Origin of the sequence: Mesorhizobium delmotii (genome assembly GCF_900149755.1) — a bacterium.
Lineage (GTDB): Bacteria > Pseudomonadota > Alphaproteobacteria > Rhizobiales > Rhizobiaceae > Mesorhizobium > Mesorhizobium delmotii.
Window position 1 is genome coordinate 992230 of sequence record NZ_FUIG01000013.1, and the last position, 56421, is coordinate 1048650.

General features: G+C 62.5%; 50 protein-coding genes and 1 tRNA gene (1 of these 51 only partly in view). 25 read left to right on the forward strand and 26 right to left on the reverse strand.

Annotated features, from left to right (window positions below; translation table 11 throughout):
• On the forward strand, positions 1-265 hold the 3' portion of the coding sequence (locus BQ8482_RS06265) for a GlxA family transcriptional regulator (protein WP_123146684.1). 734 nt of this gene lie to the left of the window's left edge; only the last 265 of its 999 coding nucleotides appear in the window; its start codon lies beyond the left edge, outside the window; the stop codon is at positions 263-265.
• A 117-nt stretch (positions 266-382) separates the two neighbouring features.
• Positions 383-2044, forward strand: a complete 1662-nt coding sequence (locus BQ8482_RS06270) for a vWA domain-containing protein (RefSeq protein ID WP_123146685.1) — start codon at positions 383-385, stop codon at positions 2042-2044.
• 47 nt (positions 2045-2091) lie between these two features.
• Here the strand turns inward: BQ8482_RS06270 and edd are convergent, their stop codons facing one another.
• The 4 genes from edd to BQ8482_RS06290 form a co-directional block, all read right to left on the reverse strand.
• Entirely contained in the window at positions 2092-3936 is a 1845-nt protein-coding gene (edd, locus tag BQ8482_RS06275; protein ID WP_123146686.1) for a phosphogluconate dehydratase, read from the reverse strand.
• 72 nt (positions 3937-4008) lie between these two features.
• Positions 4009-4725, reverse strand: coding sequence for a 6-phosphogluconolactonase (gene pgl, locus BQ8482_RS06280; RefSeq protein ID WP_123146687.1), 717 nt, complete (start codon positions 4723-4725; stop codon positions 4009-4011).
• On the reverse strand, positions 4707-6176 hold the full coding sequence (gene zwf / locus BQ8482_RS06285; protein WP_123146688.1) for a glucose-6-phosphate dehydrogenase: 1470 nt from the start codon (positions 6174-6176) through the stop codon (positions 4707-4709). The genes pgl and zwf overlap by 19 nt, the downstream gene beginning before the upstream one ends.
• Entirely contained in the window at positions 6173-6469 is a 297-nt protein-coding gene (locus tag BQ8482_RS06290) for a hypothetical protein (protein WP_123146689.1), read from the reverse strand. The genes zwf and BQ8482_RS06290 overlap by 4 nt, the downstream gene beginning before the upstream one ends.
• Before the next feature lie 13 nt (positions 6470-6482).
• Between BQ8482_RS06290 and BQ8482_RS06295 the strand changes: the two genes are divergently transcribed.
• Positions 6483-7229: an SDR family oxidoreductase gene (locus tag BQ8482_RS06295; protein ID WP_123147424.1), complete on the forward strand. Its 747-nt coding sequence runs from the start codon at positions 6483-6485 to the stop codon at positions 7227-7229.
• 232 nt (positions 7230-7461) lie between these two features.
• Here the strand turns inward: BQ8482_RS06295 and BQ8482_RS06300 are convergent, their stop codons facing one another.
• The 4 genes from BQ8482_RS06300 to BQ8482_RS06315 form a co-directional block, all read right to left on the reverse strand.
• Positions 7462-8286 (reverse strand): SH3 domain-containing protein, encoded by an 825-nt coding sequence (locus BQ8482_RS06300; protein WP_165848438.1) that lies wholly within the window; start codon positions 8284-8286, stop codon positions 7462-7464.
• 229 nt (positions 8287-8515) lie between these two features.
• A complete protein-coding gene (locus tag BQ8482_RS06305; protein WP_123146691.1) occupies positions 8516-9802 on the reverse strand; it encodes an NAD(P)/FAD-dependent oxidoreductase in 1287 nt (428 codons plus the stop codon).
• Between the two features lie 64 nt (positions 9803-9866).
• Complete coding sequence (locus BQ8482_RS06310; protein WP_123146692.1) at positions 9867-10232, reverse strand: four helix bundle protein; 366 nt, start codon at positions 10230-10232, stop codon at positions 9867-9869.
• 40 nt (positions 10233-10272) lie between these two features.
• Positions 10273-11709, reverse strand: coding sequence for a glutamine synthetase family protein (locus BQ8482_RS06315; protein ID WP_165848439.1), 1437 nt, complete (start codon positions 11707-11709; stop codon positions 10273-10275).
• A gap of 149 nt (positions 11710-11858) precedes the next feature.
• Between BQ8482_RS06315 and BQ8482_RS06320 the strand changes: the two genes are divergently transcribed.
• The 5 genes from BQ8482_RS06320 (at position 11859) to BQ8482_RS06340 (ending at position 16353) form a co-directional block, all read left to right on the forward strand.
• The gene (locus tag BQ8482_RS06320; protein ID WP_123146693.1) at positions 11859-12575 is read left to right on the forward strand and encodes an HAD family hydrolase; all 717 of its coding nucleotides are present in this window, start codon (positions 11859-11861) and stop codon (positions 12573-12575) included.
• 295 nt (positions 12576-12870) lie between these two features.
• Positions 12871-13752, forward strand: coding sequence for a metal ABC transporter substrate-binding protein (locus BQ8482_RS06325; RefSeq protein WP_425294081.1), 882 nt, complete (start codon positions 12871-12873; stop codon positions 13750-13752).
• Positions 13749-14654 carry a manganese/iron ABC transporter ATP-binding protein gene (locus tag BQ8482_RS06330; RefSeq protein ID WP_123146695.1) on the forward strand — a complete coding sequence of 302 codons (906 nt, stop codon included), beginning with the start codon at positions 13749-13751 and terminating at the stop codon, positions 14652-14654. Before BQ8482_RS06325 ends, BQ8482_RS06330 begins: the two co-directional genes overlap by 4 nt.
• A complete protein-coding gene (sitC, locus tag BQ8482_RS06335) occupies positions 14651-15508 on the forward strand; it encodes an iron/manganese ABC transporter permease subunit SitC (protein ID WP_123146696.1) in 858 nt (285 codons plus the stop codon). The genes BQ8482_RS06330 and sitC overlap by 4 nt, the downstream gene beginning before the upstream one ends.
• Entirely contained in the window at positions 15505-16353 is an 849-nt protein-coding gene (locus tag BQ8482_RS06340) for a metal ABC transporter permease (RefSeq protein ID WP_123146697.1), read from the forward strand. The genes sitC and BQ8482_RS06340 overlap by 4 nt, the downstream gene beginning before the upstream one ends.
• Positions 16354-16363: 10 nt before the next feature.
• On the opposite strand, the gene BQ8482_RS06345 is transcribed toward BQ8482_RS06340, so the two are convergent.
• From BQ8482_RS06345 to aceA, 4 genes are all read right to left on the reverse strand, one after another.
• Entirely contained in the window at positions 16364-16807 is a 444-nt protein-coding gene (locus BQ8482_RS06345; protein ID WP_095491384.1) for a Fur family transcriptional regulator, read from the reverse strand.
• 203 nt (positions 16808-17010) lie between these two features.
• Positions 17011-17400: a response regulator gene (locus BQ8482_RS06350; protein ID WP_244602699.1), complete on the reverse strand. Its 390-nt coding sequence runs from the start codon at positions 17398-17400 to the stop codon at positions 17011-17013.
• A 300-nt stretch (positions 17401-17700) separates the two neighbouring features.
• Positions 17701-17943 (reverse strand): SMc00767 family acetate metabolism repressor, encoded by a 243-nt coding sequence (locus BQ8482_RS06355; RefSeq protein WP_077379645.1) that lies wholly within the window; start codon positions 17941-17943, stop codon positions 17701-17703.
• A 55-nt stretch (positions 17944-17998) separates the two neighbouring features.
• Entirely contained in the window at positions 17999-19288 is a 1290-nt protein-coding gene (gene aceA, locus BQ8482_RS06360; RefSeq protein ID WP_123146699.1) for an isocitrate lyase, read from the reverse strand.
• A 247-nt stretch (positions 19289-19535) separates the two neighbouring features.
• On the opposite strand from aceA, the gene BQ8482_RS06365 reads away from it, so the two are divergent.
• The gene (locus tag BQ8482_RS06365; RefSeq protein WP_123146700.1) at positions 19536-20990 is read left to right on the forward strand and encodes a helix-turn-helix domain-containing protein; all 1455 of its coding nucleotides are present in this window, start codon (positions 19536-19538) and stop codon (positions 20988-20990) included.
• 41 nt (positions 20991-21031) lie between these two features.
• On the opposite strand, the gene BQ8482_RS06370 is transcribed toward BQ8482_RS06365, so the two are convergent.
• The gene (locus BQ8482_RS06370; protein ID WP_123146701.1) at positions 21032-21823 is read right to left on the reverse strand and encodes a class I SAM-dependent methyltransferase; all 792 of its coding nucleotides are present in this window, start codon (positions 21821-21823) and stop codon (positions 21032-21034) included.
• A 255-nt stretch (positions 21824-22078) separates the two neighbouring features.
• On the opposite strand from BQ8482_RS06370, the gene BQ8482_RS06375 reads away from it, so the two are divergent.
• The 5 genes from BQ8482_RS06375 (at position 22079) to BQ8482_RS06395 (ending at position 27500) form a co-directional block, all read left to right on the forward strand.
• Positions 22079-23032, forward strand: a complete 954-nt coding sequence (locus BQ8482_RS06375; RefSeq protein WP_123146702.1) for a DMT family transporter — start codon at positions 22079-22081, stop codon at positions 23030-23032.
• A gap of 358 nt (positions 23033-23390) precedes the next feature.
• Entirely contained in the window at positions 23391-24488 is a 1098-nt protein-coding gene (locus BQ8482_RS06380) for a polyamine ABC transporter substrate-binding protein (RefSeq protein ID WP_123146703.1), read from the forward strand.
• 74 nt (positions 24489-24562) lie between these two features.
• Positions 24563-25702, forward strand: coding sequence for an ABC transporter ATP-binding protein (locus BQ8482_RS06385; protein WP_123146704.1), 1140 nt, complete (start codon positions 24563-24565; stop codon positions 25700-25702).
• Positions 25703-25710: 8 nt separating this feature from the next.
• Positions 25711-26685 (forward strand): ABC transporter permease subunit, encoded by a 975-nt coding sequence (locus tag BQ8482_RS06390; protein WP_123146705.1) that lies wholly within the window; start codon positions 25711-25713, stop codon positions 26683-26685.
• Positions 26682-27500, forward strand: a complete 819-nt coding sequence (locus BQ8482_RS06395; RefSeq protein ID WP_065010779.1) for an ABC transporter permease — start codon at positions 26682-26684, stop codon at positions 27498-27500. Before BQ8482_RS06390 ends, BQ8482_RS06395 begins: the two co-directional genes overlap by 4 nt.
• A 48-nt stretch (positions 27501-27548) precedes the next feature.
• On the opposite strand, the gene BQ8482_RS06400 is transcribed toward BQ8482_RS06395, so the two are convergent.
• Complete coding sequence (locus BQ8482_RS06400; protein ID WP_123146706.1) at positions 27549-29399, reverse strand: AsmA family protein; 1851 nt, start codon at positions 29397-29399, stop codon at positions 27549-27551.
• 271 nt (positions 29400-29670) lie between these two features.
• Between BQ8482_RS06400 and BQ8482_RS06405 the strand changes: the two genes are divergently transcribed.
• A complete protein-coding gene (locus BQ8482_RS06405; RefSeq protein ID WP_123146707.1) occupies positions 29671-31653 on the forward strand; it encodes an acetoacetate--CoA ligase in 1983 nt (660 codons plus the stop codon).
• A 469-nt stretch (positions 31654-32122) separates the two neighbouring features.
• Here the strand turns inward: BQ8482_RS06405 and BQ8482_RS06410 are convergent, their stop codons facing one another.
• Positions 32123-35821 carry a PAS domain S-box protein gene (locus BQ8482_RS06410; protein ID WP_123146708.1) on the reverse strand — a complete coding sequence of 1233 codons (3699 nt, stop codon included), beginning with the start codon at positions 35819-35821 and terminating at the stop codon, positions 32123-32125.
• Positions 35822-36072: 251 nt separating this feature from the next.
• Here BQ8482_RS06410 and BQ8482_RS06415 point away from each other — a divergent pair, with 251 nt between their 5' ends.
• From BQ8482_RS06415 to BQ8482_RS38020, 3 genes are all read left to right on the forward strand, one after another.
• The gene (locus tag BQ8482_RS06415) at positions 36073-36522 is read left to right on the forward strand and encodes a phasin (protein WP_123146709.1); all 450 of its coding nucleotides are present in this window, start codon (positions 36073-36075) and stop codon (positions 36520-36522) included.
• Between the two features lie 409 nt (positions 36523-36931).
• Positions 36932-37008, forward strand: a tRNA-His gene (locus BQ8482_RS06420).
• A 165-nt stretch (positions 37009-37173) separates the two neighbouring features.
• Entirely contained in the window at positions 37174-37335 is a 162-nt protein-coding gene (locus BQ8482_RS38020; protein WP_165848440.1) for a hypothetical protein, read from the forward strand.
• Positions 37336-37418: 83 nt separating this feature from the next.
• Here the strand turns inward: BQ8482_RS38020 and BQ8482_RS06425 are convergent, their stop codons facing one another.
• The 3 genes from BQ8482_RS06425 to BQ8482_RS06440 form a co-directional block, all read right to left on the reverse strand.
• Positions 37419-38042, reverse strand: coding sequence for a sulfotransferase family 2 domain-containing protein (locus BQ8482_RS06425; protein ID WP_123146710.1), 624 nt, complete (start codon positions 38040-38042; stop codon positions 37419-37421).
• A 356-nt stretch (positions 38043-38398) separates the two neighbouring features.
• Entirely contained in the window at positions 38399-39910 is a 1512-nt protein-coding gene (locus tag BQ8482_RS06435) for an ROK family protein (RefSeq protein ID WP_123146712.1), read from the reverse strand.
• 16 nt (positions 39911-39926) lie between these two features.
• Positions 39927-40832, reverse strand: a complete 906-nt coding sequence (locus BQ8482_RS06440; protein WP_123147426.1) for a tagatose-bisphosphate aldolase — start codon at positions 40830-40832, stop codon at positions 39927-39929.
• 282 nt (positions 40833-41114) lie between these two features.
• Here BQ8482_RS06440 and BQ8482_RS06445 point away from each other — a divergent pair, with 282 nt between their 5' ends.
• The 5 genes from BQ8482_RS06445 to BQ8482_RS06465 all read left to right on the forward strand — a co-directional run bounded on the left by BQ8482_RS06445 (position 41115) and on the right by BQ8482_RS06465 (position 46490).
• Positions 41115-42020 carry a sugar-binding transcriptional regulator gene (locus tag BQ8482_RS06445; protein ID WP_123146713.1) on the forward strand — a complete coding sequence of 302 codons (906 nt, stop codon included), beginning with the start codon at positions 41115-41117 and terminating at the stop codon, positions 42018-42020.
• Positions 42021-42486: 466 nt separating this feature from the next.
• Positions 42487-43467 carry an ABC transporter substrate-binding protein gene (locus BQ8482_RS06450; RefSeq protein WP_123146714.1) on the forward strand — a complete coding sequence of 327 codons (981 nt, stop codon included), beginning with the start codon at positions 42487-42489 and terminating at the stop codon, positions 43465-43467.
• 96 nt (positions 43468-43563) lie between these two features.
• Positions 43564-44616, forward strand: coding sequence for an ABC transporter permease subunit (locus BQ8482_RS06455; protein WP_123146715.1), 1053 nt, complete (start codon positions 43564-43566; stop codon positions 44614-44616).
• Positions 44609-45364, forward strand: a complete 756-nt coding sequence (locus tag BQ8482_RS06460; RefSeq protein WP_123146716.1) for an ATP-binding cassette domain-containing protein — start codon at positions 44609-44611, stop codon at positions 45362-45364. The genes BQ8482_RS06455 and BQ8482_RS06460 overlap by 8 nt, the downstream gene beginning before the upstream one ends.
• Before the next feature lie 871 nt (positions 45365-46235).
• Positions 46236-46490, forward strand: a complete 255-nt coding sequence (locus BQ8482_RS06465; protein WP_123147427.1) for a DUF768 domain-containing protein — start codon at positions 46236-46238, stop codon at positions 46488-46490.
• A gap of 80 nt (positions 46491-46570) precedes the next feature.
• On the opposite strand, the gene BQ8482_RS06470 is transcribed toward BQ8482_RS06465, so the two are convergent.
• The 4 genes from BQ8482_RS06470 to BQ8482_RS06485 all read right to left on the reverse strand — a co-directional run bounded on the left by BQ8482_RS06470 (position 46571) and on the right by BQ8482_RS06485 (position 50980).
• Positions 46571-47053: an ankyrin repeat domain-containing protein gene (locus tag BQ8482_RS06470; protein WP_123146717.1), complete on the reverse strand. Its 483-nt coding sequence runs from the start codon at positions 47051-47053 to the stop codon at positions 46571-46573.
• Positions 47054-47191: 138 nt separating this feature from the next.
• Positions 47192-48331 carry a DmpA family aminopeptidase gene (locus tag BQ8482_RS06475; protein ID WP_123146718.1) on the reverse strand — a complete coding sequence of 380 codons (1140 nt, stop codon included), beginning with the start codon at positions 48329-48331 and terminating at the stop codon, positions 47192-47194.
• A 53-nt stretch (positions 48332-48384) separates the two neighbouring features.
• Positions 48385-49950 carry an exodeoxyribonuclease VII large subunit gene (xseA, locus tag BQ8482_RS06480; protein WP_123146719.1) on the reverse strand — a complete coding sequence of 522 codons (1566 nt, stop codon included), beginning with the start codon at positions 49948-49950 and terminating at the stop codon, positions 48385-48387.
• A 73-nt stretch (positions 49951-50023) separates the two neighbouring features.
• Entirely contained in the window at positions 50024-50980 is a 957-nt protein-coding gene (locus tag BQ8482_RS06485) for a LysR substrate-binding domain-containing protein (RefSeq protein ID WP_123146720.1), read from the reverse strand.
• A 178-nt stretch (positions 50981-51158) separates the two neighbouring features.
• On the opposite strand from BQ8482_RS06485, the gene BQ8482_RS06490 reads away from it, so the two are divergent.
• The gene (locus BQ8482_RS06490) at positions 51159-51449 is read left to right on the forward strand and encodes a DUF1127 domain-containing protein (protein WP_123147428.1); all 291 of its coding nucleotides are present in this window, start codon (positions 51159-51161) and stop codon (positions 51447-51449) included.
• A 165-nt stretch (positions 51450-51614) separates the two neighbouring features.
• Here BQ8482_RS06490 and BQ8482_RS06495 read toward each other — a convergent pair whose 3' ends face one another.
• The 4 genes from BQ8482_RS06495 to BQ8482_RS06510 all read right to left on the reverse strand — a co-directional run bounded on the left by BQ8482_RS06495 (position 51615) and on the right by BQ8482_RS06510 (position 55609).
• A complete protein-coding gene (locus BQ8482_RS06495; protein ID WP_123146721.1) occupies positions 51615-52487 on the reverse strand; it encodes a DUF937 domain-containing protein in 873 nt (290 codons plus the stop codon).
• Positions 52488-52603: 116 nt separating this feature from the next.
• Positions 52604-53977 (reverse strand): glutamate--cysteine ligase, encoded by a 1374-nt coding sequence (locus BQ8482_RS06500; RefSeq protein ID WP_123146722.1) that lies wholly within the window; start codon positions 53975-53977, stop codon positions 52604-52606.
• Between the two features lie 203 nt (positions 53978-54180).
• Positions 54181-54915: a 16S rRNA (uracil(1498)-N(3))-methyltransferase gene (locus tag BQ8482_RS06505; protein WP_123146723.1), complete on the reverse strand. Its 735-nt coding sequence runs from the start codon at positions 54913-54915 to the stop codon at positions 54181-54183.
• Between the two features lie 31 nt (positions 54916-54946).
• Positions 54947-55609 carry a hypothetical protein gene (locus tag BQ8482_RS06510; protein ID WP_123146724.1) on the reverse strand — a complete coding sequence of 221 codons (663 nt, stop codon included), beginning with the start codon at positions 55607-55609 and terminating at the stop codon, positions 54947-54949.
• Positions 55610-55696: 87 nt separating this feature from the next.
• Between BQ8482_RS06510 and BQ8482_RS06515 the strand changes: the two genes are divergently transcribed.
• On the forward strand, positions 55697-56395 hold the full coding sequence (locus tag BQ8482_RS06515) for a type 1 glutamine amidotransferase (RefSeq protein ID WP_123147429.1): 699 nt from the start codon (positions 55697-55699) through the stop codon (positions 56393-56395).
• Positions 56396-56421: the final 26 nt, after the last annotated feature.

The window sequence follows — 56421 nt, forward strand, 5'->3', positions numbered from 1 at the left end:
GCTGTCGGCGGTGCAGCTCGCCAAGTCGGCCGGCCTGTCGGTGCGCCAGGTCGAGCGCCTGTTCCTGCGTCACCTCACGGTGACGCCCGGCCGCTACTACATGCGGCTCAGGCTCGAGCGGGCGCGCGAATTGCTGCGCCAGACCAACATGCCGATCCTCGACGTGGCGATCGCCACCGGCTTCACCTCGCACTCCTATTTTGCCCAGAGCTATCGGCTGCAGTTCGGCCGGCCGCCTTCCGAAGAGCGGCGCACGACGTACTGAGTGGTTTGGCTCAAGGGTTGTGGCCAACCCTCCCACGCCCGACGCCCGGGCTTGTGTCCTGACGCGGCGTCAAATAGCTTCCCCACGCCAGCCGGCAGCGACTGAGGGGAGATTTTCATGGCGGGACTTGCACGGAGCGTCGCTGCGGCGGCCCTCCTGTTGGGGATGACGACACTCGGCCTTGCCGCCGACCGTGTCGTCATCGTTCTCGACGCCTCCGGCTCGATGTGGGCGCAGATCGACGGCAAGCCGAAGCTCGAAATCGCCCGCGAATCGCTGCGAACGGTGCTGCAATCGGTCCCCGCCGACAAGGAAATCGGCTTCATGGCCTATGGCCATCGCGAGAAGGGCAGTTGCGAGGATATCGAGCTCATGGTGCCGCCGCAGGCCGGCTCGGCAGCCGCTGTTTCCGCTGCCGCCGACAGCCTGAAATTCCTCGGCAAGACGCCGCTGACATCAGCCGTAAGCCAAGCGGCCGAGGCGCTGAAATACACCGAGGACAAGGCCACCGTCATCCTGATCACCGACGGGCTCGAAACCTGCAATGGCGATCCGTGTGCGCTCGGCAAGGAACTGAAGGCTGCCGGCGTCGAGTTCACCGTAGACGTCGTCGGCTTCGGTCTGAGCGCTGACCAGGGCAGGCAGGTTGCTTGCCTCGCCGACAACACCGGCGGCAAATACATCCAGGCGTCCGATGAGAAGGCGCTGCAGGATGCGCTGGTCGAAACCATCGCCGCCGCACCTGCACCAGCGCCCGAACCTGCGCCTGCGCCGCAGCCGGCCCCCGAGCCGGAAAAGCCGGAATTCAACTTCATGCCCGTCGTGGTGCTAGCCGAGAGCGGCGATCCCGTCACCGACGGCAATTCCTGGGAGATCTATAAGGCAAAGTCCGACGGCACGCGCGGCGACTACGTCACCACCGAATACGGCGCCTACAAAGGCAATCTGCAGCCGGGCGACTACATGATTGTCGCACGCTATGGCGAGGCCAGGACCGAACAGAAGATCACGGTCGAGGCAGGCCAGGCCTACAAACCCCTCCTTACGCTGAATGCCGGCACGCTCCTCATTCATCCGCGGCCAAGCGAGGGCGCGGATGTGGCCGATAGCGCGGCTGTCGTGATCGCCTATCCGGGCGTCGATACGCCCGCGACCTATTACGGCGACACGAAGGTCGTATTGCCGGCCGGCGACCAGAAAGTGACGGTCAGGATCGGGCAGGGCGAGGTCACCGAAACCATCCCGCTCACTGCCGGCAAGGTCGTCGACAAGGGCATCATCGTCGGCGTCGGCCATGTCGTTGCCAACGCCTACTACACTGCCGGCGGCGACAAGGCCGACGGTTCGGGCATCGGCTTCAGGGTGTTCAAGGCAAAAAAGAAGATCGACGGGACGAGGCAAGAGGTGGCTCATGCCTATGGTCCCGACAGCAAGTTCGATCTGCCGCCCGATGACTATGTGCTGACGGCGACGGTCGACCTTGCCGTCGTCGAGCAGCCGTTCAGCGTCAAGGCCGGTGAGCATCAGGATCTGAAGATCGCCATCGATGCCGGCGTGCTGGCGATCACCGCGCCGGGGGCCTCGAAGATCGAGATCTTCGATCCGAAGAAGGATATCAACGGCAACCGCAAATCGCTCGGCTACGCCTATGACGAGAAATATCAGGCGGCGCTACCGGCCGGCGACTACGCGATCGTCTCCCAGATGTTGGACAACAGCTCGAAGGAAAGCTCGGTGACCATCAAGGCCGGCGAGCGAGCCGAGCTGACAGTTCAGTAGGGACGCAGTTCGACACCGGCAAAAGGGCGGCCACGAGCCGCCCTTTTTCACTGCAGCGCAAATTCCGCCACGTTGTTTCCGAATGCGCTGGCGCCGTGGTCGGCACGGCCTACCATTTGCCGGAACCCGGCGAAAAGCTCGCGGCCGAAGCCGAATTCATTGGCGACGAGATCGCTGTCCGCCGCTCGGCGCAGCGCGAAATCGCCTGCCGGCACCAGCACTTCCAGCGTTCCGGCGTCGGCGTCGAGCCTGATGATGTCGCCTTCATGGATCCTGGCGATCGGCCCGTCCTCGACCGCCTCCGGCGTCACATGGATCGCCGCCGGCACTTTGCCGCTCGCGCCCGACATGCGCCCGTCGGTGACCAGCGCCACATGCTGGCCGCGATCCTGCAGGACGCCGAGCACGGTTGTCAGCTTGTGCAGCTCCGGCATGCCGTTGGCTTTCGGGCCCTGGAAGCGGATGACGGCGATGAAATCGCCGGTCAACGTGCCGGCCTTGAACGCCTCGTTGAGCCCTTGCTGGCTGTCGAAAACCTTGGCCGGCGCCTCGAGGATGCGCCGTTCCGGTTTCACGGCGGAAGTCTTGATGACGGCGTGGCCGAGATTGCCTGACAGCATTTTCAGCCCGCCCGTCGGCTGGAACGCCTTCTTGAACGGCGCCAGCACCTTCTCGTCGCTGCTTTCGCGGGGCGAGGCCTCGCGCACCACGCCGCCATCGGCGCCGAGCTTGGCCTCGACCGCATAAGGCCGCAGCCCTTCGCCCCAAACCGTCTGGACGTCCTCGTGCAATATGCCCTCGTCGAGCAGTTCGCGGATCAGGAAGCCGAGCCCGCCGGCTGCGTGGAAATGGTTCACGTCGGCAAGGCCGTTCGGATAGACCCGCGCCAGCAGCGGCACGGCTTCCGAAAGATCTGAAATATCCTGCCAGCTAATGGCGATGCCGGCCGCGGCCGCCATGGCGATCAGGTGGATGGTGTGATTGGTCGATCCGCCGGTGGCGTGCAGGCCGACGATGCCGTTGACGATCGAGCGCTCGTCGATCATCCGGCCAGCCGGCGTGTAGGCGTTGCCGAGCGCGGTGATCGCCAGCGCCCGCTTCGTCGCCTCCCGGGTCAGCGCGTCGCGCAATGGCGTGCCGGGGTTGACGAAGGAGGCGCCCGGCGTGTGCAGCCCCATAATCTCCATCAACATCTGGTTGGAGTTCGCCGTGCCATAGAAGGTGCAGGTTCCCGGTCCGTGATAGGATTTGGATTCGGCCTCGAGCAGTTCGGCCCGTCCTGCCTTGCCTTCGGCATAGAGCTGGCGGACCTTGGCTTTCTCGTCGTTGGGCAGGCCCGTCGTCATCGGCCCGGCCGGGATGAACACCGCCGGCAGATGGCCAAAAGTCAGCGCCGCGATCACCAGCCCCGGCACGATCTTGTCGCAGACGCCGAGATAGACGGCGGCGTCGAACATGTTGTGCGACAGGCCGATCGCCGCCGCCATGGCGATCACGTCGCGCGAGAACAGCGACAGCTCCATGCCGGACTGGCCCTGGGTGACGCCGTCGCACATCGCCGGCACGCCGCCGGCGACCTGGGCAATGCCGCCGGCCCCGCGCGCCGCGTCCTTGATCAGCGCTGGAAATGTCTCGAAAGGCTGATGCGCCGACAGCATGTCGTTATAGGACGTGATGATGCCGAGGTTCGGCACCCGATCGCCGCCCAGCGCCAGCTTTTCCGAAGGGCTGCACACGGCAAAGCCGTGGGCGAGGTTGCCGCAGGACAGCACGGCCCGGTTGGCGGTGCGGCTCGAGGCCTCGGCGATACGGCCGAGATAGGCCTCGCGCCCCGGTCTGGAGCGTTGGCGGATGCGCTCGGTGATGGCTTCGATGTCGTGTCTTGCGGTCATGGCGTCGGTCCTTTCAGGCGAGGTCCCGCAAACACCGTCCGGCTATCTGCCGGGACCTCTGGCAAGTTGAAATCAGGGTGCCCAGAAAACCTCTACGGGCCTCTCGGCGGCGTCGAGCACGGCGCGAATGGGTTTTCGCGGTTCCGAGGCAACCGCGCTTTCGAATGCCTTGCGCTTGTCTTCACCTTCGATGTGCAGTGCGAGGAAGCCGGCGCTGACGATCCGCGCCAGCGACAGCGTCAGGCGCGGCTCGCCGGCGCTTGCCGCGTGAACCGGGAGCACGACCCTTTCCGAGGACGGGTCGAGCAGTCTTTCCAGATTGTCGGCGTCAGGAAAAAACGACGCGGTATGGCCATCGGTTCCCATACCAAGCACGACCACATCGAGCGGCCATGGCAGCGACCGCAACATCCTGCTGTCGGCCTCCAACGGATCGCCGATGCTTGCTGCCTCCTGATAGAGCGGCACGAAACGTGCGGCTGCGGCCGCGTTTTGCAAAAGATTGGCAGCGACCAGCCCGGCGTTGGAGCGCGGAGAGGAGGCCGGCACGCATCGCTCGTCGACCAGCGTCACCGTGACCTTGTTCCAGGCGATCGGGATACTCGAAAGCGATGCGAAAAATTTCGCCGGCGTCGTGCCGCCGGAAACGGCGAGCAATGCCGTGCCGCGCTCAGCGATTGCATTGGTCAGGCGGCCTGCGACGTGGCCGGCAAGTGCTGCCGCCAGGTCCTGGCGTTCGGCAAACGCGTGCCAGCTATACGCGGCGCCGTTCAATTGCTCTCGTGCCATGTCCGCCCGTCGCGTTCGATCAGCGCAATCGAGGCGGAAGGCCCCCATGTGCCGGCCGTATAGCCCTGCGCCTCCTGCCTGGCGCTTTCCCATGCGTCCTGGATCGGGTCGATCCATTTCCATGCCGCCTCGACCTCGTCGCGGCGCATGAACAGCGTCTGGTTGCCACGGATGACGTCCATGATCAGTCGCTCATAGGCGTCGGGCGCGCGGCCGTCGAAGGATTGCGCGAAGCTCATGTCGAGCGGGATCTGGCGCAGCCGCATGCCGCCAGGCCCCGGATCCTTGATCATGATGAACTGCTTGACGCCTTCGTCGGGCTGCAGCCTGATGACCAGCTGATTTGCCGAGATCGGCCCGGCGCTCTCGCCGAAGATCGAATGCGGGATCGGCTTGAATTCGATGACGATCTCCGAGACGCGGGTCGCCAACCGCTTGCCCGTCCTGAGATAGAACGGCACGCCCGCCCAGCGCCAGTTGCCGATTTCGGCCTTGAGCGCGACGAAGGTCTCGGTGTTGCTGTTCTTGCCGAGCTCCTCGACATAACCTTTCACCGGCCCGCCGGCCGAGGCCCCGGCACGGTACTGGCCGCGTACCGTGTGCTTGGGCGCTTCGTTGCCGTTGATGCGTTTCAGCGCGCGCAACACCTTTAGCTTTTCGTCGCGCACGGCATCGGCGTCCATCGACGACGGCGCCTCCATGGCGACGAGGCAGAGAAGCTGCAGCATGTGGTTCTGCACCATGTCGCGCAGCGCACCGGCCTTGTCGTAGTAGGTGACGCGGTCTTCGAGGCCGACGGTCTCGGCCACGGTGATCTGCACATGGTCGACATTGGCGGAATTCCACAGCGGCTCGTAGAGCGCGTTGGCAAAGCGCAGCGCCATCAGGTTCTGCACCGTCTCCTTGCCGAGATAGTGATCGATGCGGAAGATCTGGCTTTCATGGAAATCGTCGCCGACCAGATCGTTGAGCTCGCGCGCCGAGGCGAGATCGCGCCCGATCGGCTTCTCCAGCACGATGCGCGAGTTCGGCGTGATCAGCCCGCTCTCTTTCAGCTTGTGCGAGATCTCGCCGAACAGCGCCGGCGCCACCGCCAGGTAGAAGGCACGGATGCATTCGCTGTCGCCGATCGCCTTCTTCAATTTGTCGAAGCCCGCGCCGGTCGTTGCGTCTGCCGAGACGTAGGAAAGCCGGGCAAGGAACGTCTTCAGCTCCGTGGCGTCGATATCGGCCGGCTTCACATGGTCGGAAATCGCTTGCCTGGCGAACGCCTGGAATTCCTCGTCGGTCATTTTCGAGCGCGAGGTGCCGATGATGCGCGTCGGTTCGGAAAACTGATGGCCGCGCTGGCGGTGATACAGCGACGGCAGAAGCTTGCGTTCCGACAGATCGCCGGTACCACCGAAAATGATGAAGTCGAAAGGGTCGACGGGAATGATCTGGCTGGTCATGGTCTGTCCGCTTTGACGCCGGTCGCTGTGACGCGGTCGATATAATCTAATCGATTTAGATTTTCCAGTGCCATGGCGTCACACCCCAAGGCCAATCGGGTTTTACCGATTTGGTCCTGAGGTATGCCCTTGACACTGGCGCAACCCGGCGGCTTGTCGGCAACGTGTTCCGGGAGGCCTTCGCAGTTGCAGCATAGAGCGGGATCGAGGCGAAAGCCAAAGGAGAAATCGAGGGTATATTGATCTTTCGGCAGCCATTGCCGGCGGCTGCCCGAGTGATCGTCTTCAATCATGAGTGAGAAAGCCATGCGCCTGGAAAACAAAGTTGCCATCGTCACCGGTGCCGCGTCAGGCTTCGGCGAGGGTATCGCCAAGCGTTTTGCCGAGGAGGGCGCCAAGGTCGTTGTCGCCGACCTCAACGCCAAGGGCGCCGAACGCGTCGCCAACGAGATCGGCCGGGCGGCGATCTGGACCCAGACGGACGTCTCGACCCGTTCCGAGTTCGACGAGATGGTCTATGCCGCAAGGAGCGCCTTCGGCCGCATCGACATCATGGTCAACAATGCCGGCTACACCCATCGCAACGGCGATATGCTCGAGGTCGACGAGACGACCTTCGATCTGATCACGGCCGTCAACATGAAGGCGATCTACCACGCCGCTCTGGCGGTCGTGCCGGTCATGGATAGGCAAGGCGGCGGCGTTATCCTGACCACGGCCTCGACCGCCGGCATCAGGCCGCGGCCCGGCCTCACCTGGTACAATGCGTCGAAGGGCTGGGCGATCACCGCGACCAAATCCATGGCGGTGGAGCTCGCGCCGAAGAACATCCGCGTCAACTGCCTCTGCCCGGTCGCCGGCGAGACCGGCATGCTGGAAAAATTCATGGGCGCCGACACGCCCGAAATCCGTGAGAAATTCCGCGCGTCTATCCCGCTTGGCCGACTTTCGACGCCGCTCGACATAGCCAACGCGGCACTCTGGCTGGCTTCGGACGAGGCGGCTTTCATCACCGGCGTGGCGCTGGAAGTCGACGGTGGACGTTGCATCTGAGCCGTCCGGCGCTGTCGGTTCAAGTTTGACTTGATCGCTCTTCGCACCCCGGCGGCTGATTGCGGCAGCCAAATGAGCCGTGGGCAACGTCAAAGAATGGGCTGACCGGCCCCTAAAGCGCGTCGCCTTTGAATGGACTCATGCGACGCGTTTTAGGTTCTTGTTTTTATGCATGTCGTTGTCGCAAAACCGCTGCGCACCTTCAAGCCCGAGGGCTTTTGCGCGACATGCATTAGGCGCCGGTCTTGACGAAGCTCTTGTAGATCCAGCCGCGTTTGCCGTTGTAGACGATCTGACACCATTTCTTGCAGCCCATCACCTGAACCGAGGTCTTGGCGGGAATGGTGACGATGGCGGCCGCACTGTTCTTCGGACCGGTGCGCATGGTGACGCCCCTGAGGATGCGTCCGGTGTCTGCCGCGCTTGCTTGCTTGGCCTCGACTTTGGCCTGGGTGCCATCCTTCTGTGTCGCGGCCGGCAGCGGCTTCGGGGTGGGGATGGCGGCGGTTGGCGCACCGTCCGTCGCCGTCTTGTTGGGAGCAGCGACTTTGGCAAGCAATGCTGCCACTTTGGTTTTCGCTGCCGGATCGGCGAGTGCCGCCGCAGCGGGCGGCTTGTCTGCCGTTTTTTCAGCCTGGCCTGCCATCTGGCCGGGTGTGGTCTTCGGTCCCGATCCTGTCCAGCGAGGATCATTGGGCGCCAGCGCCGCTATCTCGGCCTTCGCTGCAACCACCGCCGGCGAAATCGCATCGGTCTTGCTCGCAGCCTGCTGCGCCGCGGCGACCCTCGCGGCCGCGGTCGGCACGATCCTTGTTGTTTTTACCGCAATGCTTGAAACGATCTGCTCGGGACTCGCGACCGCTTGTCTCTCGTCGGCCGGCAATGCCAGCCATAGCGCCACCGCTGCCACGCTAAGCAGCGCTGCTGTGCCAAACGCGGCGATGACCAGATGCAGGTTCGACCGGATTTGCCGCCAGAACCTGGGCTGCATGTCGTAGCCAAACTGCACCGCAAAGCGCCGTCGTTCCGGCGCGCCGAAACTGAAGGGCTCTCTCACTCTTACAACCTCCATTTGCGGGCCGACGTTCTTACGACCTATGCTGGGAAAACCGGCAATTGGTCGGCATCGGTCCCAAACCAACGCGGGCAGGCCCGCAAACTCCCCATTCAACTGCCCTGAGCCCGCATCCTTTGCCGGCGATTGTGGCATCACTGCGCCCTTGCCAGGCGGATTCTGCACCTTTGCGAGAGATTCTGCAACTTGCAAGGGATTTTGCAACCTATGGTTAGATACGGTCTCTTAAGGCATACCAGTTGAGCGCAAGAAACAGCAGAGGCGCGCGGAAGCGCCGGCCGCCGGGAAAGGCCGGGATTTTCAGGTCCTCGAGCAGCCTCAGCCGGTCCCGGTTGCCGGCAACGGTTTCGGCATAGAGCTTGCCGAAAAAGTTCGACAGCATGACGCCATGGCCAGAATAGCCGCCGATCGAGATCACATTGGGCATCACCTCGCGCACGAAGGGTTTTCTCGGCATCGTGATGCCGACATAGCCGCCCCAGCCATGGGTGATCTCGATGTCCTTCAGCGCTGGGTAAAGCTCGGCGATCTGCCGGCGGATGTGGACATGGATGTCTTTCGGATCGTTGACGGCATAGATTTCGCGTCCGCCGAACAGCAGCCGCCCATCCGTCGATTTGCGGAAGTAGCGCACGACGAAGCGGGAATCATCGACCGCCTCACCGCCCGGCAGCACGTTTGTGTCAGCCCCCAGCGGCACCGTCGCGCCGATGAAGGAGCCGATCGGCATGATGTGCGCGGCGCTGATCGGCTCGAGCGTGCCGCCATGAGCGTTGACGCCGATCAGACATTTCTCGGCTGATATCGTGCCCTTCGGCGTCGTAACTCTGACCTTGCCGCCAAGCGATGCGATGCCGGTCGCCGGCGTCTGCTCGAACAACTGCGCGCCCGCCTGCGCCGCCACCTTTGCCGTGCCGATCACCAGCTTCAGCGGATGAATGTGCCCGGTGCCGGTGTCGCGGGTGCCGCCGAAGTAGCGCGTCGAGCCCAGCCGCTCCGCTGTCTCCTTGGCGTCCATGAAGGTGATGTGCGGGTAGCCGAAACGGTTCGCCATGATCTCGGCATGCGCCTTGTAATCGTCGACATAGCGCTGCTTGTGCGCCACCGACATCTGGCCGGGCATGTAGTCGATCTCGATCTTGTTGGCGGCGGCGAACTCGAGGAGATGCGCCTTGGCCTCTTCGGCGAGGTCGAACAGCGCCTTGGCACGGGAAAAGCCGTATTCCGCCTCCAGTTCCTCGGCCCAGGCGCGCTGGCCGGTGCCGAGTTGGCCGCCATTGCGGCCCGATGCGCCGTCGCCGAAACGATGCGCTTCGATCAGCACGACATTGCTGCCGGCCTTGGCGAGGTGTGCCGCCGCCGACAGGCCGGTAAAGCCGCCGCCGACGATGACGACGTCGCATCTGCGGTTGCCGTCGAGCGCCGGGTATTCGGGCCGCGGCCCGGCCGTGTCCTCATACCAGGAGCGGCCGGGCGAGATTGGGGATTGGTAGGGCATGATGACCGAGTAGGGCAGTAGGGCAGTAGGGCAGTAGGGCAGTAGGGCAGTAGGGCAGTAGAAGCTATTCAGGTGACAATTTGCGGATCAGAAGGCGCAATAACGTCCCTACGCTCTCGCTGCGGTTCATCAAAGGTTCGACCGCCTCGTGCGAGGCGATTCCGACACGGTGCGCAATCATAAGATGCGTCTCCAGTTCCTTGAGTGATCCTTGGGCGATCCTGAGAAATTGCTGATAGGAAGCTCGGCTCTCTCGGCCGTAACCCTCGGCGATGTTGGCAGGTACGGAGGTAGCTGCCCGACGCACCTGACCTGTCATTCCATAGAGCTCGTCTTTCGGCCAAGCTCGTGTCACTTCATAGATTGATACTGCCAGGTCCATTGCCTGCTGCCAGACGATCAGATCCCTGTAGGACTCGATCTTCGCCACTACGTGCCGCCCCCTACTGCCCTACTGCCGTACTCCCCTCCTACACATTCAACAACAGATACTCCCGCTCCCACGGACTGATCACTTCCATGAAGGTCTCGAATTCCGCCCGCTTGATCGCCGCATAGGTCGCGGCAAATGACTTGCCGAGCAGCGCGCAGAGTTCCTCGTCGGCTTCGAACAGGTCGACAGCTTCGAGCAGGCTGCGCGGCAGGTCGATCTCTGCCTCGTTGGCGGTGGTGAGAACCGGCGGTTCGGCCTTGATCTTGTTGGTCATGCCGATCAGCCCGCAGGCGAGCGATGCGGCCAGCGCCAGATAGGGATTGGCGTCGGATGAGGGGATGCGGTTCTCGACGCGCCTGGCTGCCGGGTCGGAACGCGGGACGCGGAAGGCGGTAGTGCGATTATCGTAGCCCCATTTGTTGTTGACCGGTGCGGAAGCCGACTGCGTCAGCCGGCGATAGGAATTGACGTAGGGCGCGAACATCACCAGCGCGTTCGGCACATGTTTTTGCATGCCGCCGAGGAAATGGAAGAAGGCTTCGGTTTCCGAGCCGTCCTCGGCGGAAAAGACGTTCTTGCCGGTCTTCTTGTCGATGATCGACTGGTGGATATGCATGGCCGACCCGGGCTGCCCCTGGATTGGCTTGGCCATGAAGGTGGCGTAGATCTCATGCTTCAGCGCCGCCTCGCGGATGGTGCGCTTGAACATGAACACCTGGTCGGCGAGTTCGATCGGATCGCCATGGCGCAGATTGATCTCGAGCTGGCCGGCGCCTTCCTCGTGGATCAGCGTATCGATCTCCAGGCCCTGGCTTTCGGAGAAATGATAGATGTCGTCGATCAGTTCGTCGAACTCGTTGACGCCGGCGATCGAGTAGCCGGCGCCACCGCCGATCGCCCGTCCCGAACGCCCGACCGGCGGCGTCAGCGGGTAGTCCGGATCTGGATTCTTGCGCACCAGGTAGAACTCGATCTCGGGCGCTACCACCGGCTTCAGCCCGCGCTTGTCGTAAGCGGCAAGCACACGCTTCAGCACGTTGCGCGGCGTGAACTCGACCGAGCGGCCGTCCTGGTGGACGAGGTCGCAGATGACCGCCGCCGTCGGGTCCTCTTCCCACGGCACCACGGTCAGTGTCGACAGGTCCGGCATCAGCTTGAGGTCGCCGTCGTCCTCCGGATAGTGGAACCCGTTGCCGTCTTCCGGGTAGCCGCCGGAGATCGTCGTCATGAACACCGCCGAAGGCAGCGCCAGCGAGGTGTTGGAGGTGAATTTCTTCGACGGCATCATCTTGCCGCGCGCAACACCCGCCTGGTCGGGCGTGATGCATTCGATATCCTCGATGCCGCGCCATGCCAGCCAGGCGCCGACTTCCTTCCAGTTTTTCACACCACGTTGGTTCTTCACGAAGGCAGGCGTGCGGATACGTCCTCCGCGGCTCGACGGACGGACTTCCTTTTTTGCAGGCGGCATCATTCACCAGATTGGGTTGCGGATTTGGGAGTATAGCCGGGGCCGGCGATGGAAGGGAAGGGGAGCGCGGTTGCGTTCGCCTGCCCAGTTGAAAACCGCCCCAGGCAGCTTAGGTTCGACGCAAGTTCAATGACCTCGGTTGAAGACATCGAATGCTGAACAATCATGAATTGACCACGATCGGCTTCGATGCCGACGACACGCTCTGGCAGAACGAGCAGTTCTTCCGCATGACCGAAAAGCGCTTTGCCGCGCTGCTCGCCGATCATGCCGAGGAGGAGCACATCTCGGCAAGATTGCTGGAGGCCGAGAAGCGCAACCTCGCCGTCTACGGCTTCGGCATCAAGGGCTTTACCCTGTCGATGATCGAAACGGCGATCGAGATTACCGAGGGCCGCGCGCCGGCCTCGGTCATCGCCGAGATTCTTGCGGCGGGCCGCGAGATGCTTGGCCATCCGATCGAGGCGCTGCCTCATGCGCGCGAAACCGTGGAAAAGCTGGCGGGCGCGTATCGCCTGGTGCTGATCACCAAGGGCGACCTGTTCGATCAGGAACGCAAGCTGGCGCAATCGGGCCTCGGCGACCTGTTCGATGCCGTCGAAATCGTCAGCGACAAGAGCCCCGCGACTTATGTCAGGATCTTCCGCCGCCACGGTGATGGCGCCGAAAAAAGCATGATGGTCGGCAATTCGCTCAAGTCGGACGTGGTGCCGGCCATCGAGGCCGGCAGTTGGGGTATCCACGTGCCGCATGAACTGACCTGGGTGCTGGAACATGTCGAGCCGCCGGTCACCGCGCCTCGCTTCCGCCAGATAGCCGATCTCTCGGAACTGCCCGGACTTGTCGAAAGCATCGGGAAAGCCGGCTGATCGCGTGTCTCGGCGTCGAACCGGCGTGCACCGCAGCTTATCGATGCCGGACATTGCGCGTCGCAATCCTTGTTGTCCGCTCCGCCAAGGGCCGCGCTGTAGCTGACCTCCATCGCGCGGCCGTGTACAATCCACGATGCAAAACCGCTTTCTACTTGCAAATCAGTCGCAATTGCAGAGTATGCGAAAAGCGCGCGTCGCAGTCGCATAATGGCGGCCACCGGCGGGACGTTAAAAATCGCGGCAGGAGAAATTGATGATTGAGAGATACGGGCGACGGGTTGTCATCGGGTTGATGGTTACGGTTTTCGCTGCGGCAGTGGCTTCAAGTCCAGCGAAAGCCCAGGAAAAGTTCAAGGCCGTGACGACTTTCACCGTCATCGCCGACATGGCGAAGAATGTGGCGGGCGACGCAGCAATCGTGGAATCGATCACCAAGCCGGGAGCGGAGATCCACAATTACGCGCCGACGCCGGGCGACATTCAGCGGGCGCAGGGCGCACAGCTCATTCTGTGGAACGGGCTCAACCTCGAACTCTGGTTCGAAAAATTCTTCCAGAACCTCAGCGACGTGCCCGGCGCGATCGTCTCCGAGGGCGTCCAACCGATGAGCATCGCCGAGGGGCCCTATACGGGCAAACCGAACCCGCATGCCTGGATGTCGCCGTCAAACGCGCTGATCTACGTCGACAACATCCGCGACGCCTTCGTCGAGCACGATCCGGCGCATGCCGAGACCTACAAGGCCAATGCAGAAGCCTACAAGGCAAAGATAGAGGCGGCCGTCGCGCCGATCCGTGATAAGCTTGCCTCGATCCCGCAGGACAGGCGCTGGCTGGTGTCGAGCGAAGGCGCCTTCTCCTACCTCGCACGCGATTTCGAGCTGAAGGAGCTTTATTTGTGGCCGATCAACGCTGACCAGCAAGGCACCCCGCAGCAGGTTCGCAAGGTGATCGACGCGGTCAGGGAAAACAAGATCGTTGCCGTCTTCAGCGAAAGCACCGTGTCGGACAAGCCGGCCCGGCAGGTCGCGCGCGAGACGGGGGTGCATTACGGCGGCGTGCTCTTCGTCGATTCTCTCAGCGAGGCGGACGGCCCGGTGCCGACCTATATCGACCTGCTGCGTGTGACATCCGATACGGTTCAGAAAGGCCTCGCCGCAGGGCTGTCGCAATGAACGAAGCCGTTCCGCCTCTTGCCCCCGCGTCCGAGGATGCGGGGGCCGGTCTCGCCATCCGCGACGCGACCGTCACCTACCGCACCGGCCAGACGGCGCTGCGGGATGCGAGCTTTGAAATACCGACAGGCACGATCACGGCACTTGTCGGTGTCAACGGCTCTGGCAAGTCGACGCTGTTCAAAGCCATCATGGGCTTCGTGCGGCTGGCAAAGGGAGAGATTTTTGTTCTCGGACAGCCGGCCGCGGCCGCGCTGAGAAAAAACGTCGTCGCCTATGTGCCGCAGGCCGAGGAGGTCGATTGGACCTTCCCGGTACTGGTCGAGGACGTCGTCATGATGGGTCGCTACGGCCATATGGGCATGATGCGCATTCCGAAGGCTGCCGATCGTGAGGCGGTTACGGCCGCGCTTGCGCGTGTCGGCATGAGCGATTTCCGCAAGCGCCAGATCGGCGAGCTTTCGGGCGGGCAGAAGAAGCGCGTCTTTCTCGCTCGGGCGCTGGCGCAGGACGGGCGCGTCATCTTGCTCGACGAGCCCTTCACCGGCGTCGACGTCAGGACCGAGGACGCTATCGTCGAACTGCTGCGCGCGCTCCGGGACGAAGGCCGAGTGATGCTGGTCTCGACGCATAATCTGGGTAGCGTGCCGGAGTTCTGCGACCGTGCCGTGCTGCTCCGGAACACGGTCCTTGCCTACGGGCCGACAGGCCAGACATTCACGCAGGCGAACCTGGAAAAGGCTTTCGGCGGCGTCTTGCGTCATTTCGTGCTGGGCGGTGCCGGACTGCATGAGGACGACGACAGGCGCCGCCTTGCCGTCATTACCGACGACGAGCGGCCGCTGGTCTTCTACGGAGAGAACGGAGCGATGCAGCAGAAGATGCGGGAACCGGACGAATGAGTGTCCTGCTCGAGCCGTTCGGCTACGAATATATGCTCAATGCCATGTGGGTGTCGGCCTTAGTCGGCGGTGTCTGCGCCTTCCTGTCCTGTTATCTGATGCTGAAAGGCTGGTCGCTGATCGGCGACGCGCTCTCGCATTCGATCGTGCCAGGCGTCGCCGGCGCCTATATGCTGGGCCTTCCCTTCTCGATCGGCGCCTTCTTCTCCGGCGGGCTCGCCGCTGCGGCGATGCTCTTCCTCAACCAGCGCACCAAGCTGAAGGAAGACGCCATCATCGGCCTGATCTTCTCCTCCTTCTTCGGCCTCGGCTTGTTCATGGTGTCGCTGTCACCGACCTCCGTGAATATCCAGACGATCGTGCTCGGCAACATCCTGGCCATTACCCCGGAAGACACGCTTCAGCTCGCCATCATAGGCTTCGTCTCGCTCGCCATCCTGCTGGTGAAATGGAAGGATCTGATGGTGGTCTTCTTCGACGAGAGCCATGCCCGCTCGATCGGCCTCAACCCCAGCGCGCTCAAGATCATGTTCTTCATGCTGCTATCGGCCTCCACGGTCGCCGCGCTTCAGACCGTCGGCGCTTTCCTTGTCATCTGCATGGTGGTGACTCCCGGCGCGACCGCCTATCTTCTGACGGACCGCTTTCCGCGCCTGCTCGTCATCGCGGTTGTCATCGGCGCGGTCACGAGTTTCACTGGCGCCTATGCCAGCTATTTTCTCGATGGCGCCACCGGCGGCATCATCGTCGTGTTGCAGACGCTGATCTTTCTCGCCGCCTTCTTCTTCGCTCCCAAGCATGGAATGCTAGCAGCCCGCCGCCGCGCGGCGAGCGCCTTGGAGGCCAGCCTATGAGCTTCCTCGATACGCTGCTTACCCCTTTCCAGTTCGGCTTCATGGTCAATGCCCTGATTGTTTCGGTTCTGGTCGCTGTGCCGACGGCGCTGCTCTCCTGTTTCCTCGTTCTCAAGGGCTGGTCGCTGATGGGCGACGCGATCAGCCACGCCGTCTTTCCCGGCGTGGTCATCGCCTACATCGTTGGATTTCCCTATTCGGTCGGCGCCTTCGCCGCCGGGATGGTCTGCGCTCTCGCCACCGGCTTCCTCAAGGACAACAGCCGCATCAAGCAGGACACGGTAATGGGCATCGTCTTCTCCGGCATGTTCGGCCTCGGCCTGGTGCTCTATGTAAAGATCCAGTCCGACGTGCATCTCGACCACATATTGTTCGGCGATGTGCTGGGCATCGGCCTGCGCGACATCGTCGAAACGGGGCTCATTGCTGCGATTACGGCCGGCATCATCGGGATCAAGTGGCGCGACTTCCTGCTGCACGCCTTCGACCCGGCTCAGGCTCGCGCGGTTGGTCTTCGGGTCAACCTGCTCCACTACGGCCTGCTTTGCCTGATCTCGCTCACCATCGTCGGCGCGCTGAAGGCGGTCGGCATCATCATGGCCATCGCCATGCTGATCGCGCCTGGCGCCATCGCCTTCCTGCTGACAAGGAAGTTCAGCGCCATGCTGATCCTGTCGGTGGCGATCGCGGTCGCCGCGTCGTTTCTCGGCGTCTATCTATCCTTCTTCATCGACAGCGCACCGGCGCCGACCATAGTTCTCATGCTGTCGGCCGCCTTTATCGCGGCCTTCGCCGTTACAACACTCAAAGTGGTGAGCCGAATGGAGATTGGCGAGGAACGCTAGAAACGGGCGGTCATTCTCCGGATTGACGAGAGCGTCGCGTTTTCTGGATCGGCTTCACGTAGATCTCCAGTCTGTGGCTGATGATCGTGAATCCGTGCTGTCGAGCGATTTCCTCTTGGAGCCGTTCGATCTCCGCCGACTGGAATTCGACGACGTCTCCCGTCTCGATGTTGATGAGATGATCGTGATGCTCACGGGGGACGGTTTCGTATCTGGCGCGCCGATCGCCAAAGGTGTGCCGCTCCAGAATGCCCTTTTCGCGCAGAAGGCTGACGGTGCGATAGACAGTGGCGAGCGCGATCGTCGGCTCGATGGCGACAACACGGCGATGGAGTTCCACCACATCCGGATGGTCGCTGGATTCGGATATAACACGCATGATGACGCGGCGCGGACCGGTGATGCGCAGTCCGAGTTTCCTGCAAAGCGCGGCGATGGTCTGTTCTGAGGACATGTCATGATCCGCCAATATCGACAGCCATGTCGCGAAGTCGGAACATGCCTGCGGATTTGTTCGAAGCTGCTACCCCAGATGCGTCGCAATTGCAAAAGGACATCGGACTGGGTTCGCTGTCAGGCGGTCACCTACTGACATAGAGATATCCAGATCCGATCGCAAGAAGCAAGGAAGGGCGTGTGAGCCGGATCGGATGCTGGCTAGTTACGTCCGAGCCCGATCAGGTGGTCGATCACCGGCTGCAGCCGTTCGGTCGTGATCGGTTTGACGACCACCGCATCGATGACGCTCGACAGGCCAAGGCTCTCCGGTGTGCCGTTCTTGGTCGAAAGCAGGATCACCGAGGGAAGCGGCCTGCCCGAGGCGCGTCGCAGCGCATCGATACCGGACATCAGCGCGTCGCAGTCCTTGTTGTCCGCTCCGCCATCGAGGACGACAGCTCCGGGAATGAGCGATCGCAACGTCGTTGCTGCCGTTTCGGGCGATTCCGAGATCGGTTTGAGCCCGGATCGTTCGACGATTTTCGAAACCACCACCCGGTTGACCGGCGACTTCCCGACGACGAGCACGCGGGTGAAGTCCGTGAGCATCTCGGGGTCCACATTCCGGCTCCCCCAAGTCAGGTGGCTTACGGTTCTGGGGTCGCGGTTCATGGGGCGCATGAGCGTGGGGGCACTCGTCTGGTTTCAATGCAGGGTTGAAACTTTAGAAACAATTGCAGTGAGATCGCTGCCTGTGTCAAGCTGAAATGGCGGATATCCAGAATATCGCAAGAAACGTTAAAATTTAAAGCGAGTTCTGTTCTTGCCCCTATGCAAACTGGTCCTGCAGACGCAGATCACCTGCGCAGAGACTGCGCAGGTGATGCTGGATCCACCGACAGGCTTCGGTCAGCCGAGGCTCCGCTGGGTGACGATCACCGGGATCAGCAGGTCGCCCCAGTTGCCGTCGCCGCCATGGTGCCGTGCCGAGCGCACCAGCTCCACCGACACACCGGCCTCGACCGCCTTCATCACCGACTGGTTGAGCCTGTGCAGGTCATTCGCCAGCATGCGGATGGTCGCTTGCTGGTCGACGGTCATGGTGGTGGCCTGTTCTTCGGCCCGTTCCTTGACGCGGCTTATCGATGCCATTGGTCTTCTCCTTCATACCCCTTTGGGGCGTTCCTCTATTTTGTTGCGTTGCTGGCTATTCTGCCGCCGGTTTGAACTGGGCGTGCTCGGTCGATTCATGCATCGCCGTGGTCGAAGACCGGCCACCGGTGATCGCCATCGACACGGCGTCGAAATAGCCGGTGCCGACTTCGCGCTGGTGCTTGGTCGCGGTGTAGCCGTGGGCTTCCGCCGCGAATTCAGCCTCCTGCAGCTCGGAATAAGCCGCCATTTGCCGCGCCTTGTAGCCGCGGGCGAGTTCGAACATGCCGAAATTGAGCTGGTGAAAACCGGCCAGCGTGATGAACTGGAACTTGTAGCCCATGGCGCCGAGTTCCTTCTGGAACCTGGCGATCGTGGCGTCGTCGAGGTTCTTCTTCCAGTTGAACGACGGCGAGCAATTATAGGCGAGAAGCTTGCCGGGATGGTGCCTGTGCACGCCCTCGGCGAACTTCTTGGCCTGCGCCAGATCGGGCTTGGAGGTTTCGCACCAGATCAGGTCGGCGTAGGGCGCGTAGGCGACGGCCCGCGCGATGCAAGGCTCGATGCCGTTTCTGACGTGATAGAAGCCCTCCACCGTGCGGCCGGCGCCATAGTCGACGAAGGGCTGGTCGCGCTCGTCGATGTCGGAGGTGAGCAGCTTTGCCGCTTCCGCGTCGGTGCGTGCGACGACCAGCGTCGGCGTGCCCATGACGTCGGCGGCAAGTCGCGCGGCGTTGAGGTTGCGGATGTGTGCGGCGGTCGGGATCAGCACCTTGCCGCCGAGATGGCCGCATTTCTTCTCCGACGCCAGCTGGTCCTCGTAGTGGACGCCGGCGGCACCCGCCTCGATGAAGGCCTTCATGATCTCGAAGGCATTGAGCGGTCCGCCGAAGCCGGCTTCCGCATCGGCGACAACAGGCGCGAACCAGGTGTCGACCGAAAGTCCCTTGCCTTCGGAGGTCTCGATCTGGTCGGCGCGCTGCAGGGTGCGGTTGATGCGCTTGACCAGTTCGGGCGCCGCATTGGCGGGATAAAGCGATTGGTCCGGATACATGGCGGATGCCGTGTTGGCGTCGGCGGCGACCTGCCATCCAGACAGGTAGATCGCCTTCAGCCCGGCCCGGACCTGCTGCATCGCCTGATTGCCCGACATGGCGCCGAGCGCGTTGACGAAGTCCTCTTCGTGGATGAGCTGCCAGAGCCGGTTGGCGCCCATTTCGGCGAGGCTCTGCCGGATCTGGACCGAACCGCGCAGCCGCTTCACGTCGTCCGGCGAGTAGGGCCGCTCGATGCCGTCGAAGCGGCCTTCCGGCGCCGAGGGGACGAGGTTGTAAAAATCGGTCATTGGTCACTCCGAGTAAATCGCTGCTGGGATGGAAACGCCGCCTCATGGAGATTTCTGCGTCGTTTTGGTGTGACAGCATTTACATTCTGGCGCGAAGCAGGCGAGAAAAACCGGCGGATTGGCTGGAAAATAAGAGAAAACCTGTGTTGCGTTTGACAGCTAGACGCTGTAAATTTGTCACGATTGTAAAAAAGCCGGCATGGCATCGCCGTGCAGAGTCATGTAAATTTCTGTCAAGGACAGTCGAGTGGCCGATCAGAAGATCTTCGCCGGGCCGCGCATCCGCCGCATCCGCAGCGCCAAGGGCCTGACCCAGACCGCGATGGCCGAAGGGCTCCGCATCTCGCCGTCCTACCTCAATCTCATCGAGCGCAACCAGCGGCCGCTGACGGTTCAGCTGATCCTCAAGCTGGCATCCGTCTACAAGGTCGACCCGCATGAATTGCAGGGCGAGGCTCGGGGGTCGGTCGCTGCCTTGAAGGAAGTATTTTCAGACCCGCTGCTGGTCGGCGAATTGCCTGGTGACCAGGAACTGATCGAGCTTGCAGAGGCGGCGCCCAACGCTTCCGCCGCGGTGATAAAACTGTTTCGCGCCTATCGCGAGCAGGCCGAGCGCCTTTCCGACCTCAACGAGCTTCTCGCGCGTGAGGGCAAAGCGACGGCACTCTCCGGCGCCCGCTTGCCGATCGACGAGGTGCACGAGATTTTCGAGCGCCGGCCGAACCATTTTGCCGCGCTCGAAGAGGAGGCCGAGGCATTCACGTCGGTTCTCGATCCCGGCGACGATCTGTTCGGTGCGTTGAAGGCCTGGCTGAAGCGCGAATATGCCATCGTCGTCAAGGTGCTGCCGGTCGCCACCATGCCGAACTGGCGCCGCCGCTACGACCGCCACTCGCAACGCCTGTTTCTGTCCGAGCGCCTGTCGCCGTTCGATCAGTTGCGCGAGGTGGCGATGGAGGCCTGCCTGATCCGCATGACGGTCGCGGTGGCAAGCGAGATCCAGGCGCTGAAGCTGACCACGGATGAAGCCCGCCGGCTTGCCCGCTTCGAGCTTGGCCGCTACGCCGCCCACGCGCTGATGATGCCCTATCAATCCTTTCACGCAGCCGCGGTACGCGCGCGTTACGACATCGACGTGCTGCGCTCGCGCTTCGGCGTCTCCTTCGAGCAGGCGGCGAACCGCCTGACCATGCTGCAGCGGCCGGGCACGCCGGGCGTGCCGTTCTTCATGCTCGAGGTCGATAATGCCGGCAACCGCTTCCGCAAGGCGGGCAGCCAGGGTTTTCCGCAAAGCCGCTTCGGCGGCGGCTGTCCGAAGCTTCCCGTGCATGCCGCCTTTACCCAGCCCGGCCAGATCTTCGTAGAGGCGGTGGAAATGCCCGATGGCGCCGAGTTCCTCTGCGTCGCCCGCACGCTCGAAGGACCGCAAGGCTCGTTTTCGGAGCGACCGCGCCGTACCGCCCTTCTGTTGGGCTGCGATATCGGCTTTCGTGACGAGATCGTCTACGGCGCGGCACTGCCGGGGGCAGCCGCCGCCGCGACCGGAAAAGCCGGACAGGGCGCCAATCCGGCCACGCCGGTTGGCCCGGCCTGCCGGCTGTGTGAACGCATCGGCTGCCTCGCCCGCGCCGAGCCGCCGGTGACGCGCCCGCTCGGCCTTGACGAGATGGTGACCGGACTAAGCGCGTTCGATTTCCAGTGACGGGCACAGCGTTTCCATCAAATTGCGCTCGGCGCATTGTTCTATCGCCCACCGCTGCCTATCAGAACGTCCATCTCAATCGTCAGCGGCTCTCCAACGCTCGGCGAAGCCAGCCCGCGCCAGACTTCCTCGCGCACTGTGACCTGCATGTCTGGAGGAAGCTGCACATACTCCTGACCGCTCAATGTTGCTCCTTTGGTGATTCCGCTGAAATAATCGTCGAAAGATGAGAATTTGATGGGCCGAGTTTCAAGCTGGACATAGACCTCTTGAAACCCGGCGCGGTGGAGCAAGGAATGCAAGCATGTCGCGTCAGGGATGGAGAAGAAGCGATTTAGCTTTTCGGCTTTTTCAGGTGCGCAACGGGCGATTACCGCGCCTATTCTGGCGAACAGCGAGCGCTCCGGCGTCGTCGTCACGCTAACTGCAGTCCAGCCGTTGGGGCGCAGAACCCGACGAAACTCAGAAAGCGCTCCAAGCGGGTCTGAGAAGAACATGAGCCCAAGCTGACAGATCACCGCATCGAACCGACAATCCTCGAAAGGGAGCGCGTGAGCGTCAAACCTTGCGAGGATGATTGGCTGGTTCTTCAAATTGCGTTTGGCAGATTCGAGCATGGCCGGCGAGATATCGCCGGCAGTGACAGAGCCGGATGGGCCTACCACGATCGCTGCAGCTTGCGCTGCTGCTCCTGTACCCGTTGCGACATCGAGCACCCGATGGGCAGGCGCAATTTGCGCTGCCTTCAGCAAGGATGGAATGAACGAGTTCGTTGCGCGGGCGAACAGCTCGTCATAGCCAATCGCCGCTGTCTTGTAGAATGGCTCATCCATAGGGTCGCCCTATACATGTTATTTACGTCGGTCACGGGGCTTCTCTTGTCACGCAGTAGCCGTCCAGCCTCGCATCGTAAACTATCCCTGCCAGCTCCGCACGACCGTCTTGCCCCGTCCCTGCGCTAGTCAGTGCGCCAAACGGAACACGGTGCTGGATCACGCCCGACCTTCGTCTTTGCGTTACGCGATTAATGCACGTTTCTGTCGTCCGCTGTGCATCGTGCTGCCCCGAAATCACCGACAGTCGCATTCATGACCGATTCATCATCATCAGCGATAGCCGTCTCCCCTGCCGTCTCGCCGCGTGACGAGCGTGTCGGGCTCCTGTTGATATTCCTGTCGGCGCTGATGTGGAGTTTCGGCGGCGCCATCGCCCGTTTCATCGACGCCGGGGACAGCTGGACGGTGGTGTTCTGGCGCTCGGTCTGGGCCGCCGCCTTCCTCATCTGCTTCATGATCTGGCGCGACGGCTGGCACGGCACGGTAAGGTTGTTCCGCGGCATGGGCCTGCCCGGCCTTGCCGTGGCGTTCTGCTTCGCCACCGCATCGACCTCGTTCGTCGTGGCGCTTGCCTACACCACCGTCGCCAATATCCTTTTGATGCAGGCAGGCGTGCCGCTCCTGGCGGCGCTGTTTGCCTGGGTGCTGTTTCGCGAACGGGTAGCCGTGGCGACCTGGGTGGCGATTGCAGCCGTCATTGCCGGCGTTGCCATCATGGTATCGGAATCGCTCGATGGCGCCGTGTCGCCCATCGGCGACGGCTTGGCGCTGCTCATCGCCGTGATGTTTTCGATCGCCACCGTCATCACGCGACGCTTTGCCCATGTGCGCATGACGCCGGCGACCTGCCTCGGCACGATGCTTGCCGCCGCATTCGCGGCGTCGCAGGCGTCGCAATTCGGCGTTTCCAGCAGCGACATGGGCTTCCTGTTTGCATTCGGCGTGGTCAATCTGGGTCTCGGCCTTGCCTTCTTCGCCACCGGCGCCCGGCTCGTTCCAGCGGCGGTCGCAGCACTGCTCGGCACGTTCGAGCCGATCCTCGGCCCGATCTGGGTCTGGCTCATCCATTCCGAGGTGCCGTCGGGACGCACCATCATTGGCGGCGCGGTGGTGGTCACGGCGCTGCTCGTCCATAGCGGGCTCGAATTCAAGCGTCAGGCGCGGCCGGTGCGGCCGGGTGTCACCGGCATGCCGTCGCCTAATTGATTGCAGCGCACGCGCCAAAGCGAGATGAGCCATTGACAATGGCGCAGCCGCGCGGGCAGGCTGCAAATACGGCAACAACAAGACAGGCTCATCTTGCCAAGTCTCCCCTCCGGCCCGACCGAGACCGGACAACATCGTCGTTTCCCTGCCCGCGCCGTGGCGAGAGCCTTTGACGGCGCCGGAATGCCACCTGGATCACGACATGGGAACGGGGGACTCGGCCGCTGCACATCGAACCACCAGGGTGTCGGCGGTTCGCGCTTGTCGCTTGTCGGAAAGCCCAATAATCTGAAGCAAACGCCCAGCCGCGCAGCCCCGCGACGAGCTGGCGATGGAACACTCATCAAAGGAGACACGCATGACCCGCAAAGCATTCTGGCTTTCGGCGACCTCGGCATTTCTGACGCTTTTCACCCTCGGCGCTCATGCCCAGGACCGCGTCGTCAATGTCTATAACTGGTCGGATTACATCGACAGCTCGATTATCGAGGATTTCACCAAGGAAACGGGCATCAAGGTCACCTACGACACCTTCGATTCCAACGAGCTCCTGGAGACGAAACTGCTTGCCGGCGGCAGCGGCTACGACGTCGTCGTGCCGACCGCCAATTTCCTCGCACGCCAGATCCAGGCAGGTGTGTTCCAGAAGCTCGACAAGTCGAAGCTGCCCAACATTTCGAACATGTGGGACGTCGTTTCGGAGCGCACAGCCAAGTACGATCCCGGCAACGAATATTCGATCAACTACATGTGGGGCACGGTCGGCCTCGGCTATAACATCAAGAAGGTGCAGGAAGTGCTCGGCACCGACAAGATCGATAGCTGGGACGTGTTCTTCAACCCGGAAAAGCTGGCCAAGCTGAAGGATTGCGGCGTCTATGTCCTCGACTCTCCGAGCGACATCCTCCCGAACGCCTTCAAATATCTGGGTATCGATCCCGAGACCACGTCGCTGGACGATTTCGCCAAGGCGGAAGGACTGATGCTGAAGATCAGGCCTTACATCCGCAAGTTCCACTCGTCGGAATACATCAACGCCCTGGCCAATGGCGACATCTGCCTGGCCGTCGGCTGGTCGGGCGACGTGTTCCAGGCGCGCGACCGTGCGACGGAGGCAAATCAGGGCGTCGAGATCGGCTATTCCGTGCCGAAGGAAGGTGCCGAAATGTGGTTCGACCAGATGGCGATCCCGGCCGACGCGCCGCATGTCGCCGAGGCGCATGAATTCCTGAACTACATTATGAAGCCGGAAGTGATCGCCAAGTCGAGCAACTACGTCTTCTACGCCAACGGCAACAAGGCGTCGCAGCAGTTCATCAACAAGGAGATACTCGAGGATCCGGCGATCTACCCGGACGAGGCGACGCTGGCGAAGCTGTTCACCATCGCCCCCTACGATTCCAAGACCCAGCGCGTCGTCACCCGCACCTGGACCAAGATCGTCACCGGGCAGTAAGCGACAATCAACGACCCCGGCAGGTGCTGCCGGGGTCAAATCTTCTGGGGATAGGACGCAGGACGGAGTGGGATATGAAATCGCTTGGCAGCATCCGCAGGGATTTCGCGCCGTGGAACGACCCGAACGCCAAGCCATACATCCAGTTCGACAAGGTCACCAAGAAGTTCGGTAACTTCACCGCCGTCAACAATTTGTCGCTGACCATATTCGAGCGCGAGTTTTTTGCGCTGCTCGGGGCATCGGGCTGTGGAAAATCGACGCTTTTGCGGATGCTCGCCGGCTTCGAGGAGCCGACCGCCGGCCGCATCCTGCTCGATGGCCAGGATTTGCGCGGCATCCCGCCATACCGGCGGCCGGTCAACATGATGTTCCAGTCCTATGCGTTGTTCCCGCATATGACGGTCGAGAACAATATCGCTTTCGGCCTCAAGCAGGACGGCATGCCGAAGCCCGAGATCGCGGCGCGCGTTAGAGAGATGCTGAAGCTGGTCAAGCTCGAGCAGTTCGCCAAGCGCAAGCCGCACCAATTGTCCGGCGGCCAGCGCCAGCGCGTCGCGCTTGCCCGCTCGGTCGCCAAGCGGCCGAAGGTGCTGCTGCTCGACGAGCCGTTGGGCGCGCTGGACAAGAAGCTGCGCGAGGAAACACAGTTCGAGCTGATGGACCTGCAGCAGTCACTCGGCCTCACCTTCGTCGTCGTCACCCACGACCAGGAAGAGGCGATGACCATGGCCGACCGTATCGCCATCATCGACAAGGGCGAGGTGATGCAGGTAGCGACGCCGGCGGAAGTCTACGAGGCGCCGGGCTCCCGCTTCGTCGCCGGCTTTGTCGGCAACGTCAACATGTTCGAAGGCAAGATTGCGCATGGCGAGCCCGGCGCGGCAAGCATCGATGCGGGCAACGGCATCACCATCCGGGCCGAGAATGCCGGCGATGCCGCCACCGGCGCGGCCGTCGCCTTCGCCATCAGGCCGGAGAAGATCAAGATATCCTCGACGAGACCGGCGGGCGCTGTCAACGCCATCGAAGGCGAGGTCTACGATATCGCCTATCTCGGCGACATGACCGTCTATCACGTCAGGCTGGACGACGGCCACGTGGTGCGGGCCAGCACGATGAACGCGGCCCGCATCACCGAGGATCCGCTGAGCTGGAACGACCGTGCCTGGGTGTCGTTCAGGCCGGACGCCGGCGTTGTGCTGACGCGATAGGGGCGGTCATGTCGAATGCCGCTGTCACCGCTGCAACAAGCTCTCGGGCCGCCGACGCGGGCAAGTCCGCCCTGGCCAGACTGGGAGAGGCCTTCGTTGGCCGTCTTGTCATCCTTATTCCGTATCTCTGGCTGGTCTTCTTCTTCCTCATTCCATTTGTCATCGTCTTCAAGATTTCGCTGTCGCAGACCGCGATCGCCATACCGCCCTACACGCCGGTGCTCGGCTTCGGCGACGGCCTTGCCGGTTTTTTCGCCCAGCTGAAACAGCTCAGCATCGACAACTACACATGGCTGACGCAGGACGCGCTCTACGTCAACGCCTATGTGACCAGCGTCATCGTCGCCGCCATCTCGACGGTGCTGACATTGGTTGTCGGCTACCCGATCGCCTATGGCATGGCCCGCGCGCCGGCGATGCTGCGCCCGACTTTGCTGATGCTGGTGATCCTGCCATTCTGGACCTCGTTCCTGATCCGCGTCTACGCCTGGATCGGCATCCTCAAGCCCGAGGGGCTGCTCAACCAGATCCTGCTCGCCACCGGCGTCATCAGCCAGCCGCTGATCATCCTCAACACCTATACGGCGATCTTCATCGGCATCGTCTATTCCTATCTGCCGTTCATGGTGCTGCCGCTTTATTCCGCCCTCGAGAAAATGGATTATTCGCTGATCGAGGCGGCCAAGGATCTCGGTTGCCCGCCGACCAGCGCCTTTTGGAAGATCACCTTTCCGCTGTCGCTGCCCGGCGTCATCGCCGGCTGCCTGCTGGTGTTTATTCCCGCCGTCGGCGAGTTCGTCATTCCCGACCTGCTTGGCGGCTCGCAGACACTGATGATCGGCAAGACGCTGTGGAACGAGTTCTTCGCCAATCGCGACTGGCCGGTGTCGTCGGCCGTCGCCGTCATCCTGCTGTTGCTGCTGATCGTGCCGATCATGCTCTTCCAGCGGGCCCAGGCCCGCGCCCAGGAGGAGGACAAATGAACCCGACCTGGAGCCGCTTCAACATCACTTCGATCGTGCTCGGCTTTGCTTTTCTTTACCTGCCGATCGTCCTGCTCGTCGTCTTCTCCTTCAATGAGTCGAAACTGGTCACCGTCTGGGGCGGCTTCTCGACCAAATGGTACGTCTCATTGTTCCATAACCAGGGCCTCATGGACGCCACCTGGGTAACGGCCCGCGTCGCCGTCATCTCGGCCACCGTGGCGACCGTGCTGGGCACGCTGGCGGCTCTCACCTTGACGCGCTACACGCGCTTCAAGGGCCGGATGCTGTTTTCCGGCATGGTGTTTGCGCCGCTGGTCATGCCGGAAGTCATCACCGGCCTGTCGCTGCTGCTGCTCTTCGTCGCCGTCGGTCTCGACCGCGGCTTTCTCACCGTCACGCTTGCCCATATCACCCTGACCATGTGCTTCGTCGCCGTCGTCGTGCAGTCGCGCTTGATCACGTTCGACCGCTCGCTGGAAGAGGCCGCGATGGATCTTGGCGCGCCGCCGGTGAAGACCTTCTTCCAGATCACGCTGCCGGTCATCATGCCGGCGATTGTGTCTGGCTGGATGCTGGCGTTCACATTGTCGCTCGACGATCTGGTCATCGCCAGCTTCACCTCAGGGCCCGGCGCCACCACGCTGCCGATGAAGATCTACAGCCAGGTTCGTCTCGGTGTGACGCCGGAGATCAACGCCGCCTGCACCATTCTGATCGCGGTTGTGGCGGTCGGCGTCATCATCGCTTCGCTCGCCAACAAGCGGCGCGAGGTGCAGCGCCAGCGGGACGAGCAGGCCGCGCAGCGTGGGTGAAAAGCCGGCAGGAAGCACTCCTGACGACGACCGCGGCAGCCTCGCTGCCTACTTTCCGGAAACCCCGCGGCTTATCGGCGAAATGAACGGCGTGCTCCACGTTCCGCCGACGAAGAACGAAGACTGGTTGGGACCCTGGTTATTTGTCTGCGTGGCTGGCTGGTCCGCCTGAATGATGCCGCCGGACAGCGCCAGCCCGCGCCCGGCGTAGGAGGCGATGCCGGAAAGCCAGATCTTGTACTTCGCCGAATTCGCTTCGGCCTTGTCGATCTTCGCTACACCGTTCGAGATGCTCGCCTTGAGTTCGGCCCCGTCGATCGGCAGCGTTCCGTCGGAGATATCGTCGAGCGCGAAGAACCCGCCCTGTTCGTTGTGTTTGAGAAACGCCGGCAGGTTGAACCGGCTCAACGCGCCCTGGCCGAATTTCGCCGAAACCGAGCCGTCGGCGTTTTCGAAAATGGAATCCCAGGTTCTGCCCGGCCCCTTGAGGATGACCGAAACGGTTCCCGTGCCGATCGGCACCAGTCGCGTCATTCCGGCTGCGGTGCCAAAAGCGCCGCCGTCGATGTCGGAGGCGAGCAGCCTGATCTCGACCTGCGTGCCTCCCGGCTTGCGGTCGAAACGAAGACTGCTCTGGATGTTGCCGCCAAAGGCCGATGCATCGGAAATATCGAAGACGGCAAGACCGTTCTTGACCTGGGCGGCGGCAGCGACGTCGGCAAGCTGGATAGCGCCTGCGGTGGCCTGAGCTGCCGACAGTCTGAGATCGAGGTCGATCCGGTCGGCGACGCTTATGTCGATTTCGCCGGGGCCAACGCCGCTCGTAGGCGCCAGGGGTGTGAAGGCGGAGAGAAAGGACCGCAAGTCGAGCGTCTCGAAGGCGAGCGTACCGGCGATCACCGGCCGCGCCTCGCCAAAGGAGAAGTCCAGCGCACCCATTCCCGGATTGTCGTCCAGAGCGATCTCGGTGTTTTCGAATTTAATGCGGCCGGAGGTCGCCGTAACCTTGCTGGAAACGGAAACCGAGCCGATTGCCGCGCCCGGCGCGATGCCGGCCCGCGACCATTCGAGCACGCGCCTGAGCGAGGGTGCGGCAAATTTCGCCTGGCCGTCGAAATAGGCGTTCTCGGACATGCTGGCGACGCCGTCGAAGGAAAAACTGGCAGGGGGCGCCTTGAAGGAAAGCGTCATCGGCGCCGCACCACCCCCAAACAGCACCAGCGGGTTCGACGATGCGGCATCCACAGCGACGCTTTCGCCACGCCAGATCCCGGTCGCCGACAGCGTCGCATTGCTGTTCATTGCACCCCAGTTCGCCTGTCCGCTCAGGCTGCTCAGTATCTCAGCGTCCTTGCCATCGACGGAGGTCACCACGCGGCCGTTCCTGAACTCTACGGTGCCGAATGGATCAGCCGGCAGCTTGCTCAGGTCCGGCTTGGCCGGATTGGCACTGACCACGGCGCGAGCGATGTCGATGGAACGCGTGATGCGTCCGCCTGAAGGCAGGGCAGGCAGGAAAAATCCATGTGCTGCGCGTTGAACCCTGATCGTCGGCCGGATCAGCCGCGCCGTCGAGAACACCACATCGCCCTGCAACGCCGCCATGGCGGAGAGATTGACCTCGACCCGTTCGGCTTCGATCACAGGCGGCGCGTCGCTCTCTGTCCATTGCGAAAGCGTCACGTCGGACAGGATGGCCCGGAAATTCGGCCAGACCTCGATCCGCGGGGCCCCGTCGATGTTGACCCTGAAACCGCTCCATGCACTCATTTCCCAGGCGATGCGGTCGCGCACGATGCGGGTCGAGGCGACCAGCGGAAGGGCGGCAACGGCCAGCGCGATGACGAGCACGGCAACGCCGATCGCCCATATTCCGCGCCGGATCAAAGGTGATGACATGTCGCCCCGTATGCTTCCGTTCCGACAAGAATCGCCCGACGGGTGTAACCCACGGCTGACGCATTTCAAGTCTTTATGGCCCAGCGATGGCATTTGCGCACATCCACGTCGCTCGGCCGAACAAAATCTTGCTCTGCTGCGCCGCGATATGCATAAGCGATGCCAATGCATGTCGCCAAAATGTCTTGGGATAACGCACACATAAAAACAAAAGTCTAAAGCGCGTCGCGTGAATCTCTTCAAACGTGACGTGCTTCAAGGAGGAACGATCATGGCCGGCGACGTACCGCTCTGGGCACCGACGAAAGACCAGGTCGACGCCGCGCCGATGACTGCCTTCATGCAGGCCGCCGCGGCCGCAACCGGCAAGGTTTTTTCCTCCTACGCCGATCTACATCGTTGGTCGATCGACGATCGCGAGGCATTCTGGAGCCTGGTCTGGGATTTTTGCGGGATCGTGGGCGACAAGGGCGCCAGTGGCGGGATCAGTGGCGGCGGGCGCGTGCTTGTCGATGGCGAGAAAATGCCCGGCGCCGCCTTCTTTCCCGACGCGAAGCTGAACTTCGCCGAGAACCTGTTGAAGAAAACCGGGCTCGGTGATGCCATCGTCTTTCGCGGCGAGGACAAGGTCGAGCGCCGGCTCTCCTGGAATGAGCTGCATGCGCTGACCTCGCGGCTGCAGCAGCTTTTCCTGTCGCTCGGGGTGAAACAGGGCGACCGCATCGCCGCCATGATGCCCAACATGCCGGAGACGGTCGCGGCCATGCTGGCGACAGCCTCGATCGGCGCCGTCTGGTCGTCCTGTTCTCCCGATTTCGGCGAACAGGGCGTGCTGGACCGGTTCGGTCAGATCGAGCCTGTCGTTTTCATCGCGCCCGACGGTTACTGGTATAATGGCAAGGCGATCGAGGTCGCCGACAAGATCGCGGCGGTTGCCGCAAAGCTTCCCACCGTCGGCAAGATCCTGATCGTCGACTATCTCGGCACGTCGACCGATGTGGCGGCGACCATAGAGAAGGCGACTGCGCTGGACGAGGCGCTCTCATCCTTTGCCGCCAAGCTCGTAACCTTCGAACGGTTGCCGTTCGCGCATCCGCTCTACATCCTGTTTTCTTCCGGAACGACCGGCATCCCCAAATGCATCGTCCATTCGGCCGGCGGAACGCTGATCCAGCATGTCAAGGAAGAACGGTTCCACGCCGGCCTGCTCGACGGCGACCGCTTCTTTTATTTCACCACCTGCGGCTGGATGATGTGGAACTGGCTGGTGTCCGGCCTGGCATCGGGTGCAACCCTTCTGCTTTATGACGGGTCGCCCTTCTATCCCGACGGCAACGTGCTGTTCGATTTTGCCGACGCCGAGAAGATGACCTATTTCGGCACCTCGGCCAAATTCATCGATTCCGTGCGCAAGGCCGGCCTCAGACCGATCAAAACGCATGATCTTTCCAGCGTGCGCACGATCTCCTCCACCGGCTCGCCACTGTCGCCCGAGGACTTCCGCTTCGTCTATGATGGCATCAAGACGGACGTGCATCTCGCCTCGATCTCCGGCGGCACTGACATCGTCTCCTGCTTCGTGCTCGGCGTGCCGACCGAACCGGTATGGACCGGAGAGATACAGGGGCCTGGTCTCGGCCTCGCCGTCGATGTCTGGGACGACGACGGCCACCCGCTCAGGCAGGAGAAGGGTGAACTCGTCTGCACCAAGGCGTTTCCGGCGATGCCGATCGGCTTCTGGAACGATCCCGAAGGCAAGAAATACCACGCAGCCTATTTCGAGCGCTTCGACAATGTCTGGTGTCACGGCGACTTCGCCGAATGGACCGCTCATGGCGGCCTGATCATCCACGGCCGCTCCGACGCGACGCTCAACCCGGGCGGGGTGCGGATCGGCACGGCGGAGATCTACAATCAGGTCGAGCAGATGCCGGAAATCCTGGAAGCGCTGTGCATCGGCCAGGATTTCGACAACGACGTGCGCGTTGTGCTGTTCGTGCGGCTGGCTCCGGGCGTTGAACTCGACGCCGAGCTGCAAAAACGCATTCGCGCGAAAATCCGCAGCGGCGCGAGCCCCCGCCACGTGCCGGCTAAAATCGTCGCCGTCGCCGACATTCCACGCACCAAATCGGGCAAGATCACCGAACTCGCGGTGCGCGACATGGTGCATGGCCGCGCTGTCAAGAACAAGGAGGCGCTGGCCAATCCCGAAGCGCTCGAGCTGTTCCGCGACCTGCCGGAACTGGCCGATTAGTTCCTCGAAGTGAGCGAGTTTGACAGGTTGCAGGCCTGCTTTGTGGCCATGATTTCATGGTTCGTTGAGTGAACCATCGCAAACGTTCGAGATTGGCCGAAGCTCCTCAACTTCGTCATCCCTGGGCGTAGCAGGAGCGAAGCTCCGTCGCGGAGACCCCAGGATGACGAAGCGATGGACGCTTCAACTAATCTCCAAGACATGAGAACCGTCACGCGTTCAAACGGCAGCCGAGCATGGTTAACGAAATATCTCGCTCGAATTTACCTAGATTTCATGAGTGGTACACATTGGTAAATTTTTCGCGGCGCCGGTAAGGTTTTGTTAAGGGCCGGCATCGATAGTCGTGCGTAACTTGAGGGAGAAATCCCGTTCCTCTAAATCCCCAGAGGATCTGAATTCGCTCAAGCCCCCGTTGTAACAGCAATCCAATCATTCAAGGCGTCCTGTTGGACGCCTTTCTTTTTAACTAATCCGCGAGCACGCGGGTCGACGGGAAAGCGACTTCGACCAGGGTGCCCTCGCCGGGGGTCGAGTTGATGGTGAACCGGGCCCGGTTCGCCTCGACCATGGCCTTGGTCAGCGGCAGCCCGAGGCCGGTGCCGTCGCCGCGCCCACGCTTCAGCGCGTTGATCTGTTTGAACGGCTTGAGCGCCTGCTCGATCTCGGACTGGCTCATGCCGATGCCGGTGTCGCGCACGCGCATCACGACGTCGCCGGAGATCTCGTAAGCTGTCGATACGATCACCTGGCCGCCGGCCTGCGTGTAGCGGATGGCATTCGACAGGATGTTCAGCGCGATCTGGCGCACGCTGCGCAGATCGGCCACCACTTCCGGCAGCCGTGAGGCGAAGCTGGAGCGGATGATGACACGTTCGCGGTTGGCTTGCGGCTGCATCATCGCCACTGTCTCGGCCAGCGTGTCGTTGAGCGACACCGCCTCATAGGCCATCTCCTGCTGGCCGGCCTCGATCTTCGAAATGTCGAGCAGGTCGTTGACCAAGTCGAGCACATGGTTGCCCGACCGGTTGATGTCGCGCAGATAGTCGCGGTAGCGGTCATTGGCGACCGGCCCGAATTTCTCGTCGACCATCAGCTCGGAAAACCCGATGATGGCGTTGAGCGGGGTGCGGATCTCGTGGCTGATGCGGGCGAGGAAGTCGGTCTTTTGCGAGGAGGCGCGCTCGGCCACAGCGCGCGCCTGGGTCAGGTCCTCTTCGGCCCGCTTCCATTGGGTGATGTCGCGCACCACCGCGCAGAAGCCGCTGTCGTTGGGCAGGCTGCCGATGGTCATGAACAGCGGAATGAAGCGCCCCTGCGCCTCGCGTCCGATCACCTCGCGGCCGTCGTTGAGCACGCTCGCCACGCCGGGCTCGGACAGTCCGTCGAGATAGTCTCGCGCGGCGCGCTGGCTTTCGATCGCGAACAGCGAGACGAAGGGCTTGCCGGTCACCTCGTCGCTGTCGAAACCGAACAGCGCTTCCGCCGGGCGGCTGATCGAGCGGATCGTTCCGTCTCGGCCGATCAGCACGACGCCGTCGGTCGCGGTGTCGATGATGGTGCGCATCTCGGCGATGCGTGCCTTGAGTTCGGAAGTGTCCGGCTGCGTCTGGTCGTCGGCGGCGCCATGCGGAATAGCTGCTGCCTCGTCGTCGCCGGAACGGCGCACGACCAGCATCAGCGCCTTGCCGCCACGCCACGGCACCGAACGCAGAATGGCCTCGATCGGGAACTCCTGACCGTCATGTGTCTTCAACCGCAACGCGTGATCGGTTCCGTCGGAGGCGCTGCCGTCGTAAGGATCGGCAAACAGCGCGCCGAGGCCACCGGCATCCTCCAGATCGTCGAGCGTGTCATAGCCGGTCAGGCTGAGGAATTCCTCATTCGCATAGTGAAGATCGTCGCCGGAATGGATGAGCAGCGGCACCGGCAGCTTGCCGAGGATCGAGATATCCGGAGCCTTGTTGTCATCTGCGGTCGAAAAAGCCGATGGCACGAAGCCTTCGAGCTTGAGCGGCGGCGCCGGCAGGCGTGGCGGTTCGATCGGCGTCGGCTCCACGTCGCCGGCATCGCCGATGTCATCGGTTGACGAACGGGCTTCGTCGTCATCGGGCCGCGCCCAATCCTCGTTGTCTTCTGCGTCACGGAAATCGGCAGCCGTCATGCTGTCATCGTCTTCGGCGGCGGTCGATCGACCACTCGTGTCGGTGGGTTCGACCACCTCTTGCGCCGCCTTGTCCGGCTCCGAAACCGGCGCACCGTCGCTGTTGTCGGCGACATAGTCCCGGTCGGCGTAATCGAGCAGCGAGCCTGAGATGCCGGACACGGTTGCTTCCGGCTGCTCGCCGTCGAGCCTTGCGACATCGTTCTCGTCTTCGACATCGGTTTCGGTCGGTTCCGCCGCAGCCGGTATTGCAGCATCGGGCTGTTCGGTCGGGGGATTGTCCTTCTTGAGCCGCTCGCCGATCTCACGGAATGCACTGCGTTCCAGCGTCGACAGGCCTTTGTCGTTGGCCGGCTGCCTGTGCTCGGCCAACCGGATCACCTTGTCGGCAAAGCGCCGCTCCGGCTTCGGCACGATGGTCAGCGCCGGCACCTCGCCCTGGAACGGGTCGGTTTCGTCAGGCGTTTCGGCGACTTCCGGTTCGACGGCTGCGGTGGCCTCGGCATTGGGGACAAGCGCCATACCGATCGCTTCGGGATCGACCACTGCATCGCTGGTGCGAGCAACGCCGAAGCCGCGAAAACCCTCGAAGGCACGGCTGCGGCCGTAGACAGGCAGCGCCGCCAGGTCGACGGGTATCTTGAAATCGGTGCCGGCAACCGGCCACAGCACCGAGCGGCCGGACCAGGTGTCGCGTCGGTCGAGCAGGCCGGCGATCTCGCCGGACGCATCGAGGTCGAAGGTGGCCGCGACGTCCCTGAAGCGCCGGCCAATCACATCGGCGGCAGGCTTGCCGACGAGTTCCGCGAATTCCGGCGACAGCGCACTGAACCTGCCTTCGGCGTCGGTTCGCCAGACGAAACGCAGGGGCGGCGCCGCGCGGTCGATCGAGGGGATGGCACGCTCAGTCGGGGAGGCGGCCCTGATGGCATCCTGTGCGGAACTTTCCGCCGAAGCATCCGCCTCGACATGTCCGGACGCATCCGGTCCCGGCTTTTGCGCCTCATCCTCGCTGGCGCTGAAATACCAATGGTCATGCTGAGGAGGCATTCCGCCGGCTGCTTCCGGACCCTGCTCGGTCGAATCAGGCTCGGTTGAATCAGGTCCTGTCGAATCGGGCCGGGTCGAATCGGGCCCGATGGAATCGGGAACGTCATGCTCCGCCGACACCGATGTGTCTTCGCCGGCTGCCGGGACTGTCTCTGCCGCATCCGTCTTCGCGACTGCTGCCGGCGCATTGTCCTGTTCTGCCTTTGGCCGGACTGCGGCAACGGCCGCCGCGGCCCCGGTTGCGGTTTCCATCCCCGCGCTGCGCTCGCCAGCAGAGGCTTCTTCGGAGTCAAGCCGGTCCTCGTCGATCACCACCAGCAGGTGCCGCTCGTCCGTCAGCCGGGCGAGGCCGGCCGGATAGGAAGTGGTGCCGCCTGGAACGAGGCGTTTGACGATGCGGTCGCTCTCGTGCGCCACATCGGCCACAAGCGCTGCCAGCGTTTCGGGCAAGATGCCGAGCGCCGAAAAACCATCGGAAGCGGCCTCGATGTTGCCCTTGGCGTCGACGAAGGCGATGTAATGACCGTCTTCGGTAAAGCCGCTGATGGCCCGAGCGGCGATCTCGGCGGCGCTGCGCGAGCCGGTCTGCGCCGCCGGCACCGCCACCATAATCGCGTTCTCGCCGTCAGGCATTGTCACCGCGCTGGCCAGAAAGCCAACCGCGCGGCTGGTCAGGCCGGTTGCCAGCCGCACCGTGATGGCGCGGTCGCGGCCGATCTGTGGAAAACCGCTTGTCGCCATGATCTGGCGCCTGGCGATCAGCGGCAAGCCTGTCGAGGCGCCGATGATGGCCTCGATGTCGGGATAGCCGAACACCGCTGCCCCTGGTCCGTTTGCCCAGATCACCTGTTCGAGGTCTGCCGACAGAAGCGCGATCGCGTCGCCGGCGGCAAAGCGCTTGCGGACCGCGTCGAGCACGGCGACGTCGAGGAAGGAGTAGTTTTCGGACGGCATGCGCTTTGGGAGCCCTCACACAGCGGCAGTTTGCGGTTAACGCTTTGTTAATAAAAGCCGACGGCGCGAAGGTCCACAAGCCATAGCGTGCAACCGCCGGAATCTCTGGCCTCGTGGTTAACGCTGGGAGAGAAATTCTATGGTGCGCTGCAACAAAGATATTGCAATGCACAAAATTTGCCTTTATATTGCCATCATACATGAACGAGACGGCTTTCTGTCGAAGCCGCTGCCACTGCAAAGGATGGAAAATGTCCAAGACCAAGACCGCTGAAAACGTCGAATTCCCGAGCTTCGACGCTTCCAAGGCCACCGACCAGATCCGCGCTTTCGCCGAAAAGGGCGTCGAGCAGTCGAAAGAGGCCTATACCAAGCTGAAGACCGGCGCCGAAGAGACCCAGAAGGCTCTGGAGTCGACCTTTGAGACCGCCAAGACCGTTTCCAACGATCTGTCGCTCAAGACCATCGCCGCTCTGCGCGCCAATACCGAAGCCGGCTTTTCGCATTTCGAAGCGCTGATCGGCGCCAAGTCGCTGTCGGAAGTCGTCGAGCTGCAGACCGCATTCCTGCGCAAGCGCGTCGAGATGACCGTCGAGCAGGCAAAGGATTTCCAGGCCGTCGCCTCCAAGGCGGCCGAGGACGTCTCCAAGCCGATCAAGTCCGCCTTCGAGAAGGCGATGAGTGAAATTAAGGCCGCCTAATATTTGCGCATATTTCGAAGATGCAACAAAAGGTCGCATTTCTTCGAAGAGGATTATGTGAGATATAGTGGTCAAGCGAATACCCGGCGGGTGGAACCTCCTCCCTCTGCTCTCCGGGGTGACCAGCCAGCACCTCCTCCCGCTGGCTCGTAACAGGAAAAGGTCGGCACCTCCTCCCGCCGGCCTTTTTCTTTGCCCGGCGAAAGGTGACGATCTTTGCCTACAGCAAAGGACGCTGTAGAGCTTTGGATTTTGCGCATGATCCTTTCCGAAAATCGATTCTGATTTTCGGGTCATGCGCGGCCAAAAGCCTTGAATTAAACTCCGATAGCCCGTATGGACGCATCGCCGAACGACAGAGCGGGTCCCGGAGAATGAACGGTCCATTCGATCCCGCTCGGGCAAGCGTGCCGTTGTAGCTCAGATGGTTAGAGCGCCGGATTGTGGATCCGGAGGTCGCTGGTTCGATCCCAGCCAACGGTACCATCAATTTCCTCAATAAACTCAACGCGTTGTGTAAACGACCAATTGTCGCTTGCAGGCATTTTGTGTCGCGTCATGTTGCAAACCGCTACCGTTGATTTCCAAGGGTTCCCTGTCACACTCGGCAGGTCCACGCGACATGGGCGCGAGATAGAGAGGGGAAACTGAATGTGGAAGGAGATCGAGATCAAAACCGGCGCGAAGACCGCCGAGATTTGGAAAACAATCCAGGACGGCTTTGAAACGATCTTTATAGCGGCTGGCGGTCCAGAGGACGCCGCAATGTATTTCAACTCACGAATTCCCGGCAATGACGTGTGCCCGGCTTGACCCACTGCGTTGCCGGCCACGTCTTCATGGCCTGTGGCGGCGGGCCTGGGTGTTCCTACCCGCGTCCAGTTCTGGCGCACTGCCTAAAACTCGTATCCAAATCGCTCTATGTCAGTCCTGTAGATAGTCCACACCATGTTCCTTGTCTCGGGCGTGTAGTAGTTGCGGTAGTCGGCCTTTCGAATTGACTTCTTGCTATGCGGCAAAGCGAGGTTTGCTAACCCGATTCTCTCGGAAACGTGGGTGAATTCCTCACGGATCTGCTCAAAGCGCCCGACGTGATCAACTAGCAAGCTTCCATCATGGTCATCAATGAACAGGTGTTGTGCCCGCCATTGAGGATGATCGACGCGTTGGATAGCCGTCAGATACGAGCGGAAAGACATAAAGCGGGTCAGACCAAGGATTTTGCGCAAATCACGGCGCCAAGTCTTGGTGTAGAGAAACTGTGAAACGGCTTTGTCCCATGGGTTTCTGACGAGGGAAAACTTGAACATACGATCAAAAGTCTCCGCCCCTATCTCTGACCGGATTTGGGCGGCGGTAAGATGATGCAGGCCTTCTTTCTGGTGACGGTTTAGTTCTGGATTCTTCCAATATTGGTCAGCCGTTCGGCTTACCCGATCCGGCCAAATGGCATCTTCGATACTGGTGCCACCATTCTTCGGTATGTGAATAAACAAGCAGCCCAATTCTCGGCTCAGCATTTTTCCCGCCCCTCGATCCCACCGCGATCGATAGCATCGAAGACACTAAATTAGAAGTGGTGCATGACATGGCCTATAGTTCGCCCCAGCCAGCACAGCGCCTCCTCTTCGATCGTCATGATGCTGGACGTTTACAGCCACCTGTTCCCAAGGGGCGACGATGGCGAGCAGATGGCGGCTGCGGAAAAAGCTCTTGCTCGGCTGAACGCAACACAAATGCAACATGCCGTAAAAAAACTCCAACGAAATCAACAGATGCTCTCGGATTGTGGATCCGGAGGTCGCTGGTTCGATCCCAGCCAACGGTACCATCGCTTTATTTGCTAAATCACTGAATTGTTGGGCGGCCGCGCTGCCTATCTGTCAGCCGCAATCGTCGCCTGCAGCCATTGCGTGATGGCATCGAACGTGATCGGTTTGGTCGTGTCGACGTCAAACAGCGGTCCGCGCCGCAGCGGCTCGGCGCGGTTGGCCAGTTCGATCAGTTCGGGGATGTAGGCCGCGCCGGGATGGCCGGCGGGACGCTGGTCGAGCCGTGCGCGATAGCGCTCGGCCAGAACCCCGCCGGGAGCATGGCACCAGATTTCGGCGGTCTGCTCGACGCCGGCCCTTCGCAGGTGATCCTCGAGCACCTGGCGCGGCTGGAAGCCGAACCAGGCGTCGACGACAAATATGGTGCCCGCCGGAGCCTCGCCGACGACCGACCAGATGGCGTGGTAACTGGCGCGGCCGAGCGTGCGGTTGAATTCGCGATCGCCGCCGCCGAGCACCTCGAGGAACGGGTTCTTGATCGTATCGAGCGCGAGCAATGGCCAACCCATGCGCTCGGCGATGCCGCGCGAAACGGTGCTTTTGCCGCTGGCGGGGATGCCGTTGACGAGCACGGCGCGCCGGCTGGGCACGGCGCGCCTGGTGGGCACGGCACGCCGGCCGGGCACGGCAAGCCGGCCGGGGTCGAGCCGGGCAGATGGCAAGGACACGGGCGCGACTGCCGCCTTCGTCGCGAGCGCTTGCAGACCGGCGCCGATGACGCCGGCATCATCGCCCAGTTGCGCCGCTTCCACCAGGCATTGGTACCACGGAGCCAAGGCGGGAGCCCTGGCAAGCGCCCTGTGGGCCGCCAGGCCAAGTCCGCCGCCGAGCAGCACCAGGTCAGGGGCGAACATGGCAACCGTCGTATCGATTGCCGCACGCAGCGGCCCGGCCCAGGCTTCCAGTATGCCGCGCGCCAAGGGATCGCCGCCCGCATCCCGGGCAAAAAGCTGATCGACCGAAACATCCGGACCGAGGCCTGCCCGCGCGATGTGACGGCCAAGCGCGGTGCCTGAGCTGGTGGTTTCAACGCAGCCGCGCCGGCCGCAGACGCACGCTTCGCCTGATATGTCGACCGTGATATGGCCGAGCTGCCCCGCCGTCCCCTTGCCGCGGACGATCCGCCGGTCTTGGATCACGGCACCGCCAATGCCGGTCCCGATCGTGAACATGACGATGCTTTCATGGCCCCTGGCGGCGCCGAGAGCCATTTCCGCGATCAGTGCCATGTTGCAGTCATTGTCGATCACCACGGGCTTGCCCGCCAGGCTTTCCAGTCGTTGCGCCAGGGAGATCGAGGCAAGGTTGACATAGCCTCCGGACAAGACCGCGCCAAGCCGCGCATCGACGCGTCCGGGGACGCCGATGCCGATGGCGGCAACTTCGGGGGAATCAAGCCGGCGCACCATTTCAGCGATCCGGGAGAGCACGAGCTCGGGGTCCGGCGCGCTCTTCTCGGAAATACGATCGAGGATTTCGCCCGTGCCGGAAATGCGGGCGGCGCGCAGATTGGTGCCGCCGATATCGATTCCGATGGCCATCAAACTAAGAGGCATGACGTCCTGTCATGTACTAAGCGGCTTTCTGCCGGTAGTTTCCGATCACCGCCTGAAGCTCGCGCAATCTCGACACTGCGATGGTCTTAAGCCTTTCCCGCTGAATGTCACGGTCAAGCGAGATGCAGTCCTTCCACAGCGACCGGCCGGCGATGACGCCTGACGCGCCGTTCCTCATCGCGGTCTCGACCTGGCCCAGGAATGTTGCGTGGTTTACGCCGGCGGAGAGGACCGCCCATGGCACCTCGCCAGCCATGCTGCTGATCCTGGCGCAGGCTTCCGGCGTTCCGGGATAAGGAAGCTTGAGCACCTTTGCCCCGCATTCCAGCGAAATCCGGGTGCCCTCTTCGACGAGCCAGGGGATCTTGGCGGTATAGTCTTCAAGGCTTTCCCCTTCGAGCTGATAGGTCAGGAACTCGACGACGAGCAGGAGGTCCTCTTGCGCGAAGTCGGCGATGCATTGGCGCAGAATGGCGACATTGTGCTCATTCGCCTCAGGCCTGTCGGCCCTGAGATAGACCATGATCTTGCCGCCGGTGCCGCCGAGCTCGCGGACGCGGCGCGCGCCGATGCCGGGAGCGAGGCGCGACAGGCGGTAACCGGCGGGCGAGACGTCGAAGCCCGAGGCATCGAGGCCGATGAGCAGAGCCGTATCGCGGTTCAGCACCCCTTCATCGACAACCCGCGGCACCGCGCAGAGCGGGTCGAGCAGCACGCAGGATGCCTGGCTGGCGAGGTATCGCGTGATGTCCGACTTGGTGTCGCCGAGCATGTCGTTGGTGATCTTGGCCTGTTCTGCAGGGTCCGCCGCAAGCAAGGTTCGCATGCCGCCGCGCTGGTCACAGGCGATGGCCATGATGGCCCCGTCTTGGCCGCATATCTGCTGGTAGCCGCGCAACTCTGCGGTCGTCATCTTTGTCATGGTCTTCTGTCCGATGTTGGCGCCCATTCACCAGGGCGCAGATCCGTGGAACAAGAAAGGTTTGGTTCTTACCTGCCTGTCGGCGGGAGAATTTGCCGCTTTGATGCGCTATCGAACCGAGAAATTTGGCCTTGGCCCGCAATTTGCCGTGGAAACGAGCCCATGTTGCGAGTCAGCCGAATTTGCGCGATAACTGCCATCGGTCGAGGTCTGTAACACATTGCTGAAAGGAATTGCAAGCTGGCTGTCCCTCCCGCACAAGATGCGGCCGCATCGCGGACGATGCTGCATACGGTCGCCAAACTGCACTATGAGGCTGACATGTCGCAGGTCGATATCGCGCGGCGGCTTGGTGTCTCCACCGCGACGATATCGCGTCTCCTGCAGCGGGCGAGAGCAGAGGGCATCGTGCGGATCGAGGTTCTCGATCTTGCAACGCCCGAAGGCATCACCACGCAATTGGTCGAGGGACTCGGACTTCGCGACGCGGCGGTCATCGAAACGCCGGCGGCCGGTGCACTGACGGCCCTTGCTGCGCCGCTCGGCGCCTTGCTCAAGCAAGCGGAACTGACGGCCGGCTCCGTGGTCACCATTGGCTGGGGGCGAGCCATTCGCGAGGTGATCCAGGCAGGCCTACCTCGCATTCCCGGCGTTCTTACCGTCGCTGCCACCGGCGGTATGCAGCAGCAGGCGCCGCATTTTCAGATCAACGAGTTTGTGCGGCTCGCCGCCGAAGAGTTGGGCGGGACGCCGCATTTCATCCATGCACCCTATCTGCCGTCCTCCGAATTGCGTGAGGTCTTCCTCGGCGATGCGGCCATCCGCGACAGCGTCGCGCTTTGGGACCGGACCGACGTTGCGATCGTCGGCATCGGCCTGCCCCATGCCATTAATCCGCCCGAAGCGAGTGCGGCCACGCTGAGCGAGCAGGCCCTGTTTCATGCGGCTGGAGACGTTATCCGTCATTACTTCGACGCCGAAGGCACGCTCATCCCGTGGGAGGGGGAGAGCCGGATGATCGCAATGTCGCCGGCCCAGCTTCGAGCCGTCCCACTGTCGATCGGCGTTGCCGGCTCGCCGGAGAAGGCGATGGCCATCATCGGTGCCGTCCGCGCCGGGCTTATCAACGCGCTGGTTACGGACACGAAGACGGCCCAGGCCATCCTCGAGGCTCTCTTGCCCCGATAATGGTGGGCACGCCGATGTGTGACATCGGCACAGCTGATCGATCCCAAACTGATTGACACCAAACGCGGATCACGAGCCCGCCGCCGCGAAATCATCAGTTGTGTCGTCAAAGAGTTGGGGCAATAGTCTGCGTGAGGGGCTCTGCGGAGCAGACAGATGGTGTCCGGTTTGAAAGCGTTTCGATCCCGGAAATACCTTGTTGCAATTTCTTTCAGCAAAGTGTTACAACCTTGCGGCTAGGCAAGCATGCGCGCCGAGCGGCGCTGTTCCCTGCACCTTGCGGAGGCTAGGAACGGGACTGCGCATCAGGCTGGTCGGTTTCGACTGGCTGACCTAACGACTGGGGGGCGCTCGGGAGGAAAGCTGCCCATAACAGCAAGCAGGCGAAAGCTGTTTCTCGCCGCCAGCACTTTACATAGCCGGAACAACTCGCAACGGCAAAATCTGCCAACATTAGGAGGATGTTATGAAGAAGATTGTTGCCGCCCTGGCGGCTCTCGCCATCTGCGCTATGGCGCTGGTCACGCCCGCTTTGGCGCAGGACAAAAAATTCACCATTGCGCTCATTCCGGGTCTTACCACCGACGGCTTTTACATCACCATGCGCAAGGGAGCCCAGGCGGCAGCCGATGCCCTTGGCGTGACCCTGGTTTTCCAGGGCGCCCCGGATTTCAATCCGGTAACGCAGGTCCCCGTGCTTGACGCGGTCATCGCCAAGAAGCCGGACGCCATCCTGATCGCGCCGACCGACAAGGTTCAATTGGTCGAGCCCCTGCGCAAGGCCCATGACGCCGGCATTCCGGTGATCACCGTCGACACCTTCATCGGCAGCGGCGTCTACCAGACCGGCGCCGGCGAGGCGGATTTCCCACTGTCCTATATTGCCTCCGACAACATTCTCGGCGGCGAGATCGCCGCGCGGGCATTGGCCAAGGCCATAGGCGACAAGGGCAAGGTCTACGTTTCGAACGTCAAGCCTGGCATTTCGACCACCGACCAGCGTGAAGAGGGCTTCAAGAAGGAGATGGCGGCCAACCATCCCGGCATCACCGTTCTCGAAACCCAGTTCAACGACAACGACGCCAACAAGGCCGCCTCGCAACTGCAGGCTGTGTTCGCGCGCAATCCCGATCTCGTTGGGGTGTTCGGCGCAAACCTGTTCTCGGCGCTTGGCGCGGCCAATGGCGTCCAGCAGGCCGGGCAGACCGGCACCGTCAAGGTCGTGGCGTTCGACGCGCCGACCAGCATTGTCGACAACATCAACACTGGCCTTGTCGACGTAGCGATTGCCCAGCATCCCGCGGAAATCGGCTATTTCGGCGTCGTGTCGGCCTATGCCCATCTGACCGGCCAGTCGATCCCGGTTGCGATCGGCACCGGCTTCACGATCATGGACAAGGCCAACATCGCCGACCCGAACATCTCGAAGTACCTTTATTCCGAATAAGTCCAGCCAGTCTCCTTCCGGCCTGCCGGAAGGAGACCTGGGCCAGGTCGCTTTGACCCTGTTTGACGGAGGCCGCTCTGCGGATCGGAACCATTCATGACTTCAACATCGCCGACCGAAACGCATGTCGCTCCCCAGGCGGATCACGGTGATCCGGCCAGGAGCTGGCTCGCACGCGTCGCCGAAGGACGCGCCTGGCTGTTCCTCGCCGGCCTGATCATCTGTTTCGAGGTCTGGTCGAGGCTCTCCTTCGGCGCAACCTTCGTGCTCAACCCGTTCAACGTGCAGTCCATTGCGATATTTGCCGTGGCGCCGTTGCTGCTGGCGACTGGGCAGACCTTCGTCATCATTTCGGGAGGCATCGACCTCTCGCTGGGTTTCATCATGGGTCTCGCGGCCGTCGTTGCCGCCCACGCCACGAATATGGCCGGCGTCGCCATGCCGGTGCCTCTGGCCATGATGTTGGGCATTCTGGCGGCCGTGATCGTCGCCGGCGTGCCTGGCGTCATCAATGGCTTGCTGATCTCGCGGCTACGAATTCCACCCTTCATCGGCACGCTTGGCATGTTTGGCGTGGCGCGCGGCGCTGCGTTCCTGCTGGCCGGCGGCACGACGGTGCCGGTCCAGAATTCCTGGTTCGCGCTGCTTGGCAACGGCAGGTTCTACGGTGTGCCTTATCTCGTCATCATTGCCGCCGTCTTTGTCGTGGTGATGCACTACATCCTGAGCCAGACCCGGTTCGGCCAGCACAACTACGCCATCGGCGCCAATGTGCAGGCGGCGAGTCGCGCCGGCATCGACATCAGGGGCCACATCCTGCGCCTTTACGTACTTTCGGCGATGTGCGCCGGCCTCGGGGGCGCGCTCTATGCAGCGCGCTTCACTGCGGGCGCCGCCCAGGCCGGCGAACCCTTGCTGCTCGACAGCGTCGCAGCCGTGGTGATCGGCGGCGCCAGCCTGTTCGGTGGCTCCGGCACCATTTTTGGGACGGTCGCCGGCGCCTTGGTGATCGCGGTCATTCAATACGGGCTGGTCTTCGTCAATGTCGAGCCGTTCTGGCAGTTCATCGCCGTCGGCCTCGTCATCATCATCTCCGTTCTTATCGACCAGGCGCAGCGCCGGTTCAGTGGAGCTCGCCAGGATGAATAGTTCCGAACAAACCGCCCCGCTTCTCGAAGTCCGACACCTTTCCAAGCATTTCGGCGCGGTGCAGGCGCTGAATGATTTCTCCATGGCCGTGCGGCCGGGCGAAGTGGTGGCGCTTGCCGGCGACAACGGCGCCGGCAAGACGACGCTGATCAAGGCGATATCGGGCGTCTTTCAGCCGACCGGCGGTGAAATTCTGCTGCGGGGGCAGCCAGTCACCTTCGCGACGCCGCAGGAGGCGCGCGAAAAAGGCATCGAGACAATTTACCAGGATCTCGCTCTCGCCGACAATCTGTCCATCGGCGCCAATATCTTCCTCGGCCGTGAACCCATGCGCAAGGCTTTTGGTTTCTTGCCGGTGCTCGATCGCAAGGCGATGGCCGTCGCCGCCAAGCAGACCATGGGACGGCTGGATTTCCATGTCAGCCGGCTCGACGCCCCCGTCAGCAATTTCTCCGGCGGTCAACGGCAGGCCGTTGCCATCGGCCGGGCCGTCTATTGGGACGCGCAGATCCTGATCATGGACGAACCGACCGCGGCCCTCGGCGTGCCGGAGCAGCGCAAGGTCATCTCGCTCATCCACCAGCTCAAGGCGCAAGGCCGGGGCGTGATCTTCATCTCGCACAATCTGCAGGATATTTTCGCCGTTTCCGATCGCATCGTCGTGCTGCGCCGGGGCGTTCAGGCCGGCGAGCGCAAGATCTCAGAGACCAACCATGACGAAGTCGTCAAGCTGATGGTTGGCGGCTAATGCATGTCGCCCAAAAGCTTGCCCTCGGGCTTGACCCGAGGGTGCGCCGCGGGTTTGCAACAACGACATGCATAAAAACAAGAATTTAAAGCGCGTCGCATGAAATCCCTTCAGACGCGACGCGCTTTAGGCCGAACCTTTCGATTGCTGAAACAACGCACTTCCCGAGGGGATCAGCTTCCCGGGTGGCGAGCCGGCCAATGCGGCAATGTCTCCGGCGAGAAGCGACTGCGACAGGATCGCTGGCACAGCTACCGCGCCTAAAGCGCGTCGCATTTGACCGGCCTCACGCGACGCGCTTTAGGTTGTTGTTTTATGCATGTCGTTATCGCAAAACCGCTGCACACTTTTGCGCGACATGCATTAGCTGCTCAGCATCTCAATGCGTCCGCCCGATTTCCGGCGAAATATGTTCGCCCCCGACGATGACAAAATGCCATCCAGATATGCTCGGCGCGGCGGAAAGAAGCAGGATGGCGAGCAGAGTCGACATTGCCTGAGGATGTCACTATATAGCGGCGGCTTTGGCCGCGTACCCGTAGGATCGCCCAGCGAATGGCGCCGCAAACGTGCCACGTATGTGACATCTATTGTCATACAAATTGACTGGATTACCGGAAAAAAGCAAGTAGAAACAATGGCGCGATCCGGGACATGATCCCAGCCAACGGTGCCAGTCTCCTCAAGAAGATAGAATCTCATCAAGAATTAGAATGAGCTCCTTGAACCTTCGATTTCCGTCAGCCCTGTGGAGCTTGGGCAAGATCGGCTTGCCGGGTGACGGCGACTCGGTTGGAATGGGAGCGTGCATCTTTTCAGGGATGCCGGCGTTTATGACAACCAACCGGCGCAGCCGCCAGGGAACAGCAGCATGAGCGAACACGCGATCGAGTTCTTGCAGGAGTGGATCGGCGAAAAGGTCCACTGCCAGTCCTCGCTGGACAGGATCGAGGAGCAGGCCGAGACCCTCGCCAGGGAATGCGCGGCCAAGGCGGCTGAGGCCGGCATACCGCTGGAGGATATCCAGGAAGAGGTCGGCGACATTCAGGAACTTATCGCGTCGAGGCTGGAAGAGGCGGCTGAGGCCGACCAGGACGAAAAGAATTCGGACAAGCCTGCCCAGTGATACGGTCTGTTCCTGGCGCCAGCGATGTGAAGCATAGCATACGCCCCATTAACTGCCTGATGAGTGAGCCTAGCGGGCTTTCAGCCCAGGATCGCGCTGATATCGTAATTTCCAATGGTCTTTGCGAGGTCTTCCGGCGAAGAGCCATGCTTGTTTTTCAGCGTTTTATCTGAGCCAGCTGAGAGAAGGAGCTTGATCAACTCGCCACGGCCCCGTGATTCAAACACGGCACGCCACAGGGGCGTGTTTCCATGAACGTCTTGGGCAGAAACATCTGCGCCGCCCTTGACCAGAAGTTCCGCCGCTTCGAGCCGATATTCACGAGCGGCAAAGTGCAGCGGTGTTTCCAGGTTCTTGTCCTGAACATTCACGTTCGATCCACGCTCGATCAGTGCAGCGACGATTGCGGTGTCTCCGTCTTTTGTCGCGTAAAACAAGGGCGTCCGACCTTCGCGATCTAACGCATCGACATCCTCCCCCTCTGAAATAGCTTGGATGACTTCAGGCGAGCTATGTCTCATCACCGCCTTGTGTACGGGTGCGGGACTGTCTGGGTTGCTCATACTTATGGCTCCGATTGGACGATGGGGCTTCCAATTGATATTTGTTAGGGCCGTTTATTCATTGAACTGCTTTTGGGTTAATCCTTCGCAGCTTCAGGGCCATTCCGGGCCGAACCCGACGTTGCGCCGGGGAAAGTATCAACCAAGATCTACGCTGGGACTCGCGCCGAATTTGTCCTTGAGCCATGCCTTCGGCAGCGCCGGCACGAAATTGCCGTCGCGCCCGGCCATGTCGTCATTGGTGACCAGCGCATTGAGGATCGCTTCCTCCACACTCCCAATCACCGCGTCGAACAACGGGTCGATGTCGGTATCCGGGATAAAATCGGCGCTGGCGATGCGGCCTGGCGGCGCCAGTGCCGCCTCGCGGTTGGCGGTGGAAAAGGCCAGGAAAATGTCGCCCGAGCTATGATAGCCGAAGCCGCCGGTCATGGCGACGCCGAGCGGCGCCCGGCGGGCCAGCCGCTTCATCTGATGCGGCAGCAACGCCGCATCGGTGGCGACGACCCCAATGATCGAACCTTTCTCGGCGCGCGGCGTGCTTTCGCGGATCGCCGGTTCCACGAGATCGAGCCCGGCGCGCAGGCCGCGAATGATAAAATTCCTCCGCTTGCCGAAATTCGCCTGCACGAACGCACCGACCGTGTAGCGCCGGCCGTGCCATTCGACGATGCGCGATGCCGTGCCGGAGCCTGCCTTGAAACCGAAGGCGATCATGCCGGTGCCGCCGCCGACGCTGCCTTCCTCGATCGATCCGCCGGTCGCGCCATCGAGTGCCGCGGCGACATGCTCTGATCTGAGATGGTGGCCGTTGATGTCGTTCAGGAAGCCATCATAGGTTTCCGCGGCTACCGGCAGGCCCCAGCCGCTGTCGAGCGCGGCCGGCAGCACGCGCTGCATCCAGCGTAGCGTTCCGTCGCGTGAAACGCCGCAGGAATGCGTGTTGGTGATGGTGATTGGCAAATTGAAGGCACCGGTTTCCTCAATGATATGCGAGCCGGTCAATTCGCCATTGCCGTTCTGGCTGAAGACACCGGCAAAGACCGGCGTGGCGAGATCGGCACGCGGTCTGGGCAGGATGGCGGTCACGCCGGTGCGCACCGGTCCCTTGCCGATCACCAGCGCACCATCGCCCGAAATCAGCGTCGAATAACCAACCGCAACGCCGGCCACATCGGTGATGGCGTTGAACGGTCCAGGCGTGCCGTCAAAACTTATGCCGAAGGCTCTTGCACGCGGCCTGTCGGAAGGCGTCCGGTGATGTGGATTGCCGGTCATGGGCATTCGGAAGTCATCGGGATTATGAGCGCCTGAAAATAATCATGGGGCACTCAGAACAGCGAGCCCTGATTGCCGGGTTCCTTGGCTTTGGCGCCCGGCTTTGCATTTGTTTTCGGTCTTGCGGCACCGCTGGTCGCAACCGCATCGGCGGTTCCGTCGGCGAACTCCAGCCAAAGTGCCATCCCCGGCACCACTTCCGCCGCTTGCTTGATCACCGCCCCGTCGGCGTCTTTCACCAAGGCAAAGCCCCGCGCCAGCACCGCCTTGTGCGACAGCGTCGCCAGCAGCCGGTCGGCCTGGGTCAGTTTCCCGCGCAAGCGTTCGAGCCGCACCGAAATCACCCGGTCCTGTCGCCGCGACAGCGCCGCCAAAGTATCTGCCTGCAATTTCTGCCGCCTTGCGATCGGCGCGGGCGACAGCCGCGCCGCGGTTCGCGAAAACTGCGTTCGCCGCTCGCGCACTATGGCGAAGAACGCCGCTTGCGCGCGGGCGAGATCACGGCCGGCCAGCGTGCGCGCCTCGTTCATGCGTCGCGACAGAGTGGCCGGCGTCAGCCGCTGCGCCTGAAGCCTGGCCCGCTTGCGTTGGACGCTGACGGACAGCGCCCGGCCAAGCCGGCTCGTCGCTTCATCGAAGCGCCGGCGCGGCAGCGCCAGCAGTTGGTCGGGCGAGGGCAGCGCACGCGCGGCGGCACGCACCGCCTGGCGCTTGCGTTCGAAATTGCGCGATGCCGCAGTCTTGAGCCGCGCACCAAGGCTGGCAAGTGTTACTTCGAGGTCGGCGCGCACGGGCACGGCGATTTCGGCGGCACCCGTCGGCGTCGGCGCCCGCACATCCGCCGCCAGGTCGATCAGCGTCCAGTCCGTTTCATGGCCGACAGCGGAGATCACCGGAATGCGTGAGGCGGCGACGGCGCGGGCCAGCGCCTCGTCATTGAACCCCCAAAGGTCCTCGAGGCTGCCGCCGCCGCGCGCCACGATCAACAGGTCGGGGTGCGGAATAATGCCATCCTGCGCCAGTGCGTTGAAGCCGTTGACGGCGGCGGTCACTTCCGTGCCTGCCGTCTCGCCCTGCACCCGCACCGGCCAGACAAGCACATGCAGCGGAAACCGGTCCTTGATCCGGTGTATGATGTCGCGGATGACCGAACCTGTCGGCGAGGTGACGACGCCGATGACGCGCGGCATGAACGGCAGCAAGCGCTTGCGGCCGGCATCGAACAGGCCTTCGGCCTGCAGCCGGCGCTTGCGCTCTTCCAGCAGCGCCATCAGCGCCCCGGCGCCGGCCGGCTCCAGATTGTCGATGACGATCTGGTAGGTGGACTTTCCGGGATAGGTGGTGAGCCGGCCGGTGGCGATCACCTCCATGCCTTCTTCGGGGCGGAATTTCAGCCGGCTCATCGCGGTCTTCCACACCACGGCGTCGAGCCGTGCGCGGTCGTCCTTGAGGCAGAAATAGGCATGGCCGGAGGAATGCGGCCCGCGATAGCCTGATATTTCGCCGCGCACCCGCACATTGCCGAAGACGTCCTCGACCGTGCGCTTCAGCGCACCGGAAATCTCGCTCACCGTGTATTCGGTGGCGTTGGTGCGTGATTCGGATACTGCGTCGCTCATTGGCCGATTGGGGGGCGGTTGTCCCTCCGCGTCAAGACGGGTGTGTCCGGTGCCGGCCAATTGCGGGGGTTTTTCACCAGCCCGGCGAGATCTGGTTCGGCTTGGTCCGCTTCGTCTTAGAGAAGGCAAATGCCGGGAAGTCGAAGCTTCCCGTGTCTTCGCCGAGCGGCACGGAAATATTGTCGAGGCTTTCCGAAATGTGACGGGCCAGCGCGTCGACGATCTCCGGACGCGACGTCTGGCCGCGCATGATGCCGATGCGGCAGTCGGGCAGGGCGCCGAACCCGTCGGCGTCGCCCAGAACCCGCATGCCGGGCCGCAGCGCGCATTCCGGCAGCACCGAGATCGCCAGGCCGGAAAGCACCGCGGCGGTGATGACTGTCGCCGAGAAGCTGGTGAACAGGATGCGGTAGTCGCGGTTCTGCCGGTCGAGTACGTCGACCGCAGCCCGCCGCCAGATGCAGTTCGGCCGGCCGAAGGCCATCGGCAGAACTTCCTGCTCATGCGTCGCATGGTTGGCCGAAGTGACCCACAGCAGCGGTTCGCGCCGCACCACTTCCGACTGGCCGTGTGCGTCATTGTGCGTCACCAGCGCCAGATCGAGATTGCCGCGCTTGATATGGTCGACCAGCCCCGGCGTCGGCTCGCAGATGACGGTCAACTCGACACGTGGATTGGAACGGGCGAAGCGGGCCATGATCTCGGGCAGGAAGCGATCGGCATAATCGTCCGGGGTGCCGATGCGGATCGTGCCTTCGAGCCGCCGGTCGTCGAAGGCGGCCAGCGTTTCCCGATTGAGGAACAGCAGCCGTCTTGCGTAGGAGAGCAGCCTGTCGCCTTCCTCGGTTAACCTGTTGATGCGGCCGTCCTTTTCGAACAGCGGCTTGCCGATCCGTTCCTCCAGCCGGCGCATCTGCATGGACACCGCCGACTGGGTCCGATGCACCGCTTCTGCCGCGCGGGTAAAGCTGCCGGTGTCGACGATCGAGACGAAGGTCTGCAACTGATCGAGATCGAGTGGCGCTTTCATCGGTCTCATCCATCACTAGTGTTGATGCTAAAGATTAGAAACATTCGTTGGATTAATCAATCGAACGATGGCAAATTTACGACTGTCCACATGACGGCATGTGAATCGGGACCGGAACGGCCGCTGTTTCCAGCGCCGATCGCCCGTCTTCGTCCGTTCGAATATGAAGGAGACTGACATGGCTACGTTTGATTTCGCCACCGAGACTTCGCGCATCACGTCGCGTCCGGCTATTGCGACGCGCGTGGTCAACACCATCTCCAACGTCTACCGCGCCTGGAAAAACCGCCGTGCGTTCTATCGCCTTGGTGAGATGTCGGATGCCGAACTTGCCGACATCGGCTTGACGCGCGCCGATCTCCACGTCGCCATCGACGTGCCTTTCGGCCGTGATCCAACCGAGAGGCTTCGCGTCATCGCGGCCGATCGCGTAGACACGATCGAGGATCTTGCCCGCAAAATGACCTGATCGCGTTGGTTGCGTGCCCTTGGGGTGCGCGGCGCTATAGGATTTCGCAGGCTCCCACTCCCTGCCGGTTCCCCGCCGGCCCGCCTGCACACTGCCCGGTCCTCCTAAGGACCGGGCATTTTCTTTGGGCGGCGCTCAAGATTAGGTTGCGACCGCCTGGTCGGTTTAGCGCCGGTCCATGCCTCGCTTGAATTGATCGAAGATCGATTCCACGCCCTTCTGGTAATCGTCGCGCTGCTGCGCGCCCGCCTCGAACATTTTGCCGAACAAATCGTCGAACGGATTGCGTGGCCTGCCGCTCGGATTTGCCTGTGGCTGGGGCGCTTCGCGCTGCTGTGGTGCCTGACGCGGCTGCGACTGTTGCGCACCGCCGCCGAACATGTCCTGCAGCACCTTGCCGAGCGGATTGTCGCCGTAGGGATTGGGCGCCTTCTGCGGCTGACCCTGCGGCTGCTGCGCGCCGCCGAACATGTCCTGCAGCATTTTGCCGAACGGATTGTCCATCGGGCCGGGCTGTGGTGCCGGCGCCTGTGCCCCGCCAGCCTGCCGCATCATCTGCTCGATGATCTCGCCGAGCGGATTGCTGCCGCCGCCAAATCCGCCTGCTGCCTGCATCTGATTTGTGGTCTGCTTGAACAGGCCGCCCATCATCATCGAAGCCACGACCGGCAACATCTGCTGCAAGATCTGCTGGCTGACGCCGCTCGCCTGCGCTGCCTGGCTGGCAACGGCGCGGGACAGGTCTTTCGAGCCGAACAGATGGCCAAGAATGCCGTTGCCTTCATCGACGCCCTGCGGTGAGAAGGCCCGGCCTGCGTCCTCGAAATATTTGGCGTGCTGGCCGCTGGCCATTGCCGTCATGAACGCGCCGAGCCCGTAGGGGTCGGAGGTGCTGCGCTTCAGCCCCTGTGAAAAGGCCGGCAGCAGCGCCTCGACCGCCGATTGCGCTTGCTGCTGCGAAAGCCCGAACTGTTGGGCCAGGGCCTGCATGCCGTTGCCGTTCTGCGCCTGCGCCAGAATGTCGAACAAGGAAGGCATTGGTTTTCTCCTCCGGGAAATTCTCGTAGGAGAGAGCCTATCGCATCGGCCCGAAAATCGGAATCGATTTCGGAAAGCGCCTTTCCCGAACTGTCGGCCAGGCCGATAGCAAACGGCTAATACGCATACTCCATGAACACCGGCTCGATCGAGCCGCCCCAGCGCGTATGATAGGCGGAGAGCAGCTCTTCGGCGCTGGTGGTGCCGCGCGCGACGACTTCGTCCAGCGTGCTGAGGAACGAAGTTTCGTCGTAGCCGTCGCGGTTCTTGCGGCCGCGGTTCTTCAGCCCCATGCGCGAGACGACGAGCACGTCGCGGGCGATCTCGCGCAGTGTCGTGTTGCGGAACGGCGCCGAAATACCCTGTTCCGGCACGGCGTTGCGCATCGCCAGCACTTCTTCATGGCTCCAGCTCGAGGTCAGCGCCTCGGCCGCGTCGAGCGCCGCCGCGTCATAGAGCAGCCCGACCCAGAAGGCCGGCAACGCGCAGATGCGCCGCCACGGCCCGCCATCGGCGCCGCGCATTTCAAGGAAACGCTTCAATCGCACGTCGGGGAACAGCGTCGACAAATGGTTCGCCCAATCGCCCATCGTCGGCAGCCCGTCGGGGATCTCGTTGCGGGCCGCACCCGCCATGAACTGCCGGAAGGTGACGTGCGTCATGTCGTGGTACTGGCCATCGCGGATGACGAAGTACATGGGCACGTCGAGCGCCCATTCGACATAGTCGGCGAAGCCGAAATCGGGCGAGAAGCAGAAGTCGAGCAGGCCCGAGCGCTGGTTGTCGGTGTCGCGCCAGATGTCGCCGCGCCAGCTCTGAAATCCGTTGGGCCGGCCCTCGGTGAACGGCGAGTTGGCGAACAGCGCCGTCGACAGCGGCTGCAGCTTCAGCGACACCTGCATCTTGCGGCGCATGTCGGCCTCGCTCTCGAAGTCGAGATTTACCTGGATGGTGCAGGTGCGGTACATCATGTCGAGGCCTTTGGTGCCGACCTTGGGCATGTAGCGCGTCATGATCTCGTAGCGCGATTTCGGCATTTTCGGCGTCTCGGCCAGCGACCATTTCGGGCTGCCGCCGAGGCCGAGGAAACGGATGCCCATCGGCTCGGCGATCTCGCGCACCTGCGCCAGATGCGCATTGCCCTCGCGGCAGGTCTGGTGGATCGTCTCCAGCGGCGCGCCGGACAGTTCGAACTGGCCGCCGGGCTCCAGCGAGATCGCGCCCTGGCCGGTCGGCTCGACCAGGCCGATAATGCGGCCGGCATCCATGATCGGATCCCAGCCGAGTTTTTCCTGCATGCCTTCGAGAATGGCGCGGATGCCGTGATCGCCGCCATAGGGCACCGGCGCATTGCCGTCGACATAGAATGGGAATTTCTCGTGTTCGGTGCCGATGCGCCATTTGTCGCGCGGCTTGTTGCCTTCAGCCAGATGCTCGACAAGCTCGTCGACGCCTTCGATCGGCCGGAAATCGGTTGTGTCGCGCGCCATGAACAGCCCTCCGACGCATGACCCGAAAATCGGCATCGATTTTCGGTGGGGATCATGCGCCAAACCAAGTGCTACAACGTCCTATGCGCGTCCGAAAGGACGCGCGGCGCTGCAGGCGGCCGGACGACCGCCGGCGCTAGATGGACGAAATGTCAGTAGGCGATCAAGCGAAAAATCCTGAGCCACAGGGTAATTGGAATTGATCACCAATCCCCGACCGTCGCCTGTATCACCGCCAGTGCCGCCACCGCAGCCGTGTCGGCGCGCAGGATGCGCGGACCGAGCGGAATGGCCGTGACGAATGGCAGCGCCCTCAGCATCCTCCGTTCCTCGTCGGAAAACCCGCCCTCGGGCCCGACCAGCAGCCCGAACTTCTTCTCCCGTAGCGCTTGCAGCGCCGGCAGCGGATTGTTGGTGGAGGCATCCTCGTCGCAGAAGATCAACCGCCGCTCCTTGTCCCAGCCGGCCAGCAGGCGTTCGAATTTTTCCGCTTCGCGCACGTCCGGCACCGCCAGGATGCCGCATTGTTCGGCGGCCTCGACGACATTGGCACGCACGCGTTCGATGCCGGGCTTTGCCACTTGCGTGTGCTGGGTGATGACCGGTTGCAGGACGCCGGCGCCCATCTCGACCGCCTTCTGCACCAGATAGTCGAGCCGACCCTGCTTTATCGGCGCAAAGCAGTAGACGAGATCTGGCAGCGGCGGCTGCGGCCGCTGCAAGGCCAGCACCTTCAGGCGTACCGCCTTTTTTGATTTGGCGGCGATCGCCGCCGACCATTCGCCGTCGCGGCCGTTGAACAACAGGACTTCGGCACCTTCGCCGAGCCGCAGCACATGCATCAGGTAATGGCTATGCTGCGGGCTCGCCTCGAACTCGATATCCGGTCCGAGGTCGTCCGGCACGAACAGCCGCTGCATCTTGTAATTGGCGCGCATCGCCGAGGAATGGGCGAGCCAAACCTTGACGTCAAGCCTCAGCGCTCGCGTGCCAGACCGGTTCGTAGCCTTGCCTCAGCACGGAAACGGTGGTTGTCGGCGTGAGCAGGCGGATTGGGCGGTCGGCGAAGCCGCCGAACGCTACCGGTTCGTCCCCCACGCGATCACCATAGCCTGCGAACGACCAGCGCAGTGCCTTGCCGCCGCGCATCGCGTAGGCGTTGCCGCCGTCCGCAACCATGGCGCCGTCCGGCAACCCGGCAAGCTCTTCTGCAGATACGACCGGTGCCGGCCCACCCGACGCCAGCCGCTCCTTATGCAGGCGCTTGTCGACTTGCGGCGCACGCGGCTCGGCAATGCCGAAGGCGATGCCGAAGCGCTGGACGAAATCGCTGGCCCGGTCGCGCCGGCAGAAGAAGCAAGGCCGATGCCCGGCCGAGAGCGCGGTCACCTCGTCCAGGAAAAACAGCTCGGTCCAGCCGGCCTTGCCACCATTCCTGTTGCGGCCCATTGGCTCACGCCGCACATCGCGGAATTCGCAGACGCAGATGATCCAGGCCTGCAGCGCCCAGCGCTTTTTCAGCAGCGTCTTCGTTTCGGGGTCATGGATGATGCCGCGATTGCCCATGAACAGGCCGCGCTCCGGCACGGCGTGGATGACGCCGAACGGGTCGACCCGATTCTGCAGTGGCATAGCTTTCTCCCCGAATACGCATCTTGGCTGGAACGACGGCGGCATGATATCGCTCGTCGCATCATTTTCATGTCAGCAGGTTTGTCGATGCGGGTGCTGGTGGTCCAGAATTTCGACAGTGAGGGCCTTGGCCAGATCGGCGCAGCTCTTGTCGAGGCGGGCGCCGATATCGACCTGCGACGGCCCTATTGTGGCGAGGCGCTGCCGCACGACAGCACTGCGCACGACGCCATGGTCGTGCTCGGCGGCGCCCAGAATGCGCTGGATGACGAGATTTGTCCGTATTTTCCTGAACTGCTCGACCTGACGCGCGATTTCGCCGGCAAGGATCGCGCCGTGCTCGGTATTTGCCTTGGCAGCCAGCTGGTCGCACGTGCCTTCGGCGGCGAGAACCGGATCGGCGCCGCCTCGGAATTCGGTTGGCACAAGGTCTCGCTCACACCGGCGGCGAAGGCCGATCCGGTGCTCGCCGCACTGCCCGAAAATTTCCCCATCTTCGAGTGGCACGACGACACCTTTGTCTTGCCAGAAGATGCCGTGCGGCTCGCCGGCAACGAAGTCGCCGAGAACCAGGCGTTTCGCATCGGCCGGGCCGTCTATGGCTTCCAGTTCCATTTCGAGGCGGACCGGCCGATGGTCCGCGACTGGAGCACATCCTTCGCATCGCTCATTGCCGAACGGCATCCAGACTGGAGCGACCGGCTCGACGACGAAATGGCCGGCAACGGAGCGGATGCCGATGCCGCCGGGCTGGCCATCGCCCGCGCCTGGGTGGCGACGATCTGACGGCTGTCGGTGCCGACGTTGCATAT

Excerpts from the sequence above, each read along its gene's own strand:
- BQ8482_RS06495 (WP_123146721.1), bottom strand. The coding sequence starts at position 52,487 with ATGCCTTCCTTGTTCGACATTCTGGCGCAGGCGCAGAACGGCAACGGC.
- BQ8482_RS06350 (WP_244602699.1), bottom strand. The coding sequence starts at position 17,400 with ATGCTCACGGACTTCACCCGCGTGCTCGTCGTCGGGAAGTCGCCGGTC.
- BQ8482_RS06425 (WP_123146710.1), bottom strand. The coding sequence starts at position 38,042 with ATGCTGAGCCGAGAATTGGGCTGCTTGTTTATTCACATACCGAAGAAT.
- BQ8482_RS06415 (WP_123146709.1), top strand. The coding sequence starts at position 36,073 with ATGTCCAAGACCAAGACCGCTGAAAACGTCGAATTCCCGAGCTTCGAC.
- BQ8482_RS06380 (WP_123146703.1), top strand. The coding sequence starts at position 23,391 with ATGACCCGCAAAGCATTCTGGCTTTCGGCGACCTCGGCATTTCTGACG.
- BQ8482_RS06490 (WP_123147428.1), top strand. The coding sequence starts at position 51,159 with ATGGCTACGTTTGATTTCGCCACCGAGACTTCGCGCATCACGTCGCGT.
- BQ8482_RS06475 (WP_123146718.1), bottom strand. The coding sequence starts at position 48,331 with ATGACCGGCAATCCACATCACCGGACGCCTTCCGACAGGCCGCGTGCA.
- BQ8482_RS06315 (WP_165848439.1), bottom strand. The coding sequence starts at position 11,709 with ATGATGCCGCCTGCAAAAAAGGAAGTCCGTCCGTCGAGCCGCGGAGGA.
- BQ8482_RS06325 (WP_425294081.1), top strand. The coding sequence starts at position 12,871 with ATGGTTACGGTTTTCGCTGCGGCAGTGGCTTCAAGTCCAGCGAAAGCC.
- BQ8482_RS06460 (WP_123146716.1), top strand. The coding sequence starts at position 44,609 with ATGAATAGTTCCGAACAAACCGCCCCGCTTCTCGAAGTCCGACACCTT.
- BQ8482_RS06355 (WP_077379645.1), bottom strand. The coding sequence starts at position 17,943 with ATGGCATCGATAAGCCGCGTCAAGGAACGGGCCGAAGAACAGGCCACC.
- BQ8482_RS06485 (WP_123146720.1), bottom strand. The coding sequence starts at position 50,980 with ATGAAAGCGCCACTCGATCTCGATCAGTTGCAGACCTTCGTCTCGATC.
- BQ8482_RS06455 (WP_123146715.1), top strand. The coding sequence starts at position 43,564 with ATGACTTCAACATCGCCGACCGAAACGCATGTCGCTCCCCAGGCGGAT.
- BQ8482_RS06385 (WP_123146704.1), top strand. The coding sequence starts at position 24,563 with ATGAAATCGCTTGGCAGCATCCGCAGGGATTTCGCGCCGTGGAACGAC.
- BQ8482_RS06330 (WP_123146695.1), top strand. The coding sequence starts at position 13,749 with ATGAACGAAGCCGTTCCGCCTCTTGCCCCCGCGTCCGAGGATGCGGGG.
- BQ8482_RS06395 (WP_065010779.1), top strand. The coding sequence starts at position 26,682 with ATGAACCCGACCTGGAGCCGCTTCAACATCACTTCGATCGTGCTCGGC.
- BQ8482_RS06290 (WP_123146689.1), bottom strand. The coding sequence starts at position 6,469 with ATGATTGAAGACGATCACTCGGGCAGCCGCCGGCAATGGCTGCCGAAA.
- BQ8482_RS06435 (WP_123146712.1), bottom strand. The coding sequence starts at position 39,910 with ATGCCTCTTAGTTTGATGGCCATCGGAATCGATATCGGCGGCACCAAT.
- BQ8482_RS06400 (WP_123146706.1), bottom strand. The coding sequence starts at position 29,399 with ATGTCATCACCTTTGATCCGGCGCGGAATATGGGCGATCGGCGTTGCC.
- BQ8482_RS06405 (WP_123146707.1), top strand. The coding sequence starts at position 29,671 with ATGGCCGGCGACGTACCGCTCTGGGCACCGACGAAAGACCAGGTCGAC.
- edd (WP_123146686.1), bottom strand. The coding sequence starts at position 3,936 with ATGACCGCAAGACACGACATCGAAGCCATCACCGAGCGCATCCGCCAA.
- BQ8482_RS06410 (WP_123146708.1), bottom strand. The coding sequence starts at position 35,821 with ATGCCGTCCGAAAACTACTCCTTCCTCGACGTCGCCGTGCTCGACGCG.
- BQ8482_RS06340 (WP_123146697.1), top strand. The coding sequence starts at position 15,505 with ATGAGCTTCCTCGATACGCTGCTTACCCCTTTCCAGTTCGGCTTCATG.
- aceA (WP_123146699.1), bottom strand. The coding sequence starts at position 19,288 with ATGACCGATTTTTACAACCTCGTCCCCTCGGCGCCGGAAGGCCGCTTC.
- BQ8482_RS06345 (WP_095491384.1), bottom strand. The coding sequence starts at position 16,807 with ATGTCCTCAGAACAGACCATCGCCGCGCTTTGCAGGAAACTCGGACTG.
- BQ8482_RS06515 (WP_123147429.1), top strand. The coding sequence starts at position 55,697 with ATGCGGGTGCTGGTGGTCCAGAATTTCGACAGTGAGGGCCTTGGCCAG.
- BQ8482_RS06500 (WP_123146722.1), bottom strand. The coding sequence starts at position 53,977 with ATGGCGCGCGACACAACCGATTTCCGGCCGATCGAAGGCGTCGACGAG.
- BQ8482_RS06295 (WP_123147424.1), top strand. The coding sequence starts at position 6,483 with ATGCGCCTGGAAAACAAAGTTGCCATCGTCACCGGTGCCGCGTCAGGC.
- BQ8482_RS06470 (WP_123146717.1), bottom strand. The coding sequence starts at position 47,053 with ATGAGCAACCCAGACAGTCCCGCACCCGTACACAAGGCGGTGATGAGA.
- BQ8482_RS06440 (WP_123147426.1), bottom strand. The coding sequence starts at position 40,832 with ATGACAAAGATGACGACCGCAGAGTTGCGCGGCTACCAGCAGATATGC.
- BQ8482_RS06320 (WP_123146693.1), top strand. The coding sequence starts at position 11,859 with ATGCTGAACAATCATGAATTGACCACGATCGGCTTCGATGCCGACGAC.
- xseA (WP_123146719.1), bottom strand. The coding sequence starts at position 49,950 with ATGAGCGACGCAGTATCCGAATCACGCACCAACGCCACCGAATACACG.
- BQ8482_RS06370 (WP_123146701.1), bottom strand. The coding sequence starts at position 21,823 with ATGGATGAGCCATTCTACAAGACAGCGGCGATTGGCTATGACGAGCTG.
- BQ8482_RS06305 (WP_123146691.1), bottom strand. The coding sequence starts at position 9,802 with ATGCCCTACCAATCCCCAATCTCGCCCGGCCGCTCCTGGTATGAGGAC.
- pgl (WP_123146687.1), bottom strand. The coding sequence starts at position 4,725 with ATGGCACGAGAGCAATTGAACGGCGCCGCGTATAGCTGGCACGCGTTT.
- BQ8482_RS06375 (WP_123146702.1), top strand. The coding sequence starts at position 22,079 with ATGACCGATTCATCATCATCAGCGATAGCCGTCTCCCCTGCCGTCTCG.
- BQ8482_RS06445 (WP_123146713.1), top strand. The coding sequence starts at position 41,115 with ATGCTGCATACGGTCGCCAAACTGCACTATGAGGCTGACATGTCGCAG.
- sitC (WP_123146696.1), top strand. The coding sequence starts at position 14,651 with ATGAGTGTCCTGCTCGAGCCGTTCGGCTACGAATATATGCTCAATGCC.
- BQ8482_RS06505 (WP_123146723.1), bottom strand. The coding sequence starts at position 54,915 with ATGCGCGCCAATTACAAGATGCAGCGGCTGTTCGTGCCGGACGACCTC.
- BQ8482_RS06510 (WP_123146724.1), bottom strand. The coding sequence starts at position 55,609 with ATGCCACTGCAGAATCGGGTCGACCCGTTCGGCGTCATCCACGCCGTG.
- BQ8482_RS06450 (WP_123146714.1), top strand. The coding sequence starts at position 42,487 with ATGAAGAAGATTGTTGCCGCCCTGGCGGCTCTCGCCATCTGCGCTATG.
- BQ8482_RS38020 (WP_165848440.1), top strand. The coding sequence starts at position 37,174 with ATGTGGAAGGAGATCGAGATCAAAACCGGCGCGAAGACCGCCGAGATT.
- BQ8482_RS06390 (WP_123146705.1), top strand. The coding sequence starts at position 25,711 with ATGTCGAATGCCGCTGTCACCGCTGCAACAAGCTCTCGGGCCGCCGAC.
- zwf (WP_123146688.1), bottom strand. The coding sequence starts at position 6,176 with ATGACCAGCCAGATCATTCCCGTCGACCCTTTCGACTTCATCATTTTC.
- BQ8482_RS06270 (WP_123146685.1), top strand. The coding sequence starts at position 383 with ATGGCGGGACTTGCACGGAGCGTCGCTGCGGCGGCCCTCCTGTTGGGG.
- BQ8482_RS06465 (WP_123147427.1), top strand. The coding sequence starts at position 46,236 with ATGAGCGAACACGCGATCGAGTTCTTGCAGGAGTGGATCGGCGAAAAG.